38 protein-coding genes and 1 pseudogene (2 of these 39 running past the window's edge) are annotated in these 57,671 nt (G+C 43.1%); 21 read left to right on the top strand and 18 right to left on the bottom strand.

Annotated elements, in window-relative coordinates; genetic code table 11:
* On the top strand, positions 1-923 hold the 3' portion of the coding sequence (locus tag IPM71_07035) for a hybrid sensor histidine kinase/response regulator (protein QQS52479.1). It extends 277 nt beyond the left edge of the window; the window shows 923 of its 1,200 coding nt (coding positions 278-1,200); its start codon lies off the left edge, out of view; the stop codon is at positions 921-923.
* 166 nt (positions 924-1,089) lie between these two features.
* Here the strand turns inward: IPM71_07035 and IPM71_07030 are convergent, their stop codons facing one another.
* Together IPM71_07030 and IPM71_07025 are read right to left on the bottom strand one after the other, a co-directional pair.
* Entirely contained in the window at positions 1,090-1,467 is a 378-nt protein-coding gene (locus tag IPM71_07030) for a DUF1987 domain-containing protein (protein QQS52478.1), read from the bottom strand.
* 37 nt (positions 1,468-1,504) lie between these two features.
* Positions 1,505-1,870, bottom strand: coding sequence for a DUF1987 domain-containing protein (locus IPM71_07025; protein ID QQS52477.1), 366 nt, complete (start codon positions 1,868-1,870; stop codon positions 1,505-1,507).
* 365 nt (positions 1,871-2,235) lie between these two features.
* Here IPM71_07025 and IPM71_07020 point away from each other — a divergent pair, with 365 nt between their 5' ends.
* Positions 2,236-2,880: a response regulator transcription factor gene (locus tag IPM71_07020; protein QQS52476.1), complete on the top strand. Its 645-nt coding sequence runs from the start codon at positions 2,236-2,238 to the stop codon at positions 2,878-2,880.
* A 61-nt stretch (positions 2,881-2,941) separates the two neighbouring features.
* On the opposite strand, the gene IPM71_07015 is transcribed toward IPM71_07020, so the two are convergent.
* The gene (locus tag IPM71_07015; GenBank protein ID QQS52475.1) at positions 2,942-5,335 is read right to left on the bottom strand and encodes a heavy metal translocating P-type ATPase metal-binding domain-containing protein; all 2,394 of its coding nucleotides are present in this window, start codon (positions 5,333-5,335) and stop codon (positions 2,942-2,944) included.
* Between the two features lie 309 nt (positions 5,336-5,644).
* Between IPM71_07015 and IPM71_07010 the strand changes: the two genes are divergently transcribed.
* The 5 genes from IPM71_07010 (at position 5,645) to IPM71_06990 (ending at position 26,186) form a co-directional block, all read left to right on the top strand.
* On the top strand, positions 5,645-5,935 hold the full coding sequence (locus IPM71_07010; protein QQS52474.1) for a nucleotidyltransferase family protein: 291 nt from the start codon (positions 5,645-5,647) through the stop codon (positions 5,933-5,935).
* 26 nt (positions 5,936-5,961) lie between these two features.
* On the top strand, positions 5,962-6,252 hold the full coding sequence (locus tag IPM71_07005; GenBank protein QQS52793.1) for a DUF86 domain-containing protein: 291 nt from the start codon (positions 5,962-5,964) through the stop codon (positions 6,250-6,252).
* Positions 6,253-6,787: 535 nt separating this feature from the next.
* Complete coding sequence (locus tag IPM71_07000; GenBank protein QQS52473.1) at positions 6,788-7,507, top strand: M48 family metallopeptidase; 720 nt, start codon at positions 6,788-6,790, stop codon at positions 7,505-7,507.
* 829 nt (positions 7,508-8,336) lie between these two features.
* The gene (locus IPM71_06995) at positions 8,337-25,079 is read left to right on the top strand and encodes a gliding motility-associated C-terminal domain-containing protein (GenBank protein QQS52472.1); all 16,743 of its coding nucleotides are present in this window, start codon (positions 8,337-8,339) and stop codon (positions 25,077-25,079) included.
* A 117-nt stretch (positions 25,080-25,196) separates the two neighbouring features.
* Entirely contained in the window at positions 25,197-26,186 is a 990-nt protein-coding gene (locus IPM71_06990; GenBank protein ID QQS52471.1) for a PorP/SprF family type IX secretion system membrane protein, read from the top strand.
* A 129-nt stretch (positions 26,187-26,315) separates the two neighbouring features.
* Here the strand turns inward: IPM71_06990 and IPM71_06985 are convergent, their stop codons facing one another.
* From IPM71_06985 to IPM71_06965, 5 genes are all read right to left on the bottom strand, one after another.
* Positions 26,316-26,699 (bottom strand): DUF1987 domain-containing protein, encoded by a 384-nt coding sequence (locus IPM71_06985; GenBank protein ID QQS52470.1) that lies wholly within the window; start codon positions 26,697-26,699, stop codon positions 26,316-26,318.
* A gap of 13 nt (positions 26,700-26,712) precedes the next feature.
* On the bottom strand, positions 26,713-27,258 hold the full coding sequence (locus IPM71_06980) for a hypothetical protein (GenBank protein ID QQS52469.1): 546 nt from the start codon (positions 27,256-27,258) through the stop codon (positions 26,713-26,715).
* Positions 27,255-28,994, bottom strand: coding sequence for a SpoIIE family protein phosphatase (locus IPM71_06975; GenBank protein QQS52468.1), 1,740 nt, complete (start codon positions 28,992-28,994; stop codon positions 27,255-27,257). Before IPM71_06975 ends, IPM71_06980 begins: the two co-directional genes overlap by 4 nt.
* A gap of 22 nt (positions 28,995-29,016) precedes the next feature.
* Positions 29,017-30,237: a response regulator gene (locus IPM71_06970; protein ID QQS52467.1), complete on the bottom strand. Its 1,221-nt coding sequence runs from the start codon at positions 30,235-30,237 to the stop codon at positions 29,017-29,019.
* A gap of 260 nt (positions 30,238-30,497) precedes the next feature.
* Positions 30,498-31,868 (bottom strand): aminopeptidase P family protein, encoded by a 1,371-nt coding sequence (locus IPM71_06965; protein QQS52792.1) that lies wholly within the window; start codon positions 31,866-31,868, stop codon positions 30,498-30,500.
* A 285-nt stretch (positions 31,869-32,153) separates the two neighbouring features.
* Here IPM71_06965 and IPM71_06960 point away from each other — a divergent pair, with 285 nt between their 5' ends.
* On the top strand, positions 32,154-32,876 hold the full coding sequence (locus IPM71_06960; protein ID QQS52466.1) for a hypothetical protein: 723 nt from the start codon (positions 32,154-32,156) through the stop codon (positions 32,874-32,876).
* Here IPM71_06960 and IPM71_06955 read toward each other — a convergent pair.
* On the bottom strand, positions 32,873-33,775 hold the full coding sequence (locus IPM71_06955) for a CPBP family intramembrane metalloprotease (protein ID QQS52465.1): 903 nt from the start codon (positions 33,773-33,775) through the stop codon (positions 32,873-32,875). The two genes, IPM71_06960 and IPM71_06955, sit on opposite strands and share 4 nt — an antisense overlap.
* A gap of 158 nt (positions 33,776-33,933) precedes the next feature.
* Here IPM71_06955 and dusB point away from each other — a divergent pair, with 158 nt between their 5' ends.
* On the top strand, positions 33,934-34,947 hold the full coding sequence (gene dusB, locus IPM71_06950) for a tRNA dihydrouridine synthase DusB (protein ID QQS52464.1): 1,014 nt from the start codon (positions 33,934-33,936) through the stop codon (positions 34,945-34,947).
* A 164-nt stretch (positions 34,948-35,111) separates the two neighbouring features.
* Here dusB and IPM71_06945 read toward each other — a convergent pair.
* Together IPM71_06945 and IPM71_06940 are read right to left on the bottom strand one after the other, a co-directional pair.
* Positions 35,112-35,453: pseudogene (locus IPM71_06945) on the bottom strand (DUF5615 family PIN-like protein).
* Positions 35,453-35,686 (bottom strand): DUF433 domain-containing protein, encoded by a 234-nt coding sequence (locus tag IPM71_06940; GenBank protein ID QQS52463.1) that lies wholly within the window; start codon positions 35,684-35,686, stop codon positions 35,453-35,455. The pseudogene IPM71_06945 and the gene IPM71_06940 overlap by 1 nt, the downstream one beginning before the upstream one ends.
* A gap of 208 nt (positions 35,687-35,894) precedes the next feature.
* Between IPM71_06940 and prfB the strand changes: the two genes are divergently transcribed.
* From prfB to scpA, 9 genes are all read left to right on the top strand, one after another.
* A protein-coding gene (gene prfB / locus IPM71_06935; protein ID QQS52462.1) for a peptide chain release factor 2 occupies positions 35,895-36,996 on the top strand; the annotation gives its coding sequence in 2 pieces (ribosomal slippage) (positions 35,895-35,957 and positions 35,959-36,996; 1,101 coding nt in all).
* Between the two features lie 18 nt (positions 36,997-37,014).
* A complete protein-coding gene (locus IPM71_06930; protein QQS52461.1) occupies positions 37,015-37,359 on the top strand; it encodes an arsenate reductase family protein in 345 nt (114 codons plus the stop codon).
* A gap of 40 nt (positions 37,360-37,399) precedes the next feature.
* Entirely contained in the window at positions 37,400-39,025 is a 1,626-nt protein-coding gene (locus IPM71_06925) for a fumarate hydratase (GenBank protein ID QQS52460.1), read from the top strand.
* Between the two features lie 233 nt (positions 39,026-39,258).
* The gene (locus IPM71_06920; protein QQS52459.1) at positions 39,259-39,960 is read left to right on the top strand and encodes an outer membrane beta-barrel protein; all 702 of its coding nucleotides are present in this window, start codon (positions 39,259-39,261) and stop codon (positions 39,958-39,960) included.
* Between the two features lie 75 nt (positions 39,961-40,035).
* Entirely contained in the window at positions 40,036-41,904 is a 1,869-nt protein-coding gene (locus IPM71_06915; protein QQS52458.1) for a methylmalonyl-CoA mutase small subunit, read from the top strand.
* A gap of 91 nt (positions 41,905-41,995) precedes the next feature.
* On the top strand, positions 41,996-42,604 hold the full coding sequence (locus tag IPM71_06910; protein ID QQS52457.1) for a hypothetical protein: 609 nt from the start codon (positions 41,996-41,998) through the stop codon (positions 42,602-42,604).
* Between the two features lie 187 nt (positions 42,605-42,791).
* Entirely contained in the window at positions 42,792-42,995 is a 204-nt protein-coding gene (locus tag IPM71_06905; GenBank protein ID QQS52456.1) for a hypothetical protein, read from the top strand.
* The gene (locus IPM71_06900; protein ID QQS52455.1) at positions 42,992-43,441 is read left to right on the top strand and encodes a hypothetical protein; all 450 of its coding nucleotides are present in this window, start codon (positions 42,992-42,994) and stop codon (positions 43,439-43,441) included. Before IPM71_06905 ends, IPM71_06900 begins: the two co-directional genes overlap by 4 nt.
* A gap of 201 nt (positions 43,442-43,642) precedes the next feature.
* Positions 43,643-45,796 carry a methylmalonyl-CoA mutase gene (scpA, locus tag IPM71_06895; GenBank protein QQS52454.1) on the top strand — a complete coding sequence of 718 codons (2,154 nt, stop codon included), beginning with the start codon at positions 43,643-43,645 and terminating at the stop codon, positions 45,794-45,796.
* Between the two features lie 109 nt (positions 45,797-45,905).
* Here scpA and IPM71_06890 read toward each other — a convergent pair whose 3' ends face one another.
* The 6 genes from IPM71_06890 to msrA all read right to left on the bottom strand — a co-directional run bounded on the left by IPM71_06890 (position 45,906) and on the right by msrA (position 52,533).
* Entirely contained in the window at positions 45,906-46,316 is a 411-nt protein-coding gene (locus IPM71_06890; GenBank protein QQS52453.1) for an META domain-containing protein, read from the bottom strand.
* 442 nt (positions 46,317-46,758) lie between these two features.
* Positions 46,759-47,727 (bottom strand): formylglycine-generating enzyme family protein, encoded by a 969-nt coding sequence (locus IPM71_06885; protein QQS52452.1) that lies wholly within the window; start codon positions 47,725-47,727, stop codon positions 46,759-46,761.
* Positions 47,728-47,779: 52 nt separating this feature from the next.
* Positions 47,780-48,904: a T9SS type A sorting domain-containing protein gene (locus IPM71_06880; GenBank protein ID QQS52451.1), complete on the bottom strand. Its 1,125-nt coding sequence runs from the start codon at positions 48,902-48,904 to the stop codon at positions 47,780-47,782.
* Positions 48,905-49,100: 196 nt separating this feature from the next.
* On the bottom strand, positions 49,101-50,108 hold the full coding sequence (locus IPM71_06875; GenBank protein ID QQS52450.1) for a formylglycine-generating enzyme family protein: 1,008 nt from the start codon (positions 50,106-50,108) through the stop codon (positions 49,101-49,103).
* Between the two features lie 685 nt (positions 50,109-50,793).
* The gene (locus IPM71_06870; protein QQS52449.1) at positions 50,794-51,702 is read right to left on the bottom strand and encodes a hypothetical protein; all 909 of its coding nucleotides are present in this window, start codon (positions 51,700-51,702) and stop codon (positions 50,794-50,796) included.
* Between the two features lie 234 nt (positions 51,703-51,936).
* The gene (gene msrA / locus IPM71_06865) at positions 51,937-52,533 is read right to left on the bottom strand and encodes a peptide-methionine (S)-S-oxide reductase MsrA (GenBank protein ID QQS52448.1); all 597 of its coding nucleotides are present in this window, start codon (positions 52,531-52,533) and stop codon (positions 51,937-51,939) included.
* Positions 52,534-53,104: 571 nt separating this feature from the next.
* Here msrA and IPM71_06860 point away from each other — a divergent pair.
* Together IPM71_06860 and IPM71_06855 are read left to right on the top strand one after the other, a co-directional pair.
* Entirely contained in the window at positions 53,105-54,055 is a 951-nt protein-coding gene (locus IPM71_06860) for a class I SAM-dependent methyltransferase (protein QQS52447.1), read from the top strand.
* Between the two features lie 190 nt (positions 54,056-54,245).
* Complete coding sequence (locus tag IPM71_06855) at positions 54,246-54,905, top strand: hypothetical protein (protein ID QQS52446.1); 660 nt, start codon at positions 54,246-54,248, stop codon at positions 54,903-54,905.
* Between the two features lie 230 nt (positions 54,906-55,135).
* Here IPM71_06855 and IPM71_06850 read toward each other — a convergent pair whose 3' ends face one another.
* The gene (locus IPM71_06850) at positions 55,136-56,632 is read right to left on the bottom strand and encodes an oligosaccharide flippase family protein (protein ID QQS52445.1); all 1,497 of its coding nucleotides are present in this window, start codon (positions 56,630-56,632) and stop codon (positions 55,136-55,138) included.
* A gap of 246 nt (positions 56,633-56,878) precedes the next feature.
* Here IPM71_06850 and IPM71_06845 point away from each other — a divergent pair, with 246 nt between their 5' ends.
* Positions 56,879-57,671: the start of a YfhO family protein gene (locus tag IPM71_06845; protein QQS52444.1), read on the top strand. The gene runs 1,694 nt beyond the window's last position; the window shows 793 of its 2,487 coding nt (coding positions 1-793); the start codon lies at positions 56,879-56,881; its stop codon lies off the right edge, out of view.

The raw sequence follows: 57,671 nt of genomic DNA, 5'->3' as shown, positions 1-57,671 counted from the left end.
CCACCATCGAAGGGGTGGGCAATGCCGTGAACAAGGCTAACCTTTACCGCTATATCTCCAAACCCTGGGATAAGGCCGATTTGTTCCTTACCATTCGCGAGGCCATTAAAAGTTACAACCAGTCAAAAACCATTATTTCGCAAAATGCAGAGCTGAAGGAGTTGAATGCTGGTCTTGAAGAAAAAGTGGCGCTCCGCACCCAGGAGCTCGCCGAGCTAAACCGTACCAAGGACAAGTTTTTTTCCATCATCGCCCACGATCTGAAGAATCCGTTTAATACCCTTCTGGGTTTTTCCGAGCTTTTGCTCGAGAACATGAGCATGTTTAGCGCTGCCCAGATCGAAGAGTATATATCCATTATTTTCGAAACCTCCCAGTCGAGTTATTCGTTGCTCGAAAACCTGCTCGATTGGTCGCGTGCTCAAACAGGACGTATTCAGGTTCTTCCGCAGGAAATAGATATGCACCGTCTGGCATCGGATAATTTGCGTTTACTTGAAAGCCTGGCCCTCAAAAAAAGCATTGTTTTAAATAACAATGTATATCCCGGAACCAAGGCCTGGGGCGATTTGAACATGGTGAATACCGTGGTGCGCAACCTACTATCGAATGCCGTAAAGTATACCAGCCAGGAAGGTAAAATCAGTGTCGGATGCGAATTTGTGGAGGAAGGAATTAAAATGGAAATCAGTGACACAGGCGTTGGCATTAAAACCGAAAATACCGGAAAACTGTTCCGAATAGACCAGAATTACAGCACCAAGGGAACAGCCGACGAAACAGGCACAGGCCTGGGCCTCATTCTTTGTAAAGAGTTTATCGAAAAAAACCATGGAAGCATTGGCGTAACAAGTGAGTTTGGTATTGGCTCAAATTTTTACTTTACTTTACCACTTTCGGCTCCTGCTGAAAAGATGGAATAAGTGCGGAGGGCAACGAAATGATAAAGCAAAGGGACTATCAATAACCAAAAAAGTAAATTGGATTATGCTTGACAACGAATTTCTTGTTCGGATTACTTTGGTAGTAATAATTGTATTAGTCATTGCTCTGGTGGAGAAATTTCAGAGCAGGCATTCAGCCTGAGAATTAGGCTGCCAGTTCGATAATTCTGAAACTGCAGCTGGTTTCTTCGAGCAGGTCAGTGCCGAGTTCTTTCATGTCCCGGTCGCCAGAGGCATAATACCAGGTAATCTGTATATTTCCTTTTTGCTTTAATTCCTGCAACGATTCTATCAACTTCGAAACCATTTTGGTGGAAGAGGTGTTGAGGTATTCGAAATTAAACTCTACCTGGGTGGTATTTTGAACCTGATTCTTGTAATCGTTTACCCATTGAAGAATTGGGTTGAAAACTTCCAGCACATTTTCGGGTAGTGACGAACCACCCATAAATAGCATACCTTTTTGTCCATCGAAGAGTACTTCAGGGGTGTCGTGGCTGCCGCACTGATAAAATTTTTCCATGGTGATTGATTATTTAAGGGTTTAGGCTAAAGCCTTCTCAGGCTGCTTCAAGAAAATAAAACCGGGTAGACAGGGTCGATTCTTCAATAATTTGCCCTGTTTCCAGTATATCTTCATCGTCCTCGTCGAAATACCATTTAATTTCTTTTTCAGAAATGTGGGTATTGGCATCAATGGTTTTAAATAGCTCCACCAGCATTTTCGAAGAGGAAGTATTCATGTAATCGATTTTTACTTCAAATTCTACTTTTTCGATACTGGCTTGCTTGCACCATTGAATGAGTGGTTCAAAGAATTTTCTCGGGTCTTCGTTATAAGCCCTGCCTTCGAGTGTGAGTTTTCCGGTGACAGAAAAATGCACTTCGGGGGTATCAGTCGTTCCTTTTATGATTAGCTCGTTCATTTTCTTTTGTTTTTGTTTATTGTTGGTTTCTGTTGATTTATACAGGTATTCGATGCCCTGTGTTATTTAATTGAAGAAACCGATGACCAAATGCTTGTTTTTTTTGATAATTGGAAGAAGCTTTTCGTCCAAGTCATTTTTTCAAGTAGTATTTACTTTGTACATTTATTACACTAAAGGGTGATAGTTTGATTAGACTATACCCTTTTCGGGTTAGTTTAATTTTTATTTTGGAGGTGGCTTAAGCTTTTTGTTTAAAAAACAGAACCGAAATAAGTGGTTGGAATATTTAAAAAAAAATTTCAGATTCACTTTTCAGCCTTTAGACAAAGCAAATCAAGCAGTACATAAAAAACTACAGAAAGATGCCGGAAAGAATTTCAGTAATGGTAGTTGACGATTACGAGCTCTCGCGCGTGGGACTGAGGTTTATGCTTAAGCGCATCGAGTGTGTGGAAAAGGTAGACGAAGCGTCGAACGGCAAGGAGCTCTTCGAAAAAGTGAAGGTGCAGGAGCCCGATCTGGTGTTGATGGACATACAGCTTTCCACAGAAAGTGGTATCGACCTTACCCGACAATTGCTTCGCCAGCTGCCCGATACCCTGGTTATTGCCGTAACTGCCTCGAAAGACATCGAGCATTTTACCGACATGATCGATGCTGGCGCCTCCGGATTTATTCTTAAAAATATTAGCCAAACCGACCTTGAAAAGGCCATTGACGAGGTGTTGAATGGCCGCATGTACTTTTCGTCTGAATTTTTGTCTGCCGCTAAAAAATTGCGTCCGGGCAAGAGCAAAAAACTGAACATCAAGCTTAGCGACCGCGAACGAGAGGTGCTGAAACTCATTTGCCTCGGGCAATCGAATCAGGAGATAGCCGATTCTCTTGAGCTCAGCAGCCATACCGTCGATGCGCACCGCAAACATTTGCTCGGCAAAATAGGTGCCCGTAACACGGCCAGCATGATTACCATTTCCATTCAGGAAGGGCTGGTGGATTTAGATTGAGGATCATCATGCACAAATTGTTCTTGCAGGTTACTGCATTTCCCGCCAGATTTTAAAAGGTTCAACCAAGCATTCTATTGGCCAGCCAGCGTGTGCCGGCAGTGGTAAAGGCTACAACTGTGAGCGAACTTAGCGGCATGAGTATGGCGGCTACTACCGGCGATAGGTTACCGCTCAAGGCAAAGCTCAGACCGGCAAAGTTGTACAAAATGGATATGACAAAACTGATTTTTACCACTACCAGGGTCTTACGGGCATAAGCCATATAGCGTGCCAGTGCTCCAAACTTTTCCGAATCAATTATAGCATCGGAAGCAGGTGAAAAATGAAACACATTGTCGGCCACCGAAAGCGCCAGGTCACTTTTTAGAAAGGCTCCGGCATCGTTAAGCCCATCACCTGTCATAAGCACCTTTTTTCCCCGGTTTTGCAATGCTTCGATGAAGTTCATTTTGTCGGCTGGTTGTTGGTTGAAATGCAAGTGTGAGGGATGGAAATATTTTTCAAGGTTTTTCTTTTCTGCTGCATTGTCGCCCGAAAGCAAATACAGGTCGAATTCTTTCTGCAACGATGCAATCAATTCAGCCATCCCTTCGCGGTAGCGGTTACTGACCCTAAAAAAACCTTTTATCTCCTTGTCGATACTCACATAAATGGCAGCTGTCTGATCTTCGGAAGATTTTTCGTTTGCGCCCACAAATGCCAGCGAGCCAATCCGCACCTCGTGCCCATCCACGCGTCCGAAAATACCCCTGCCTGGCATCTCGGTAAAACCTTCCGCCGGCAGGGGCCTAATTGCTTCGTATTGCTTGCTAAGCGACAGACTCAAGGGGTGTGTCGATTGCCGGCTGAGAGATACCACGGCTTGCAGCATGTAAGGCTTGAGGGCTTCGCCCTCGTAACTAACTACACTCTGGTCGGGTTTGGTAAGGGTGCCTGTTTTGTCAAACACCAGGGTGTCGATGTGCAACAACCTTTCCAGTACGCCGGTGTTTTTTAGGTACAATCCTTTGCTGCCCAGTATCCGCATGGCATTGCCAAAGCTAAAGGGCAGGGTAAGTGCAAGGGCACAGGGGCAGGCCACAATGAGCACTGATGTAAACACCATAATGGCTTTCCCGACATCGTGCCGGGCCCACCACCACAGCAGTCCGCCGAGGGCTATGAAAATCACGGCCAAAGTAAACCACACACTGATGCGGTCGATGATGGGTACAAACGATTCTTTTTTCTTGTCTTTGTTTTCGCCCTGGTTCCAAAGGCGGGTCAGGTGGCTTTGTTTTACTTCCTTTTCAACCCTGATTGTAATTGCCCCGGTGGTTTGGATGCCCCCGGCATACAGAAAATCGCCAGCTTTTTTTTGCACTGCCACCGATTCGCCGCTCACAAAACTGTAATCGATCATGGCAAGGCCATCGAGAAGGATCGAATCGGCCGGAATAAGCTCGCGGTTACGGATGAGGAGGCGATCGCCCACCTTTATTTCTTCAAGCAGAATACTTTCTTCGTTTCCGTTGTCGGTGTTCAATCGTGCTACTGCCACAGGAAAGTACGAGGTATAATCGCGGTCGAAGGCCATAGACTGGTAAGTGCGGCTCTGAAACCAGCGGCCTACAAGCATAAAGAACAAAAATCCCGAAAGGCTATCGCTATAACCCTGTCCGCTTTGGGTGAACACCTGCCAGGCAGTGACCAAAAACAAGGCAAGAATGCCCATGGCAATAGGAAGGTCGATGTTGACAATGCCACGTCGGATGTTTTTCCAGGCCGAAACAAGGTAATCGCTCCCGCTGAAAAAAACCACGGGTATGGCCAGCAAAAAACTCATGTAGCTAAGAAAAAGGTTGAGGTTACCCTCGAGGGTTTTACCACTGAAATATTCAGGCAGGCTATAAAGCATCACGTTGCCAAACACAAAACCGGCCACCCCGATTTTGAAAACCAGTTTGCGGTCGGTGGCGGTAAGGTCTTTCTTGCCTATGGTTTTAAGCGAAATATCGGGTATGTAATGAATCGACACCAGCAACTCTACCAACCTGCGCAGGCTGATATCTGAGGTGTTGAATGTGATGGTGATTTCTTTTTTTACAAAGTTGACCATGGAATACACAATGCCCTTATGCAGCTTGTTGAGGTGTTCGAGCAGCCAGATGCACGAGGCACAGTGGATAGAAGGGATGTAAAAGCTTACCCGGGCCAGATCGTTTTCACGGAATTCGAACAATTTTTCCTGCACATCGGCACGGTCGAGAAAGGCATATTTGCTTTGGTGTGCGGGTTCATCGATGCGTATGCCCGGTTGCTGGTAATAGCTGTAATACTGCCCCATTTTGTGTTCGTGCAGCAATTGATATACTTGTTTGCAACCCTGGCAGCAAAACGGCTGTTCGTTCCATTTAACTAGGTGATTGCCGCAATCGGCCCCGCAATGGATGCAAGTTTTTTCCTCGGTCATGGACAAGAATTGGTTCAGGCCTTAAAGTTGAGAAATCCGATTCAATTACTCACCATTTTTCTTCTATGCTAATTGTATCTCCTTAATCCATTCGACTTGCTCTATTTCAAAAAATATCAGCTTGTTTCTTAAAGATGAATCGCTTATCATTAGCACTCATTTCCCTAAGGCGGATGACCTGTACACTTATAACTTTAGGGAAGCAAAGAGTGTTTTTATTAGAAGAAAATATACCCATACTAGGAGCGCTATGTCAAAGCTATCAAACAAACTGAAAGTCAGTATCTGTAAATTGATTATATTTGGATAATGATTACAAAGACTGAAATATTATCTAAACTCACTGAATTGAAACCAATTCTTTACAAGGAGTATGCAGTAAAAGAGATTGGTTTATTTGGCTCTTATTCCGACAATTCCAGCACAGAGGCAAGTGATATTGATATCTTGATCGAACTAGAAAAGCCAATTGGTTGGAAATTTTTCACATTGGAACAATTCTTAGAAAATGTTTTCAATAAGAAAATTGATTTGGTGACCAAGAGTGCTTTAAAAGAACAGATTAAAGACAAAATCCTCAAACAGGTAAATTTTGTTTAGTGAAAAATGCGAATCGTAAATATAGCATGTACCTTGAAGACATGAACATAGCCATGGAAAGAATTGCAGAATACATACATGGCTATTCTTTTATCAAATTCAAACAAGATTATAAAACAGTTGATGCTGTAATCCGTAATTTCGAAGTAATTGGAGAAGCATCCAAAAATCTTCCGAAAGAATTTAAAGAGAATCATCCAGAAATTCCCTGGAACGAAATGTATTTATTACGGAACAAAGTTTCCCATGAATATTTCGGAATTGATTACGAAATCCTTTGGGATGTTGCATCAAACTACCTCCCTGATAATAAGTAACAATTAGAAGAGATAATTAAGAGAGAAGAAAAGCACAAGGAATAACACCTATCTATCCTATCAAGAAACCCTTTCCCTCATTCACTGCTTCCCTCATTTTCAAATTATCACATTCACACATTCCTTCATTCAATCATTCCTTCCTTCATTTTCAAATTTTCAAAATGAAAAGCCTCCATTATACCAATTATAAGCTTATTTTATATTTTGCCTACGCTCACCCCTCTTTCCCCTAAAGGGGATGAGCTACGCGCTGTTCCCGGTATGGAAGTATGTAGAGCCTGTTATCAAAAAAAGACCAATTGTTTGATATTAATATGAATTCAAGCTTAATAAATCATACTGGAATGAAAATGCTTTTTCATTTTCAAATCTTCAAATTCTAACATTGCTACATTCAATCATTCTCACCTTATTCATTATCAAATTCCCTCGTTTTTAAATTTTCAAATTATCACATTATCCCATTATCCCATTACTACATTAACTCATTTCTTTTTTTTCATTCTTCACTCTTTTTTGCCATTTTTACCCCATGCAAACCGATCGAAAAATAGTGTTCGATTTTGGCGAAGTGCTGTTCCGGCAAAGTCCCCGTTCACGCAATCTGCGCATACGGGTGCATCCGGCAAAGGGCGTGCAGGTATCGGTGCCGGGCAAGTGTACCGAAGAACGCGCCATTAACTTTGTGATAGAAAAAGAGCAATGGATACGCAGCAGCCTGAAACGCATGGCTCATACCCGCCAGTCGCTCACACTATTTACACCCGAAACAGTTTTTTCAACCCATTCGCATACACTGGTTTTGCGCACACACGAACGGCAGTTTCTCCGGATGGAGGCATCGGGTCCATGGCTGGTAGTGTATTATCCGGCTGGTGTTGAGGTCACACACCCGAGGGTGCAGGAGTTTATCCGTTCGGCCATTTTAAAAACCCTGCGCTTCGAGGCGCAGCAATACCTTCCGGCGCATACGCGTGCACTGGCAAAGCAGCATGGTTTTAGTGTGAACGAAGTAAAAGTACGCCTGAACACCAGCCGCTGGGGCAGTTGCTCGGGCACCAACAACATCAGCCTGAACATACACCTGATGCGTTTGCCGCAGGCGTTAATCGATTACGTAGTGCTACACGAGCTGGCCCATACCCGAGAGAAAAACCATGGCCCCGGTTTTTGGAACCTGCTCGAAAAAACCCTGCCCGGTGCCCGACGCCTCGACAAACAGTTGAACAAGTATCATTTGTTGTATTGGTAGTTCAGAATATTGGTGCCTGAAACTCCTTCATTTTTGTACGGCTTGTTTTTCTATGTATTATGATTAGTGGAGTTCAACTTTCGTTTCAAATGAATAAGGTAATAAGTTCTGGTTATGTCTGTTGTGTTTTCTCTACTAAGGTTTAAAAATGCCAATAAGGTTTGAAGACTTTAAAGCTGTTTGCAGCCTTAAGCGGAGAAGCAATCTTTTAGAGATCGCTTCGTACCTCGCGATGACGGTAACATCCCGGCATTGGGTGCGGGGCTCATCCCCTTCAGGGGAACGAGGGGTGAGGGTGGCCAATGTCGTTTAGTTCACTGAATTTCGTCTTTGCGAGTGAGGAACGAGCGAAGCAATCTCATACAGTTAGGAGATCGCTTCGTTCCTCGCGATGACAGTAACATAGTTTTATACCCCCCTTTTCAAAGTTTTCAATTCATCCTAAATTACCCAAAACCCTCCCGGCGAATTTTCATGGCTCCTTCACACTAAAAAATTAAGGAAAACAAAGCTTATTTAGAATCATTCTAAGTATATTTGAGCGCATTCTGCCTTATGGTGAATAAAATGCAGGCATTTGCTTCTCGTTTAACAAATTAAATGCTGTAAATTAGAACTTTGGCCTGTGATAAACCGTAGAAAACAAAACTTATACACGGCAAAAACCAAAGGCATTTTGTAAATTTGAAAAACCTTTGCAGGGCCTTTAAAAAGGCTGCCTTGGGCTGTTAAAACCAACTTACTGGACCGAACCAACACATACCGGCGCCACGCGCATGCCCCTTGGGCCACTGCAACGCTTAACCTGCGTTGGGTAAGGGGAGTTTTTGTGGGAGTGTTTTTGTTGGCATCTTTACTTTCTTTTTCGCAAACTATTTGGTTTGAAGATTTTAATTCTTATGGCAACGGAGTTAATGATCCGGGTGATGGTAGCTGGAGTGTGAATACATCAGGAGGAAACCTAGGCACTTTTTCGGTTCAGTCTTTTGAATTTTTTTCACAATCAAATCCTGCTGGTGAGTTTATTTGGATTACGGAGGCAATTACCATACCGGCAAATCCTTTTAAAATAAGTTTTAGCATTAATTCCTCTGGAGCAGGCCTTGATCCTGACGATTATTTAAGAGCAACATATCAGATTGATGGTGGTATTGAAACAACTTTTTTTGAAGATTTCGATGATTTTGGCCCTGTAGTTGCCAGCAGTGTCAACCTTTCTGGTTCATCCTTGATCCTTAGAATTTATACTCGTACCTCCTTCACTGATGAATATTATACTTTTGATAATGTACTGGTTGAAGAATTCACCCCAACCGTGCTTTATTCCAGAGGGAATTTTCTATGGAGTAATACCAACGCATGGTCTACTACCCCTGGGGGATTATCTTGTTCATGTATTCCAGATTCTGAAACGGAAGTAATTATTCAAAATTCGCATACTATTTCTATAAACAATGCCTCAGCCCAGGCAATGAGTGTGCTAGTGGAGACAGGAGGAACAATTAGTTGGAACTCCTCATTTGATGTTTTAACTCTTTTCAATAATGGCACTTTAGAAGTTGAAAACGGTGGTTCTTTAGATGAGAACAATCAAATGAGCGCTGGATTAGTAATTGCGGATGGCAGTAGCTTATACTCAATTCTTAACAACGGGTATTTTGAGATAGATTACCTCACACTTGAAAACACAAATTGCCAGGTCGAACTATCAGGCTCCGGCAATATTACAATCAACAATAGTATAACTCTAGATAATCCAAATATTATTGTAACAAATAACAACACAGGTACAATTACAGTTACTAATGATATCGTACTGAACAATCTGAACTGTGAGTTCATAAACAATGGAACCATAAACCTTGGCGATGACTTATTTGGAGATGGTACCTTCAATACATATTTTCGTAATACCGGAACAATCACTCAAACAGGAGATTTTGGCTCCACCAACAATTTAAGCATCTACAACCTGAGTGGTGCTAACTGGAATTGGAGAGGCACTGTCTTTGGGATGTTAAATTTATATGCCAATTACAGTAACAACACCTTCACCTACGAAGGAGCCGCCCAGAATATTATACCCCCTGCCGATGCTTATTGGCACCTAAACCTGAATGGAAGCGGAACAAAAACACTAAACAACACGATAGAAGTAAATGGCCATGTAAGTATTGGGGGAGGTGTATGGTTCAATTTAAATGGAAACAAAGTTTACCTTGCAGGCAACTGGAATAATGGGGGTACTGATGCCAATTCAGGCAATGTAATATTCGATGGAGATGCCAATCAATCCATTAATAATACCGGAGGAGAAATATTTCAAAATATCGTCATCAACAAATCCAACGGGTTTCTTTACCTGAATGATGAGGTGCAGGTAAGCGATTCCATTGGCTTTGTGCAAGGCCGGGTGAACACCAACGACCATACACTTTACCTTGCCAACCCTGCAATATCAGGAGTAAATAATGGGTGGACCTATACCTCAGGTTACATCATCGGTCGTTTCGAAAGAGCCATCAACAGCACTGCTGTAAATTACCAATTTCCTGTCGGGGATGCAGCCAGCCAGATGCTGGTATTGAATGTAAATTCCTTGGGCAGTGCCGGCTCTGTAGTAGCCCGGTTCATACTCACCGACCCCGGTTCCGGAGGGCTTCCTGTTACCGATGGGGCTTCTACCATCTATCACCAGTTTACAGAAGGTTACTGGTCGTTGCTGGGTAAAAACAGTTTTTCTGCTACCGATTACGACCTCAGCCTCAATGCCACCGGTTTTAATGACTATGTGATAGATGCCAACACCCGGTTAATTACCCGCTCCGTAGGCAATGATTGGGACAATCCTGTGGAAGGCAACCATGCACCCGCTGTGCCGCCGGTGGTAAACCGCACCGGCATCACTGGGCGCAATATTAATACAGCTACTGCTGTAGAATTTGGCTGCGGGCATCCGGTTTGTGTGGTACCTGTTATTGGCGACCAGCCGGCAAGCTTGTCCGATCAATGTCCGGGAAGCACTGTAAATTTTTCTGTTATTGCCACTGGTGGGGGAACTCTGAGTTATCAATGGTACAAAACAGGTAGCCCAGATTTAGCATTAAGTAATGGCCCAGGCATTTCAGGTGCCACAAGCAATACCCTTACGCTTAGCAGCATCGATGCCGGGGATGTAGGAAGTTACTATTGCGTGGTGGATAATATTTGTGCAGGTAATGCCACTTTCAATACGGTAAGTTTGGGGTTGGATGGAGTAGATCCGGTGATTACGACCTGCGCTATTACCAGAAATATCGAGGGATGTGGAACAGCAGCCATCTCAGGGCCTGTATTTTCAGCCATTACAGCCAATTCTTCTGAAGCAGAATTTGAAAATGCAACCAACCAGGGAGTTGCCAGTGATGTCTGCGGTATCACTTCTGTAACCTATATTGATGTGGCAGTCGGAACCTGTCTAATCGTGGTAACCCGCACCTGGACAATATTCGATGCTGCCGGAAATTCCAGCTCATGCAACCAGACCATCAATGTAGACGACAATACAGCACCCACCTGGACAACAGCCGCTGGCGCTCTGAATGCGACATTGGAATGCAGTGATGCAGCAGGCATTGCAACGGCCCAGGCTTTGTTTCCTGTGGCAAGCGATAACTGCGATGCAGACGTAACGAATATCGTAAAAACAAGCGGGGCATTTGTAGCTGGAACCTGTGGCAATGCGGGCACCTATACCAACACCTGGACAGTGACGGACGATTGTGGTAATGTTAGCGCAGTTTATACGCAGGTAATTACAATAACCGACAATACAGTACCCACCTGGACAACAGCGGCTGGCGCTCTGAATGCGACATTGGAATGCAGTGATGCAGCAGGCATTGCAACGGCCCAGGCTTTGTTTCCAGTGGCAAGCGATAACTGCGATGCAGACGTAACGAATATCGTAAAAACAAGCGGGGCATTTGTAGCAGGATCCTGTGGCAATGCAGGCACCTATACCAACACCTGGACAGTGACGGACGATTGTGGCAATGTTAGCGCAGTTTATACGCAGGTAATTACAATAACCGACAATACAGTACCCACCTGGACAACAGCGGCTGGCGCTCTGAATGCGACATTGGAATGCAGTGATGCAGCAGGCATTGCAACGGCCCAGGCTTTGTTTCCAGTGGCAAGCGATAACTGCGATGCAGACGTAACGAATATCGTAAAAACAAGCGGAGCATTTGTGGCAGGAACCTGTGGCAATGCAGGCACCTATACCAACACCTGGACAGTGACGGACGATTGTGGTAATGTTAGCGCAGTTTATACGCAGGTAATTACAATAACCGACAATACAGTACCCACCTGGACCACAGCGGCCGGCGCTCTGAATGCGACATTGGAATGCAGTGATGCGCCAGGCATCGCAGCAGCCCAGGCTTTGTTTCCTGTGGCAAGCGATAACTGCGATGCAGACGTAACGAATATCGTAAAAACAAGCGGAGCATTTGTGGCAGGAACCTGTGGCAATGCAGGCACCTATACCAACACCTGGACAGTGACGGACGATTGTGGTAATGTTAGCGCAGTTTATACGCAGGTAATTACCATTACCGACAATACAGTACCCACCTGGACCACCGCGGCTGGCGCTCTGAATGCGACATTGGAATGCAGTGATGCAGCAGGCATTGCAACGGCCCAGGCTTTGTTTCCAGTGGCAAGCGATAACTGCGATGCAGACGTAACGAATATCGTAAAAACAAGCGGGGCATTTGTAGCTGGAACCTGTGGCAATGCGGGCACCTATACCAACACCTGGACAGTGACGGACGATTGTGGCAATGTTAGCGCAGTTTATACGCAAGTAATAACAATTACCGACAATACAGTACCCACCTGGACCACAGTGGCCGGCGCTCTGAATGCGACATTGGAATGCAGTGATGCAGCAGGCATCGCAACAGCACAGGCATTGTTTCCAGTGGCAAGCGATAACTGCGATGCAGACGTAACGAATATCGTAAAAACAAGCGGGGCATTTGTAGCTGGAACCTGTGGCAATGCGGGCACCTATACCAACACCTGGACAGTGACGGACGATTGTGGCAATGTAAGCGCAGTTTATACGCAAGTAATAACAATTACCGACAATACAGTACCCACCTGGACCACAGTGGCCGGCGCTCTGAATGCGACATTGGAATGCAGTGATGCAGCAGGCATCGCAGCAGCCCAGGCTTTGTTTCCAGTGGCAAGCGATAACTGCGATGCAGACGTAACGAATATCGTAAAAACAAGCGGAGCATTTGTGGCAGGAACCTGTGGCAATGCAGGCACCTATACCAACACCTGGACAGTGACGGACGATTGTGGTAATGTTAGCGCAGTTTATACGCAGGTAATTACAATAACCGACAATACAGTACCCACCTGGACCACAGCGGCCGGCGCTCTGAATGCGACATTGGAATGCAGTGATGCGCCAGGCATCGCAGCAGCCCAGGCTTTGTTTCCTGTGGCAAGCGATAACTGCGATGCAGACGTAACGAATATCGTAAAAACAAGCGGAGCATTTGTGGCAGGAACCTGTGGCAATGCAGGCACCTATACCAACACCTGGACAGTGACGGACGATTGTGGTAATGTTAGCGCAGTTTATACGCAGGTAATTACCATTACCGACAATACAGTACCCACCTGGACCACCGCGGCTGGCGCTCTGAATGCGACATTGGAATGCAGTGATGCAGCAGGCATTGCAACGGCCCAGGCTTTGTTTCCAGTGGCAAGCGATAACTGCGATGCAGACGTAACGAATATCGTAAAAACAAGCGGGGCATTTGTAGCAGGATCCTGTGGCAATGCAGGCACCTATACCAACACCTGGACAGTGACGGACGATTGTGGCAATGTTAGCGCAGTTTATACGCAGGTAATTACAATAACCGACAATACAGTACCCACCTGGACAACAGCGGCTGGCGCTCTGAATGCGACATTGGAATGCAGTGATGCAGCAGGCATTGCAACGGCCCAGGCTTTGTTTCCAGTGGCAAGCGATAACTGCGATGCAGACGTAACGAATATCGTAAAAACAAGCGGAGCATTTGTGGCAGGAACCTGTGGCAATGCAGGCACCTATACCAACACCTGGACAGTGACGGACGATTGTGGTAATGTTAGCGCAGTTTATACGCAGGTAATTACAATAACCGACAATACAGTACCCACCTGGACCACAGCGGCCGGCGCTCTGAATGCGACATTGGAATGCAGTGATGCGCCAGGCATCGCAGCAGCCCAGGCTTTGTTTCCTGTGGCAAGCGATAACTGCGATGCAGACGTAACGAATATCGTAAAAACAAGCGGAGCATTTGTGGCAGGAACCTGTGGCAATGCAGGCACCTATACCAACACCTGGACAGTGACGGACGATTGTGGTAATGTTAGCGCAGTTTATACGCAGGTAATTACTTTAACAGATAATACCCCACCAACCGCTTCAAATCCAGCTTCAATTAATGTTCAATGTATAGCAAATATTCCTTTACCCGACATTACGGTTGTTGTTGACGAGGCTGATAATTGTGATCCATTTCCTTTAGTTTCTTTTGTGAGTGATTCTGATAATGGTGGTGAAGGTTCGACATTAGATCCATATATAGTGACCCGTACGTATCGTATTACTGATAATTGTGGAAACTTTATTGATGTTGTTCAAACCTTAACAGCTATTGACAATACACCTCCTACTATTACCTGTCCAATTGATGTATTGCAAAATAATGATGCAGGTTTGTGTTCAGCAGTTGTAAATGGAATTGAGCCATTGGCGCCAACCAACGACAATTGTGGTGTTGTTTTGCAGACCTGGGCATTGGCAGGGGCAACAACAGGCAATTCAGCAGCAACGGGTATCAACGATGCCTCGGGACAAACCTTTAATGTAGGCGTTACCACAGTTAGTTATACAATCCAGGATGCAGTAGGTAACAGCAACACCTGTAGTTTCACTGTCACCATAAATGATTCTGAGATCCCAACCGTCCTCACTCAACCCCCTTTCAACCTTACCATTAGTCTGGCCACCGGCATAGCAGTAATTGATACCCTCGACATCGACAATGGTAGCTTTGACAATTGCGGCCTTATTGTTTCGCGCAGCATCGACATCGACACCTTCCGTTGCAACGACATTGGTTCAGTAATACCAGTTACCCTTACCGTGACCGATGCTTCCGGAAACAGTGGCACAGGAGTTACCAATGTAACGGTTACTGGTTACGATGTGGAACCTGTGATTACTGCTACCCGCATAAGCGATACTATTTTGTGTTCAGGCGAATCGGTAGAAGTAAATTTGAACTCCAATACCGATTCTACTTCCTACAATTGGACAATCACTGCCCACCCCGATATAACAGGTTATTCCGACGGAGGTGTGGTGTACCCTGCCAATGGCGACTTTTTGTTTAACCAACAGTTTTTAAATGGAGGAGACACTGCAAGGCTGATAGCCATTGCATTCACTCCCGAATTGTTCGAGCTTTGTACCTATCCAGCTGCCGATACTATCTTGTATTTCTGGGTAGTACCTGGCTTGTCGGCTTTGGTTCCTGAAGGTGATACTATTTGCAACAACGAAATAACTAATATTACCATCGCTAGTCCGAACGAATTTGAAAACCTTCGTTTCCGCTACGAAATTCTACCCGACAATCCACTGCTGCTGCATGTGGGTTATGCCGGCGATACCGCCAGCATGCGTAAAGACAGTGTAGTAAAAGACACGCTTATTAACAGTAGTTCAGTTGCTCAGCGGGCTGTCTTAGTGGTCAGTCCCTATGTTACAGGAGTAGGTGGAGGCGGATCGGGTTGCCCGGGCACCTCTGATAATATGGTTATCTGGGTAGAACCCACCATTGCCATTACAGCCATAGACGATACCTTGTGCAGTGGTGGTTCCACCAACATCGATGTACAAAGCAGCGATGTACCTTACCATGGCATACGCTATACCTGGAGGGTAAGCGATTTATCGGGTGGGGCCATTACAGGCTGGGTCAACAGTGCAGGCAATGGTTTACCCATTGCTGCAAACCTTCAGCAAACACTTACCAACAGTGGGGCCGATACGGCCAGTGTGGTATACTGGATTACCCCGCACAGTATTTGGGGCGACAGCAGTTTGCATTGCTCGGGCGATTCGATTGCTGTGCGTATTTTGGTAAACCCGGTACCGGACATTGGAGTTTCGGCCGATGTGGATACCCTGTGCAACGAAGCTACAGTATCCTTTATCCTCACTAACCCGAACGGAGTGACCACAGGCACCTGGGCTTACGACCTGAGTGTGATCACCAGCAATGCCTTGGTAAGCGGATATACCGAAGCCACTGACACAACAGTATTAACCATAAACGACCTTTTATTCAACCCGACCAATGATGTACAATGGGTTGACTATAGGTTCCACCCGCAGATACTGAACCCGAGCCAGGTGATTAGTGATTGTGATGCAGGAGTGGTGAACGACACTACTATCCGGATCTGGATTAACCCCACACCACGCATCAGTGTATCGACCCCCGACACCCTGGTGTGCGACAGTGCTACGGTGACTTTTACCCTCGATAGTTTACTGGCAGGTACCACAGGAAGGTGGGCGTATGCGGTAAGCACTACCAGCAGCAATGGGTCAGCGGTAAGGGGCGATACCACCCTGAGTGGACAAAACACCAACCTGACCCTTCAGTTAGACAATTACACCGATACGGTACAATGGATAGAATACACCTTCCACCCCTACATCGAAGATCCCCGTCTGGGACTGGCCTCCTGCGATGCAGGTACAGGACTTGATACCACCCTTCGTATCTGGATAGAGCCAACACCCACAGCTACCTTGAGTACAACTAAGGATACTTTGTGTGCAGGTGATACCACAGATATTCTGATTTCTTCGTTGAGCGCACCATTTTACCCGGTTCGGTTTGAATATTTTACCCAGGCCGATAGCCCGGCTGATGTCATTATCACACCGACAGGAGTTACCAGTGGTTTGTTAACTGGCCAGATCATACGCGATGAACTGATTAATACTAGCAATACCGCTCAGCGGGTGGTGTACAAAGTAGTACCTTATACGGTAGATGGACTGAATGCTGTTCAATGTCAAGGCGATACTTTGTATTATTCAATCATGGTTGAACCTGCGCTGGTGGCCATACTCACCCCAACCACAGATACCATTTGCAGTGGTGAGCCGGTTAACATAGAAATTAGCTCAACGAGCATCACCTCTCAGCCGCTGCGGTTTTATTATGAAATTATTCCGGTAAACCCAGCCTCCATATACGTAGGGTACGACACTATTCCTAATGGCACTGTGGCCCTTGATACAGGTATGATAATCGTAGATACCCTCATCAACCTGAGTGATGTAGCCCAGCAGGTGAGGTTTTATGTCACTGCCTATGTGCAGAACGATGACGGACTTGGCTGTCCGGGTGTGACAACCGTATCCGATATCTGGGTAGAACCCACCATTGCCATCACAGCCATAGACGACACCTTGTGCAGTGGTGGTTCCACCAACATCGATGTACAAAGCAGCGATGTACCTTACCATGGCATACGCTATACCTGGAGGGTAAGCGATTTATCGGGTGGGGCCATTACAGGCTGGGTCAACAGTGCAGGCAATGGTTTACCCATTGCTGCAAACCTTCAGCAAACACTTACCAACAGTGGGGCCGATACGGCCAGTGTGGTATACTGGATTACCCCGCACAGCATATGGGGCGACAGCAGTTTGCATTGCTCGGGCGATTCGATTGCTGTGCATATTTTGGTAAACCCGGTACCGGACATTGGAGTTTCGGCCGATGTGGATACCCTGTGCAACGAAGCTGCAGTAGCCTTTATCCTCACCAACCCGAACGGAGTGACCACAGGCACCTGGGCTTACGACCTGAGTGTGATCACCAGCAATGCCTTGGTAAGCGGATATACCGAAGCCACGGACACAACAGTATTAACCATAAACGACCTTTTATTCAACCCGACCAATGATGTACAATGGGTTGACTATAGGTTCCACCCGCAGATACTGAACCCGAGCCAGGTGATTAGTGATTGTGATGCAGGAGTGGTGAACGACACTACTATCCGGATCTGGATTAACCCCACACCACGCATCAGTGTATCGACCCCCGACACCCTGGTGTGCGACAGTGCTACGGTGACTTTTACCCTCGATAGTTTACTGGCAGGTACCACAGGAAGGTGGGCGTATGCGGTAAGCACTACCAGCAGCAATGGGTCAGCGGTAAGGGGCGATACCACCCTGAGTGGACAAAACACCAACCTGACCCTTCAGTTAGACAATTACACCGATACGGTACAATGGATAGAATACACCTTCCACCCATACATCGAAGACCCCCGTCTGGGACTGGCCTCCTGTGATGCAGGTACAGGACTTGATACCACCCTTCGTATCTGGATAGAGCCAACTCCAAAGGGAACAGTAACACCCCAATACGACACCATTTGTAACGGGAATGAAACAGCCTTTACACTGGGCAGTGAGAGCGAACCTTTCTATCCGATTCGTTTCCGGTATGTGGCCGAACCTGAAAATGCAGATTCGGTAGATGTATTTACCGACGTAAACGGCAACACCGGAAGGCTCAGGGATGATATAATCCGCGACCGGATTGACAACCTTTCTGACACCTCTCAACGGGTAAGGTATGTAATTACACCTTATACTATTGATGAATTTGGCATCGAACAGTGTACCAACGGACAGAACGACACGGTATATGTCATGGTTGAGCCCAGTCTGAACACAGTATTGGTTCCACCGGGCGACACCATTTGCGATGGCGAAGCAGTAAATATACAGGTAACCAGCACCAGCCGCACCGCGGGCGAATTGCGTTTCCGCTACAAGGTGGTGCCGCAGCATCCTGGAAGTGTAGACATAGCTTATTACAACATAACCGATACAGCCAGTGTACCAAGAAACTACTTCATTCGCGATACCCTCACCAACCTGAGCGATAGTGCCCAGCTGGTATGGTTTGTATCAGAAGCTTTTGTGGAGAGCGGAATAATGAACTGCCCTGCATTACCCGATACAGCCCATGTATGGGTAGAACCAGAACCAAAGGTAAGCTTACTTCCTGCCATTGACACACTTTGCGATGGCAGTTATACTGCTATCCGGATTATCAGTCCGACTATATCCACACACCCTGTGCGTTTTAGTTTCGAAAGAATTTACAATGCGGGCAACATTCAAGTTTTAGAGGGTGCCGACACCAACCTTCAGACTACAGATTTGATAAGCGATCAGCTAATTAACCTGAGTGATACGGCGCAACTTATCCGTTATGTAGTAAGACCTTATACTGTCGATGACGATACAAATCAACGCTGTGTGGGCGGAATGACTGATACAGCCGATGTGTGGATCGAGCCAACACCAAGAGTAGTGGCACAGCCTGGCGGCGATACCATTTGTGATAACGATCAGGTATCCATTTTACTGAACAGCATTACATCGCCCACCTTGCCAGTGCGGTTTGTTTATACAGCACAAGCCCTTAATCCGGGTAGTGTTGCTGTAAGCTATGCAGCCGACACAATTGGTCTTGTCAATGGAGCGGTGCTCAACGACCGTCTCGATAACCTCACCGATACCGCACAAATGGTTCGTTTTGTATTTTGGTCCTATACGGTGATGCCTTCGGTGACTATTCGCTGTTATGGCATCCCGGATACTACTTTCATCTGGGTCGAACCCACCCCGAAAGCTCTTTTGTCTCCCCAGGCCGATACCTTGTGCAACAATGTGCGCACCAGTATTTTTATTACCAGTCCCACAGGGGCTACCCTGCCAGTACGGTTTAGCTATACCCGCCTATACGATAGCGACAGTCTGACAGTGGTCTCCGGCGGGTTGGATACAAATCTCGCCAAAGGCTTTGAGATAGCCGATAGCCTGATTAATCTGAGCGATACCGCCCAGTTAATCGAATACATTGTAACTCCTTATCTGGTCGATGCTGTTGGAAATTACCGTTGCTTCAACCTTAACGATACGGCTCGCATATGGGTAGAACCTACGCCAAAGGTTATTGTTACACCCGAATTTGATACCATTTGTAACGGTGACGAAACAGCCTTTACACTCTATAGTCAAAGTGGTCCAACCCGACCCATAAGATTCAGGTATATAGCAGAACCTGATTTCCCTCTTGAAGTTGTTATATCTCCGGATGTCAATGGCAACTCAGACCGTCTGAATGGGGATGTCATTCATGATAGGTTGGTGAACCTTTCCGATACTGCACAACGGGTGCGTTATGTTGTCACGCCATATACCATCGATGGAAATGGCAGCGAGCATTGTGCCAATGGAGAAAACGATACGGTTTTTGTGGTGATTGAACCTTCGCTTTATGTCGAACTGCAACCATCAGGGGATACAATTTGCGACGGTGATGCAGTGGATATTTTAGTCGACAGCCGCAGCAGACCGCAAACCCCCTTGCTTTTCCGATATCGAATAGAACCGGAGAACCCCGACAGTGTAAGCATCAGCTATTTTAATGCTCCTGATACAATTGGGGTATCAAGGGGTTATCATATTCGCGATGTCATTACCAACCTAAGCGATACGGCACAAAAAGTTTACTTCATAGCATCGCCCTACGTATTTGGTAGTGTGGAAAAATGCCCCGGTATTCCTGACACATCCATAGTTTGGGTTGAACCAACACCGAAAATACTCCTTCAACCCCAGACCGACACCTTGTGTAACGAAGAATACACCAACATTCTGCTTACCAGTGTAACAAAGGCTACCTTAGCTGTGCGGTTTAGTTTTGAAAGGATATACAATTCCGCTAATCTGACCGTTGTACCGGGTGGTTCCGATACCAACCTGTTTAAAAACGATGTAATTAACGATCAACTTATCAACCTTAACGATACTGCGCAGGTTATCCAATATGTGGTAAGACCTTATACCATCGATGACGATTCCATTCCGCGCTGCTTTGGCCAGGCCGATACCACCACATTGTGGGTAGAACCTACACCAAAAATTGAATTACTGCCCGATGCCGATACCCTATGTAACCTTGGCTTTACCAACATTGCCATTACCAGTATAAGTATACCAACAAGACCTATACGTTTTTATTATACTGCCCGTCCCGATTACCCTGATAGTGTGGTGGTAACATATACAGCTGATACCACCGATCTGGCCAATGGATTTGTTATTGCCGACCAGATCGAAAACTTGTCTGACACAGCCCAATTGGTAAGGTTTATTGTTACACCCTACACAACCGGTAACAATGGAGCAATCCAATGTGTCAATGGTGATAACGATACGGCCTATATTTGGGTAGAACCTTCGCCTAAAGTGCTCCTTCAACCTCAGGCCGACACCTTGTGTAACCCGGGCGAAACCTTTATTCGCCTTACAACGCCTACCCAGTCGATGTACCCGGTTTTGTTTCGGTACCAGGTTATAGAAGAAAATCCGGATAGTGTGAATGTGGTGATCAATGGGGCAATTGCCGGTTTACCAGAAGGCTATGTTATTTCCGATTCCCTCATCAATCTTTCCGATACAGCTCAGTTGGTTCATTTTATTGTTACACCTTACATTCTCGATGCACTGGGCAATGAGCATTGTAGTGGTTTGAATGATACAGCCCTTATTTGGGTAGAGCCAACGCCAAAAGTAATAGTGGTTCCCCAAGGCGATACCATTTGCAGCGGCGATCTGGCCGAATTTATCATTACCAGTGTGAGCAAGCCGATTTGGCCGGTACGTTTCGATTATTCGGTTGTCATCGATAACCCTGATAGCGTCACTGTAACTTACCTAACTGACAGCATTGGCTTTTATAAAAACGACCTGGTCACTAACAGAATTGTTAACAACAGCGACGAAGCGCAGAGAATACGGTTTATTGTTACACCATATACAGTAACTGGAGCCGGTTTAGTGCGATGTACGGGAATGGCTGATACAGTCGAATTCTGGGTTGAGCCATTGGCTCGCGTAGGCCTGACACCGAAATTCGACACCATTTGCAACGATACCAGGGTGTTCATCGATCTGAGTTCCGTGAGCCAGCCGACCCGTCCGGTACGTTTCCGTTATTCGATTGTGGCTCCTCCTGAAGTAGTGGTGGTTTCGGGACCAAACACTAACCTGACCGTCAACGACAATATTACCGATAGCCTGCACAACACCAGCAACTTCGACCAGCTTGTGCTGTTTGTGGTTACACCTTATACACGCTATTCCAATAGTGATGTAGAACGATGTGCTGGCAGAAGTGATACAGCCTATATATGGCTTGAACCCACTGCCAGGGTGCACTTCGGCCATTATGCCGACACCATTTGTAATAACCTGAACTTCGACTCTATTTTTATACAGAGTGTTACTTTCCCCACAGTGGATGTACGATTTAATTATGAGATTGTGCCCGATAACCCGTTGCAGGTATCCTTTACCTATTCACAGCCGGTTACGAACATTTCTCGGGATTCAAGGGTAAGTGAAATACTCGAAAACCTCTCCGATACGATCCAAAGGGTAGTGGTGCGCATATCGCCCTACTTGATCGATGGCAATGGCAATACCCGCTGCGGCGGCGTATCCGATTCGGTAATCGTGCAACTCACTCCCCGATTGGTTATGCTCGATACTGCCCGTCAGTACCCACGCTACCAGATCAAATGCCATGGCGATGCCAATGGAGCCATCTACATGTTCCCCACTGGAGGTATTCTGGCCTTTGGCCCTTCTAATTTCGACCATAGCGCTATAAATTATACCCTTAATGGCTCCGACAGCTGGCCTTTCGACCAACTTACCACAAGCTATTACAAAGTCGACAGCCTGGCTGCAGGTATATATACAATGGGTGCTACCGACTTTTCTGGATGCACAGTGGCGAAAAACGATACCCTTACTCAGGCCGAAATTCCTTTTCAAACTATAATTAAGGAACGTGAAGAAATTAGTTGTGCCGGAGTGGCCGAAGGCGTTGTTTATGCTGCTAAATGGGGAGGAGCTTATTATTTGCAAGGGGTAGATACAATTGGCTTCGCAACAACTATGTGGCTGCGTTATGGATTGAATGGACTACCAGTTATTGTGACTGACACGGTTTACAATGTATTCCCAGGTGTATTCCAGGTACAAGTATGGGATACAAATGGATGCCTGGCCACCCATGATACAGTTATTTATGGTGCCAATGCCCCTGCACCGGTGCTTGCACTTACTACTTATGATGGCTATCATGTATCATGCAATGGGGCATCAGACGGTAAAATGCAATCTACCTATTTTACCTTTGGGGATACAACCCTATTTGAGTTGTTTAAAATTGAAACAGATACAGTGCTGGTTAGCGCACGAAGTACTATCGAAAATCGTACTGACTGGGAAGGACTCAATGCCGGCAACTACATGTTATTAGCCACCTCAAGTGTGGGTTGTACGGGTGGCCGCAATTTCACCATCACACAGCCGGAAAGGCTCGAACTTACCGATTATAGCCTAAGCGAATACCACAGCGGCAATTGGAATGTGGTGTGCAGCGATTCAGCCAATGGATCCATTACCCTGGATACCATTGTGGGTGGACGACCCTCGCTTTATACTTACTCATGGAGCAAGGATGGTATTCCATTCAGCACCAACAGAAACGTATCGGACCTTTCAAAAGGCACACACCGGATTATTATTAGCGATACCTATTGCTACGACACTACCGACATTGAGATTGTAGCTCCTGACAGCCTGTTTATGTCTGACCGTGTGATAGACCGTAACCTTTGTTTTGGCGATAATACAGGCCGTATTGAAGTGGTGGTTGAAGGAGGCGAAGGCCAGACCTACGAGTATCAGTGGGCACACAACAACCTTTTGAGTATTCCTGTGGCAGACAGCCTGGTGGCCGGAACTTATACATTGTCGGTATTCGACAGCATTGGTTGCGAATTGCGCGATACCATTGAATTGATTCAACCTGATCAGCTGTCACTTTCTGCTCAGTTATCGAATTACCATGGTTTTCAGATTGGATGTTTCGATGGAAACGATGGCCAGATACACATCTCTACTTCTGGTGGTACAGGACTGCGCACTTATCAATGGGCCCTCAACAATCAACCATTGGCAGGCGATAGCGTGCTGCTGAATCTGGAAGCTGGCATTTATAAGCTCTTGCTTACCGATGCCAATTTATGTAGCATAGCAGACAGTTTCGATTTGCAGCAACCCACTTTACTCGAAATTATTTCTTTCAGTAAAGAAGATAAAGTATGTTCTACTTTGGGTATTGCTACTGTAACCGCCCAGGGAGGAGTGCCCGTAGACGGAACCCACTATAATTACCTTTGGACCGATGGGTCGACCAACCAGACCAGCACCACACTCGACATTGGGAACCACCAGGTAGTGGTGACCGACTGGAATGGATGCCAGGTCGATACTTCTTTCACAATTATTTATTTATCGTTTATTACCATAGACGTGGACACCCTGAAAGCGGTATCTTGTTATGGCGATTCGGATGCCATACTCACCGTAATACCAAATGATGCAATCCTCCCCTTTAGCTATGTGCGCTGGAATGGTGTGGAAGGCGATTCTATTCTTACAAATGCGGCAGCCGGCACGTACATTGTCGAAATTATGGATTCGAAATTATGCGTCGATATCGATACCTTTGTGCTAGGACAACCTGAACCCATTGTAGAGCAGTTTACTTTGTTTGAACCAAGTTGTAATGACTTTTCCGATGGCTACATTTTGCTCGATGCCATTGGTGGCAATGGAAATTACCGCTATTGGATAGATGGCGAAGCGCTGCCTGGAGATATTGCAGAAGACCTTCCTGCTGGTACCTTTCAGATGATCATTCGTGATAAGAAATTGTGCGAAACCACAGTTGCAGTAGAGATGGATGAACCTGAAAGTCTTCTTATAGTAGAAGTAAGAGAAGAAAGAATTCCGCCAATATGCCCGGATGCACCCAATGGAACCATGGTAGTGAGTGCGATTGGAGGTACAGAGGAATATACTTTCCGCTGGCTCGACAACGATTTTACAGGAAATACCATAAACGGAATTACGGAGGGACTTTACCGTGTGAATGTCACGGATATGAATGGCTGTTTTGCTACCGACTCTATCTTTTTACTTGCTGAATTGCCCGCATGCCTTGTGATTCCAACAGCCATTTCGCCAAACGGCGACCAGATAAACGACGACTGGGATATTGCCAACCCGCTTGACCGTGACATGGATTTAACCTTTATTTATCCTCAAATGGTAGTAAAAATCTACAACCGCTGGGGACAAGCAGTATGGGAATCGGAAAGAGGTTATCCGCGTTCATCGGCCTGGAAGGGTACCGACAATTCCGGAAGAAGTTTACCGGTTGATTCTTACCATTATATTATACAACTGAATAACGATTCGGGAAGAACACTTTCCGGTATTGTAACAATAGTGAAGTAAATCCTTCCGTTTTATCAAATAAGACATTCGTTTTCATAACTAAACCCATTATTATTGTTGTTACTCACAAATTTTTATAAATATTTGCCAGGTAGCAGGAAGAAGCTGTGGTGGTTTATGCGAAAAATTTTAACCATATTATTGATAATTTGTAGCATTCCTAACCTGGGTTATGGACAGCAGGCACCTATTTTCAGTCAGTACGTACTCAACGAGTTTATTATTAATCCTTCGCTGGCTGGCATCGATGGCATGACGAGTCTTTCCTTTAACGGACGCAAACAATGGCTGGGCTATCAATATTCTCCTGAAACCTATTCGGTAAGCCTTTCAACCCGTATTCTGAAATCGACCACCCCATTAATTAATAAGAATAAACCAGGTGCTAAAAATTTTAAAAAAGGCACCTCCGGCAGGGTTGGTTTAGGTACATTTTTAATGAAAGACCGCAATGGGGCTGCCAATCGCACCACCTTTTCGGCTACTTATGCTTACCATATTTCCATGTATAATTCGCAATTGTCCTTTGGTTTGTCTTTTCTTGCCAACCAGTTTAGAATCGACGAAGAACTAGCTGCTTTTGCAAGCCCCGATGATCCACTGGCAGGATACCTGGGAGCATCAACCTATACTCCGGATGCTGCAGTGGGAGCAGATTTTTCTACCCCAACCTACCACGTTGGGTTTTCGGTATACAACCTCTTTCAATCGCCGGTGAAATTTGGCGATGTCACTGCCAACTACAAGCAGTTGCAACAAATCAGGCAGTATTATTTTTTAGGTATTTACAAAGGTAAAATAAGGTCCATTACAGAATGGAGCTATGAAGCAGGTATGATTGCCCGTGGAAATGAAAAGTTACAGGGAACTGCCGAAGTTTCGTTCAGGGTTATCTATATTGGCGAGTACTGGTTCGGAATGAGTTACCGCACAACAAAAGATGTGATAGCATTAATGGGCTTTAAATACAACCGATTTTATATCGGATACTCCTTTGATTATGGATTCAATGAATTGTCGCAATTGTCCTATGGCAGTCACGAAATTGCTGTGGCACTAAAATTAGGCGACAGTACCCGAAGGTACCGTTTCTGGGAGCGTTATTGAAGCCATGACCTTATAGTTGTATTGAGATCAAACTCTCATAATCATAAAAAAAGGATGTTGGTCAACCCAACACCCTAATTATACATTGTTATTTGAAAAGTTTTTATAAGATACCTGATTTGCAGGTGGCTACATTTCAACGAGTTCAATGTCCATGCCCGATTCGATCTCAAAATCTTCTACCTCGTCCTTCACATCCGGATCATCAGAATCGAAGAACCACTTAACCTTGACCTTGTTGCCTTCATCGCGGAATTTTTTGAGAATATCGAGCATATCAAGAATTAACCGCGAAGAGCTTGTATTGAAGTAAATTAACTTCACATGGAGCTCAAGGGGCTTTTTTTCGCTGATTATAAATTCTTTTATCCAATTTATGAGTGGAAGGTAGAATTTATAAGCTTCTTCCATGTACGATTCTCCTGAAATTTCGCATACTCCAGTCTCAGCATTAAAGAAAACCTCGGGGTAGTAAGGCGATTCGGGTTCGGTATTCAGAACAAGACTTTTCATTCGGTAATCGTATTTAATTATTAATTATTTTATTCACCTGGGCAGTAATTTTAAAGAACGAGTGCTGCTCATCTACAGGGCTTATATCGATGGTGAGAGGGTTATTGGTGATAAGGCCTGTATGAATAAGTCCAATATGAGCACCTACATCGCGTATGCTTGATTGTTTGCGTGTTTCGCGTTTCAGTTCACGAAGTTCCTGTTCGCTGAGCTGATTGATGTGTGCACAGTTTTTTTGTAGAATTGGACCATGCTCTTTGTTAATCATGTTGCCGGTCGAGATCAGGTATACATTTTCATTTTCGTCAATCGAAAACCATCCGATGCCATTTCTGCTCTGGCGGTTAGTGAGTAAAGTTTGATTCACCTGAACCGAATAATTCGAAATATTTTGTACGAGTTCTATAAACACTTTAAAAATCCGTGTAACCACCTGTTGGTCTGCCGCAAGCGTATCCTTCATGTAGTTTCCTACAAAAGCAGTCAGGTTGATGCTTATCGGGCCGTGATAAGCAATTACATTGCTATAATTGGGTGCATTCACAAACATTCCTTTCATTTTAATTTAAAGCCTAATATGGCGATATCATCTCGTTGAGCCTCATCGCGCATAAAAAGGTCGATCTTTTCTTCCATAATGCTCTTTTGTTTATTGGCCTCTTCTCCAATAATTGATTTGAGCAGGTTTTCGAGTCGGGCACTACCAAACTTTTTACGGAAAGGGTCGTTCTGGTCTACTATACCATCAGTAAAGAGGTACAATACATCGTCTTTTCCAAGTTTTACGGTTTGGTCGGCAAAATCGATAAATCGTTTGGCTGGTTGATGTCCACCTATCGATTTACGGTCGGGCCTTAGGCTGTCAAGTTCATTGTTGGAATTGTAGCCGATGTACAGAGGCCTTTTGGCTCCCGAGTAAGTAACCAGGGTTGAATTGTCGGGTTGCCTGTCGAGACGGATTACGGCAAGGTCCATTCCATCATTATTATCGGTTTGTTCCTGACGAAGGGCATTGCGTACCATCTCGTTCAAGTGTTCGAGAATGGAAGCGGGTGAGTCGATTTTCATTTTCACTACAATCTCGCTCAAAATCCGAATGCCTATCATCGACATAAAGGCACCTGGAACGCCATGTCCGGTGCAGTCTACTACCGAAAGGAACATTCGTGTTTCCGAAACCTTCACAAACCAATAGAAGTCACCAGAAACGATGTCTTTCGGACGGTAGATGACAAAGCCATCGCCAAAGCTGCTGATTTCCTTGAGGTCGGGCAGCAAAGCCTTTTGAATGGTTTCGGCATAATAGATACTCGATTTGATTTCTTTGTTTTGTTTTTCGAGGCGCTGGCGTTGAAGTTCGATTTTTTTATTGGCCGAAATAATTTTTAAAACCAGGAAAGCCAGCACAAAGACAAAGACAAGCGCTACGCCAAAACCAAATGCCCAGAAACGCTTGCGCACCCTTTCGAGGCGAAGATTGGCATCTTGCTCATTGATGAGTGCCTGCTGAAGATTTAGCTCCATTTCCTGTTGCAGCTTTATCCGCTCGGCTTCCTGAAGGTCCCCAACTGTTTTTTGAAGTTCCTGGCTGGTAACGTTTAACTCTTTTTCGGTAGCCGCCTTAGCTGTGTAGGCTTCGCTCACTTGTTGCTGGGCACTAGATTGCACATTGGCCATCTGGTCTTCCTTAATTTTTTTGTCGATGGCAGAATAAAGTTCGAAATAGGCTTGGGCCTGATCTTGTTTTCCTGCTTTGGTATATACATCATAGGCTACCCCGTAGGCACGCTTGATCAGGGTTAGGTCGTTTATTTCTTTGGCAATTTCAATGGATCTTTCGGTGGTTGCAAGGGCATCGGCGTTAAGCTTTAGTTCAGATTGCACATTGGCAATGGTAAGCAATACAGGCAATATCTCGGGAAGTTTTTTCGACTGCTCTCTGAATTTCAGTTCGGCATTTAGATGTTTCAGAGCCTGTTCGTATTGTTCTGTTTCAATGTAAAGCATCGAAAGGTTGCTGTGGGTTAGCATTTGCCCAACACGGTTGTTTAAGCCAGTATTGAGATCGAGTACAATCAGATAATATTCAATAGCCTTTGCCATTTGTCCGTTGCTCCGGTAATAAAAGGCCGACTGGTTGTATAAACGGGCTGCTTCTGATTTGTTTCCTTGATCGAGGTACTGTTTGGCCTGGGCATCGTTTTCTTTTACATCGAGGGTTTGGGCCAGCGTGAAAAGGTTGGTTCCGAACAGAAACACAATAAGAATGAGTGGGATTTGGAGTATTCTGACCATTTTGTGAGTTGGGTTTTTAGGACTAAATTTTATATCCAAGCACCATCATGTCATCGACCTGGAGATGGTGACCTTTCCATTCGATTATGGTTTTTTCGAGTATGCTTTTTTGTATTTCCAGCGGTTTTTGGTGTATCTCGAACAATAAATTCTGAAAGGCCTGGTAACGGAATTTCTTGTTGTGTGGCCCTCCAAACTGATCGGCAAAACCATCGGAGAAAAGGTATACCATATCGCCTGGTTCAATATCAATTTCTACTAGAGTAAAAGGGCGTTCGAAGTTGAGATGAATGCCTATAGGCATGCGGTCGCCCTTAATTACTTCCAATTGTCCATTGCGCACAATATAAACAGGATTGTTGGCCCCGGCAAAGTACATTTTTTTGTTATCAGGCCTTACCAGTGTAAGGCTTATATCCATGCCATCGCTGGCTTCCCCATCGTTGCCTTTTTGTTTCAGCAGGTGCATAATCATTTTGCGCAGTTCGAAGAGCACTTCGTGCGCCATCAGGTGGGTTGGTTTACCCATGATGTCGTTTAGGAAAGCCATACCGGCCATTGTCATAAGCGCTCCTGATATACCGTGTCCTGTGCAATCGGCTACAGCAATAGCCCTGTGGTCGTGATGCCGGCCAACCCAGTAAAAATCGCCACTGACAATGTTGCGGGGGAGGTTAAGTATAAAATGATCCGGAATAATTTCTTGAAGTAATTCCTGAGTAGGCAATACGCTGTTTTGTATCCGTTTCGAATAGCGGATGTCGCCTAAAATATCGTTTTGTTGCTCGGTGATAATTTCGTTCTGCCGGATTAATTCCTGATGTTTTTTTTCGATTACGGCTTTTTGTTCACCAATAGTTTTTATTTTACCCACCAGGTTAAGGGCCGATCGGACTTTTATGAGTAGTTCGTATTGGTTAAAGGGTTTCGAGATAAAGTCGTTTGCTCCTATTTCGTAAGCTGCTTTAAGGCTTTCGGTTGCTGAAAGAAGAATGATGGGTATGTCTTTGGTTTCTTCGTTTTCGCGAATGAATTTCGAAGCCTCAATGCCATTCATTTCAGGCATAATAATATCGAAAATAAGTAAATCAGGCTTGTGCAGCAATGCCAGGTTACAGGCTTCCTTGCCATCATGTGCAAAAATCAGCTCGTATTTTTCGCCAATAATTTCAAAAATCTGCTGAATGATACGCAAATACGATTCAGAATCGTCGGCAAGAAGTATTTTATAATTTGAGTTCATAAATTGCTATTGTTAGCAATGGAGATTCAATATACAATAATTCTGTAAAATTTGTTACAGGCCCTAAGAAATTATTTATTCGTGAGACTTAAATTTCATGAGTTCACGAAATGAAATTTTATAATCGAATCCCTATTTACATCGGGACTAAAAGCGGGTACGCGGGTAAATACCCTGCCTCTTGAGTCGAATAAAATAAAATTCTTTGCAGATACCCCATCAGCTTGCTGTGGGGAGCTTTATCCGATTTGAACATGCAACTAAAGAGATTCAATTTCTTCGATCGATTTTGGCACTGGTTTACCCAGAATTCTGCCAGCTTGTTCTGTAACCAGCACATTGTCTTCTATCCTTATGCCACCAAAATCGAGGTACTTTTCCACTTCAATGTAATTGATAAATGCCTCGAACTTTTTCTCGTTTTTCCACATTTTTATCAAGGTTGGAATAAAATAAATACCAGGCTCCACGGTAAGAGTAAAACCTGTTTGCAAGGTTCTGGCCAAGCGTAGGTAGGCGGTACCAAACTGACTACTTCTTTGCACAGTAGCGTCGTAACCTACATAATTTTCACCAAGGTCTTCCATGTCATGTACATCTAAGCCCATCATATGCCCTAAACCGTGAGGGAAGAAGAGTGCATGTGCACCTTGGGCCACTGCTTCGTTTATGTCACCTTTCATAAGTCCGGCTTCTTTTAGGCCAGTAGCGATGATTCTTGCAGCTTGCAAATGAATTTCGCGGTAAGGTACTCCTGGTCTGATTGCCGCAATCGACTGGTTTAGCGCATTTAAAACTATGGTGTAGATTGCTTTTTGCCGCGAACTAAACCGGCGACCTACCGGCACGGTACGCGTAAGGTCGGATGCATAATGCATGGCGTTTTCGGCACCTGCATCAATGAGCAACATTTGTCCGGTCTCAAGTTTATTGTGGTAATATTCGTTGTGCAGTACTTCGCCCCTTACCGAGCAAATGATTCCATAGGCAGGAGTGCAATTGTTACGCAACATGGTACTCTCAATTTGTCCGGCTATTTCATATTCATATATGCCGGCATTGGCCATTCGCATGGCTTCTACATGTAATTTTCCTGTGGCGCGGTTAAGGGCATCTTCTATCTGAGCAACTTCTTCTTCCGATTTAATGCTTCTTTGTTGTACAATGGCTTCAATAAGGGGAATTGAATGTCTGTTGGCCAATTCTGAAACCGGCAAAGCCATCACTTCAGAAAGGAAAAGTTTTCTTTCGAATGGGTAGGCAGGCAGAAAATGAATGTGGCTCGTTTTTTTTATCGCTGTTAAAAGCTCCTTGCTTGATTTTACCTGTTCGATACCAGACCGTGAGGCCCATTCGGCAAGGCCTGGTTGAGGGCCTGTCCAGATAGTATCTTCTAAGCTAAGGTCATCGCCATAAAGAGTGGCCTTGCCTGATTGGGCATCGATGGTGAGAGCCAGTCCGGGCAAGTCGATACCGGCAAAGTACAGAAAGTTACTGTCTTGCCTGAATGGATAGGTGTTGCCTTTATAGTTGCGCGGGCTGTGGATGTTGCCCATTATCAGAATAAGTCCGTTGTGCAGGCTGCTTAAAAGCAGCTGGCGACGGTTTCGGTAAGTTTCAGGAGAAAACATCATGGCTTATGGTTTAATTTCAAGGTATTGAAGATACTTTATTTGCATTAAATAAAAAATGAAGGAGCCAAGAATTGCCTGGAAACATAAAATTTAGCGCCTAACGTCACGACGGTGTAAATATTTTTTCAAATAATGAATGACCGTAAACCCTTGATGCAGGCTAAAAATCTGAAAATCAAAATTTAGTATTGATAAAAAAGTGTACGAATGTATTGTTTTTTTCTAATCGATTGCTATATTCGTATCTGCCTTTTTATTAGATATTCATTAAACCGTGTTGCAATGCCGTATCGTCGATTGCCCAATACCGATTCAGCACGCCTCAAAGCACTGAAAATAGCTTTCCAGCTTGCGCGTGAGAATCCACCCTTTAAATTGGCTTTTTCACAAAGTACTTTTCAGCGCGTGCAGTCCTTTTTGCCTTCTTTTGAAAAAGCATTGCTCGAAACACGTCAGTCTTTTGAAAAACAAGTAGAGAAAAGCAAGGACTATACACGCACAATGAAAAAGGCGAAGCTCTACGTTTCTCACTTTATTCAGGTAGTAAACATGGCAATAATGCGTGGCGAACTTCCTGTGAGTGAACGAAATTTTTACAAGCTTGACGAGGACGAAAAGAAAACACCCACCCTTCAGACAGAAGCAGAATTAATGGAATGGGGACGTTGGATTATTGATGGCGAAGAAGAGAGAAAAAAGCAAGGAAAAAGCCCGGTTACCAATCCAACAATTGCTGTGGTGAAAGTGCGTTACGAGCAATTTATTGATGCCATGAAATTTCAGAAAACCCTACAGAAAAACCATCAGCGTTGCCTCGAAAACCTTGCAGCCATGCGAACCTCTGCAGACGAAATTATTTTAAAGGTTTGGAACGAGGTGGAAGAACACTACAGTAACCTGCCCGATGCCGATAGGCGGATCAGTGCAGAAAAATACGGCTTAGTGTATGTATTCAGAAAAAGTGAGTTGGAAAAAGCGGAAGTCGATGAAAATATGCGCTACTAATTAAGCACCTTTTTCTCGTATCGTCTGAAAAAGAACATCACTGCTATCAACAAAGAAAAGGCAACAAGTAACACAGGGGTCGAAATCTCCAATAAATTACCATCGGGGATATTTTCAGCCTGTGGATTAAAATACGATACTACTACTAACAAGGTCTTCAGTATAAAATGAGCTGCAATTGGCAGCCAGATATTGCCACTCCAGACGAGGATAAACCCAAACATAAGCCCCGCGAAAAATCCTGGGATAAAGCCTGCCGGTTGCCAACCAAAAATACCAAAGAGTAAAGCAGTTAAAACTACCGAGGGAACATTCTGGTGGGTAATTTCAAGAAACACCTTTTGCAACACACCTCTGAAAATTAATTCCTCGCCTATTACCTGCAAAACCGCAAATAAGAGAAGATTCATCAAAAAAGTGCCGGTGCCATTTCCTAAAAGTATTGCTGGCGATAAACGATTCAACACATTCATGCCATCGTTGTTTTGCAGGCTGGCATGATTGGGTGCAAGATCAAGGCTTATTCCGCTAAGCCACCACAAAAGAGGTATTGCTGCTAACACACACAGTATCATCAGTAAAAGGCTTACAAGCTTTGGTTTTTGAAGGTGAGGAATGTAAAATTTCTCAGGAGTCGATAAAATCCAGCCCAGAAACAAGCCCGGAAGAATGTAAAAACCAAGTATTCGCATAAATTGAAAATACTTTATTTGAGTCAGTGAGAGTTGCGAAGTGCGGCCATGAAGGATTTCGTTTGAAGCATGCACATCGAACTGAAAAAAGATGCGTGACAACATAAAACCTGCAAACCAAACGATAATACCAATCGTAAGTATCGAAAGAAAAGCGATGACAAGCTTAAGCCAGGAACTGGATGAATTGAAATTCAGATATGGCATAACAGGTTTTTATTATTTTTGCTGGCTAATTTAAATAAAAAGTACCGGATAAGTGAGGCTTAATTTGCTTCTTTGGTCGAATATATTATAACACAGGGCCCTTTGCATGTTTATATTTCTGGTAGGCTGCGGAATCCCAATTTCTAAAATAAGCAACATTGAAAATCAAACACATTGACTTAAGCGAAAAACCCTTGTTCCTTGCACCGATGGAGGATGTGACCGATGCATCGTTTCGGTATGTGTGCAAACACTTCGGGGCCGATATGTTGTTTACCGAATTTGTATCGTCCGACGGATTAATTCGCGATGCAGCAAAATGCCTGAAGAAACTTGAGATTTTCGACTATGAACGACCCATTGGCATTCAGATCTATGGTCATTTGTTGGAGCCTATGGTGGAGTCGGCACGGATAGTGGACCGTGCAAAACCAGATGTAATCGACATCAATTTTGGTTGTCCGGTTACCAAAATCTCTAAAAGGGGAGCCGGGGCGGGCATGTTGCGAAACATTCCTTTAATGATAGAAATGACCAAACAAATTGTAGAGGCAGTGAATGTGCCAGTAACCGTAAAAACCCGTCTGGGCTGGGACGAAGAAAGCAAACACATTGTAGAAATTGCCGAGCGGCTGCAGGATGTGGGTGTTCAGGCACTCACCATTCATGGGCGCACAAGAGCTCAACTCTACAAAGGCGAAGCCGACTGGACGCTAATCGGTGCCGTGAAAAATAATCCCCGAATGCATATTCCCATAATTGGTAACGGCGACATTGTCAGTGCTCAAAAGGCCAGAGAGTATTTCGACCGTTATGGCGTCGATGGTATCATGATCGGGCGTGGAGCTGTAGGCAGGCCTTGGATATTCAGAGACATCAAACACTTTTTGAAAACCGGCGAGGAGCATATTCCACTTAGCGTGAAAGAAAAAGTGGACCTGGCAAGGATTCATTTTCGCAAGTCGCTCGAAGTAAAAGGCGAAAGGGTAGGCGTGCTGGAAATGCGCCGGCATCTTTCGACCTACTTTAAAGGGCTCGACAATTTTAAAGAAACCCGCCTGAAGCTTGTCACAGAATCGAACATTGAACAACTCTTTTCCCTGTTCGATACCATCGAGCAAACATGGGGTCATCTTCCTGCTTCCTCTGAATCCACCGTATACGAAGGTTGAATAAGTTCGAGTTACGCCTGAAAAAACCGGTTGACGATAGCGAGACTTACGCGGAGTTCGGGGCGATAACCTATCAATGTACAATGAGTTACATTTACGGGCCACTAACTTTGCCCACCCACCAATGCCCGCATGCTCGCAGACCATTTTTTGTGCACAGCTAATTACTTGATTATTTCAATCCTGTCTAAGTAGATATTTATGAGGTTATTTTCAAGAATTAAATTCTCAATATCAGGCCATATTTTAGTTATGAGAGAATGAAAATCCTTAATCTTTAAATTGCCAAATTTGAAATGAATAACTTTTGGTGGTGCACCTTTATATGGAACCTTAGTTGAAAAATCAGCGTCTTTAGTTACAATTATTAGATTATTCTCCTTTGCGTATTGCCATACATTTTCATCACTCCATGAATCATTGATATCTTATAGATGAATAAATCTATCATTATTCCAAAGTCTAAAATAATATGAGAGATTTGCGTCTATTAAAAACTGAACCATTACGCGATTGCTTTTACGGAATATTGGTGATTCATTAATTCTGCTGCAAATCGAATACATGCATTTATATCTTCCGGCTCAAGTGTAGGGTATTGTTTTAAAATTTCTTCTTTAGAATCTCCTGCACTTAGAAATTCTAAAATAGTTTGTACTGTAATACGTTTTCCTCGTATAGTCGGCTTGCCAGCACAAATAGCGCTATCGACTGTAATTCTATCTATTAGATATTCCATATGCTGATTTTTATACAAAGTTAATCATACTGTGATAAGAAAACAATAATTCTTAATTGTAGAGCGCGAATCATAGATGTGCACAACTTCGAAATACCCACACTTTTAATAAGCAAAGAATGCGGTGTGTTTTTTTATTTATGGCCGGGCTTTTCCAATAGCGCTTATTTATTAATTTTACCATTCTTTTATAAAGACAAATCAAGAAATGATATCGACTGAACAATTGAAGGAGCTTGAAAAACGCCGGGATGCGTTGAGGAGGCACCTTTGACATCGACAAAAAAAATCACCAGATAGCCGAAGAAGAGCTCAAAACCCAGGATCCGAAATTCTGGAATGATGCCAGGGCCGCCGAAGAGCAGATGAAGAAAATCTCTCAGCTAAAGGCCTGGGTGAGTGGTTACAATAAAATCCATTCCTTGCTTGACGATTTGCAGGTGCTTAAAGAATTTTGTGATGCCGGTGAATCCAGCGAAGCAGAACTTGATGAAACCTACCGGATAACGCTCGAACTGGTCGAAGACCTCGAGTTTAAAAACATGATGGCCGAGGAGGAGGATGCCCTGGGTGCTTTGTTGAAAATCAATGCCGGGGCAGGTGGTACCGAAAGCCAGGACTGGTCGGAAATGCTTATGCGCATGTACATTCGCTGGGGCGAGCGCAACGGCATGAAAGTAAAGGAAGTAAGTTATCTCGCCGGCGATGAGGCAGGCGTCAAGTCCGTAACACTCGAATTTACTGGCGATTATGCCTATGGCTATCTGAAAAGCGAAAACGGAGTTCACCGTCTGGTACGTATTTCACCTTTTGATTCCAACGCCCGGCGACACACTTCATTTGCCTCTGTATTTGTATCGCCAGTCATTGACGATACCATCGAAATTCAGATTAGCCCGGCCGACATCGAATGGGATACATTTCGCTCCGGAGGTGCCGGAGGTCAGAACGTAAATAAAGTAGAAACAGGCGTTAGGGTACGACACCTTCCTACCGGAATTGCGGTCGAAAACACCGAATCGCGTTCGCAACTTCAAAACCGCGAAAATGCCTTGCGCATCCTGCGCTCTCATTTGTACGAAATGGAACTTCGCAAGCGTATGGAAAAACAGGCCGAAATAGAAGGCAACAAGCTGAAGATCGAATGGGGTTCGCAAATAAGGAATTACGTGCTTCATCCTTATAAATTGGTAAAAGACTTGCGTACCGGACTTGAAAGCGGAAACACCCAGGCTGTCCTCGATGGAGAAATAAACATGTTTATCAAAGGTTTCCTGATGCAATTTGGCCGAAAGAAACAAAACACCTAAAATTCAACTCTTCAGGCAATGATTAAAATATACCATAACCCACGTTGCAAAACGAGTCGCGATGGACTGGCCTACCTGAGATCAAAAGACATTGAAATACAAGTTGTCGATTACCTGAAAGAAGGTCTTACCCGCGAAGCGCTTATGGAAATCCTCTTAAAGTCGAACCTGAAACCTGACGCCCTGGTGCGCACACAGGAAGAACTTTTCAGGAAAGAATTAAAAGGGAAGAAATTTACCGACGAAGAATGGATTAATATTCTTGTGGAGAATCCGAAACTTCTGCAAAGGCCTATTTTACTCGGGCGGCATCGTGCTGTGCTGGCTCAGCCACCCGAAAAGGCCGATATATTGTTGAAATAAAAAATTACTGACTTAAAAAACCATCAAAAATAACAATGCCATGGCAACACCAGCTTTTTCCTACCACAATCCTTTCCCGCTTGGCCCGGATACAACCGAATATTACTGCCTTGGAACCGATTATGTTTCTGTGACTGAATTGGAAGGACAGGAAATTCTGAAGGTAGAGCCCGAAGCACTTAGCTTATTGGCCCGCACTGCCATGCACGATTGTTCCTTTCTTCTAAGGGCAGCACATCATAAGCAGGTCGCCGAAGTGCTGGCTGATCCAGAGGCAAGCGAGAACGACAAATACGTAGCGCTTACCATGTTGCGCAATGCCGAAATTGCCGCAAAAGGAGTGTTACCCTTTTGCCAGGATACTGGTACAGCCATTGTCATTGGCAAAAAGGGGCACCTGGTGTTTACCGATGGAAAAGACGAGGAGTCCCTTTCGAAAGGTATTTACACTACCTATACCGAAGAAAACCTCCGTTATAGCCAGGTTGTGCCGCTCGACATGTACACCGAAAAAAATACCGGCACCAACCTTCCGGCTCAGATCGACCTTTATGCTTCACACGGTAAGGAGTACAATTTTTTGTTCATTGCCAAAGGAGGTGGTTCGGCTAACAAAACATACCTGTATCAGGAAACCAAGGCGCTCCTAAACCCCACAAGTCTTGTTAAGTTTATGGTGGAGAAAATGAGAAGTCTGGGCACTGCAGCCTGTCCGCCATATCACCTTGTATTTGTGGTTGGGGGCACCTCGGCGGAGGCAAACCTGAAAACAGTAAAACTGGCATCTGCCAAATACCTCGATTATCTCCCGACTAAAGGTAATGAAGGTGGCCAGGCATTTCGCGATGTGGAACTGGAAAAAGTAATTCTTAGCGAAGCCAGTAAATTAGGCATAGGGGCCCAGTTTGGCGGAAAATATTTTGCTCACGACGTGCGCATAATCCGCCTACCCCGCCACGGAGCTTCCTGTCCGGTTGGCCTGGGGGTTTCCTGCTCAGCCGACCGTAACATCAAAGGTAAAATCAATAAGGAAGGAATCTGGCTCGAAAAACTCGAAGACAACCCAGGCCAATACATTCCTAAGGAATTGCGCAACCAGGGAGAAGGGAAGGTGGTGAAAATTGACCTTAACCAGCCTATGGCCACTATTCTTTCCGAATTGAGCAAACATCCGGTTGCAACCCGTTTGTCACTTAGCGGAACCATAGTGGTGGGGCGCGATATTGCCCATTCCAAATTGAAAGAGCGCATTGATGCCGGTCAGGATCTGCCACAGTACATAAAAGATCATCCGATTTATTACGCTGGGCCGGCCAAAACTCCCAAAGGTATGGCATCTGGTTCCTTTGGTCCTACAACTGCCGGAAGGATGGATTCTTATGTTGAGCTATTTCAATCCATGGGAGGAAGTAAAATAATGATTGCCAAGGGTAATCGCAGCCAGGAAGTTACCGATGCCTGTAAAAGGCACGGTGGTTTCTACCTCGGCAGCATTGGTGGGCCAGCCGCCATCCTGGCGCAGAATAACATAAAAAAGGTAGAAGTACTCGAATATCCCGAGCTGGGCATGGAGGCCATCTGGAAAATCGAAGTGGTGGACTTTCCTGCATTTATCCTTGTGGATGACAAAGGCAACGATTTTTTTAAAATGATAAAACCCAATTAAGTCAACAATAATTCACAACAGGAAAGTATTTTTTTTAAAAACATTAAAATTACCTTTAGACAATCTAATCGGGGAAAGAAATGCATTGCCCTGTGCAAGGGCATTTACAATCCGAAGTCCATATAAACCAAAAAACAGACATTATGAAACGAGCATGTCTTGACCTAAACGCAAACACGTATGAGCAAAGTCATGCGAGTTACATCCGACCTTTAAAAATTAGTTTTATGCGGATGAAAAAGCTGAAAACTGCATTCTTTCTGATTTTCATTTCCTGCGTGCTTCAAGCCCAGGATAATTACATGGCTCTTTCATTTGGCGCTGGTGTGCCACTGGGCGATTATGCCAGCACTGTTTCACTATCCAGCGATGGGTTTGCCCTTAATGGTTTTATGGCAGAATATTCCGGAGCCTATTACCTGATTAATTATTTAGGTGTGGGTGGAGCCATTAAATTCAACCAGAGTGCACTCAACAAAGAAAAAATCCAGGATGCTTTATTGGAGGTGCTTACCGACGGAACCCTCGATTCTATTACCCAATCGAACCTTGGGTTTTGGAGTATCGTGTCCCTTGGAGTTGGGCCTCAGTTTTCGTTGCCGGCAGGTCGTTTTGTGTTCGATTTTTATTTTTTTCCAGGCATGCACATTGTAACTCCCCCAAAACTCGAACTCACAGCCATTATCGATGGAAACCCTGAATATACCACCGTATCATCGCAAAAGCTTCGTTTTGGCTTCGAAACTGGGGCAAGCCTGCAAATTCATATCAACGAAACTACTGGCTTACGATTATCGGCAAGTTATCTCGAAACCAGCTCGAAAGGTTCGGTAAAGGGGCGGGAGCAAACAAACGGTTCTGAAATCGAAAATGCTGAATTTACCAGACGTATCCAGATTGTGAATGCTTCCATTGGACTGGTCTACATACTTTAGTTGAAAGAGTAAGAAAAAGTCGGATTTTGCAGTTGAATATAAGTTGATTTGAAGGAGATAAAAACATTTTTGATTATGGCGAATAATAGAAATAAGAAGCTTTTAAATGAATTTCCCCCCATTACCACTTCGCAATGGGAGGCAAAAATTCAGGAAGACCTGAAGGGAGCCGATTACGAAAAGAAACTGGTTTGGAATACCCTCGAAGGGTTTAAGGTTCGTCCCTATTACAGGAGCGAAGACCTTGCGGGCAAGGAATACTTGCAGGTACTTCCAGGTGAATTTCCTTACACCCGTGGGTTGAGTGCCGACAACAACTGGGAAATTCGTCAGGACCTTGAGGTAGACCAATTGAAGAAGGCCAACGAAATGGCTCTTTTTGTTTTAAATCGAGGAGTTACTGCTCTTGGCTTTGCCTCAGGTTGCAAAAAAGGAGCTTCGAAAATTAACAATGCGAATGAGCTTGATTCCCTTTTAAAGGGAATTGAAATACAATGTATTGGTCTCTATTTTAAAAGCGGACACAACACTCCTGAAATGGTAAAATACCTGAGTGAGATTGTAGTGAGCCGAAAACTAAATCCAGTTGAAATAAGGGGTGCCGCCTGTTTTGATCCATTGGGCTACCTCACCGTGAAAGGGGCCTGGGGTGTCGATGAAAAGGCCGACTTTATCCGGTTGAAAGAAACCCTGAGCTTTGCATCGGGCAATCTTCCGAATTTCAGGGTACTTTCCATCAATGGGCATCATTTTACCGATGCCGGAGCTTCGGTGGTGCAGGAACTGGCTTACAGTCTTTCCATGGCTGGTGAGTACTTAACCCTTATGAGCGAAGCCGGCCTCGATCCTGATCTGGCGGCACGTCACATGCAGCTCAATTTGGGCATTAGCACCAATTATTTTATGGAAATTGCCAAGGTACGCGCAGCCCGCCATCTGTTCAGTAAACTTTTCGAAGCCTATGGTGTACAAAGACCAATTTTTATTCATTCCTACACCTCGAATTTTCAGAATACCATTTACGATCCCTATGTGAACGTATTGCGTGCCACTACCGAAGCCATGGCCGCCGTGTTGGGAGGGACCAACGCCCTGGTAGTAAAACCTTTCGACCAGGTTTTCAAGAAGCCGGAAGAATTTTCGGAACGCATAGCCCGTAACATTCAAATAATACTGAAAGAAGAATCGTATTTCGATAAAATTGCCGATCCTTCGGCGGGTTCGTATTACATCGAAAACCTTACCGATTCACTGATCGAACAGGCATGGAAAAGCATGCTTGAACTCGATGCCAAAGGCGGATACCTGAAAAATCTTAAAGAGGGCACCATTCAAAAAGATATTGAAGCCACTGCAGCTAAAAGAGTTTCGAATATAGCTACCCGCAGAGAAGTATTACTGGGTACCAATCAATATGCCGCCCTACACGAAGAGGTTTCCACTCAAATCGATGGCCAGATTCTGTTCAAGGGCAATCAGCCAGAAGGAAATGAAGTGAAAACCATTCGCAAATTTCGCGCTGCCGAAAGCTTTGAAGCACTTAGGCTGGCTACCGAAAAAAGTGGCAAAAAGCCAAAAGCCTTTATGCTTACTTATGGTAACCTCACTTTCCGTAAAGCAAGGGCTACTTTTGCCTGCAACTTCTTTTCCTGCGCCGGTTATGAGGTAATAGACAACCTTGGTTTCGAAACCGCTGAAGCTGGCGTAAAAGCTGCTCAGCAGGCTAAAGCCGATATCGTAGTGGTTTGCAGCCACGACGATGAATATGCAGCCCTGGTGCCGGAAGTAAAACAACTTGTTGGCAGCAAAGCCATTGTGGTGGTGGCAGGTGCACCCGCATGCATGGACGAGCTAAAAGCTAAAGGCATAGATGATTTTATTCATGTAAAATCGAATGTATTGGAAACACTCCAGGGCTATCACAAGAAATTAGGAATTAATTAGCTGCTTGGCTAATCTGGATATGATCCTGATATCGCCAAGTTAGCGGTTATTTTAAGACGACCAGAGCATATAATTTATTGACAAAGATTAAATGAATTTAAAACCAGAACAACTATTAATAAATGGAGCTGAGATTCTTTCGACTTATTTAAGCTCGTTGGATTTTAAATTTAAGCTAATTGAGACTGGACATGGTTCTGGTGGAGATTTCGCACATGGACAATTTATCAATGAAGATAAAACGATTGACCTTCATTTTCGTTGGTCATTGGGACTTGTGTCATATAAGATTAATGACTTGATTTTATCACATGAGGATTATATTGATTTAGTTGATAAGCATGGTCAAAATAAATATCCCAATTTTTCGGACGACCCATTAGATGCATTTCGTTGTCTATTGATTGATTTAAAGGATTTATTAAATGACTTTACTGAGAATAACGCCATCATTTTTAGACAGAAAGCTTCTGACAAAATCATAGATTTAAATAAAATACGAGATTCTAAAAATAATTCTGATAAAAAGATTTATTCTGGCGACCAAAGAATAATTGACCAAATTAGGATTGAGTTCAAAGCTGGGAATTTCTTGCAGGTTGATAAATTGAAATATCAGATTCAATATCCAGATTTATTGACAGCAACTGAAAAAAAATTATTAGAGATTAATGATGATAAAATAAAAAACAACCGCTAACAAGCGGTCATAAGGCATGGCGGGGTTTTCCGGGTGCAAAGGTTATCACTCGCATTTACATTTGGTGTACCTTGATAAGTATTCGCTCCGTAATCCGCCACGACCTCATACCGCCGGCCGTTGTGTAGCAAAACTTAAACTATATACTTTGCCTTGAATTTTGTAAATTTGCAAAAAAGTCAATGATATGATAATTGAAAGGACAGATAAAGAAATCTTGATAAGAATACCAAGTTCAGTTGATGTCGAAGGTGCACAGCGGATTATTGATTACATTCGGTATCAAGAAGTAACATCAAAATCAAAAGCAACTCAAGAATTTGTTGATAAGCTTGCTGCTGATGTGAACCGGGATTGGTGGGAAAAAAATAAGGACACCTTTCTCAAATGAAGATTATTGTTGATACCAATATTGCATTCAGTGCTATACTAAATACAAAGAGTATAATTGGAGATCTGATTTTAAATTCCAACGATACATTTCAGTTTTGGAGTTGTCACTTTTTATTAACTGAAATCGATAATCATTGGGATAAGTTGAAGAAAGCATCAAAATTACCTGAACGTGATTTATTTGAATCACAGAGGCTTGTATATAGAAGCATTTCATTTATTAATGTAGAGCAAATACCAAGATCTTTTAGATTACTTGCATTTGAACTTGTTAAAGACATTGACGTGAATGATATTGCTTTCGTAGCACTAAATGAATATCAAGAATCAATTCTTTGGACTGGTGACAAACCACTTTTCAATGGATTAAAATCTTTAGGTTATGAAAAAGTCCTAATGACTGAGGATATGGTAAAACTTCGTAATAAATTAGAAAATAAATAAATATTGCTCCACAACACACGATACCGAGCAAACGTGGCTCATTAGGGCGCGTAGGTTTAGCTACGCTGAGCTCCTCCTTTGTCGTCGGTTGTAGCTCGCTCCTACTTTCGTATACCGAGCTAAATAATCACCACGTAATCCCGCACGACACCATACCATGGAATGGTTGTATGAAAATGATTTATTAAAAAAAATATTTTAATGAAACCAGATTTTTCAAAAATAGAACTAAAGAGCGTTGCTGCCTCCAGACTGTCGGCTGCTGAGTGGGAAAAACAACATCGCATCGAAAAGAACTGGGTAACCCCCGAGCAGATTAAGGTAAAATCGGTGTATACCGAAAACGATTTGCTCGAGATGGAGCATCTGAATTATGCTGCCGGACTTGCGCCCTATTTGCGTGGCCCCTATTCGAGCATGTATGTGATGCAGCCGTGGACCATCAGGCAGTATGCCGGATTTTCTACAGCCGAGGAGTCGAATGCCTTTTACCGCCGCAACCTGGCTGCCGGCCAAAAAGGTCTTTCCGTGGCCTTTGACCTGGCTACCCATCGCGGGTACGATTCGGACCACGAAAGGGTGGTGGGTGATGTAGGCAAAGCCGGAGTAGCCATCGATTCGATACTCGACATGAAAATTTTGTTCGACCAGATTCCCCTGAACAAGATGTCGGTATCCATGACTATGAACGGAGCTGTTTTGCCCATTCTGGCCTTTTACATTGTAGCCGGACTGGAACATGGTGCCAAACTCGAAGAGCTTAGTGGTACCATACAGAACGATATTCTAAAAGAATTTATGGTGCGTAACACCTACATCTATCCTCCGGAGATGTCGATGCGCATTATTGCCGATATTTTTGAATTTACTTCGCAAAAAATGCCCAAGTTTAATTCCATCAGCATATCGGGTTACCATATGCAGGAAGCCGGAGCCACTGCCGACATTGAGCTGGCATACACCCTGGCCGATGGGCTCGACTATTTGCGCACAGGAGTAAAATCCGGGCTCGACATCGATGCCTTTGCTCCACGACTCTCGTTTTTCTGGGCTGTGGGTATGAACCACTTTATGGAAATAGCCAAAATGCGGGCAGGTCGCTTGCTTTGGGCCAAAATTGTGAATAAGTTCAACCCAAAAAATCCCAAATCTCTGGCTTTGCGCACACACTCGCAAACATCGGGCTGGTCGCTTACCGAGCAGGATCCGTTCAACAATATTGCCCGCACCTGCATCGAAGCCATGGCTGCCGCACTGGGCCACACCCAATCGCTCCATACAAATGCACTGGACGAGGCTATTGCACTACCCACCGATTTTTCGGCACGCATTGCCCGTAACACCCAGATTTATTTGCAGGAAGAAACACAAATATGCCGCTCGGTCGATCCCTGGGCAGGTTCGTACTATGTTGAGTCGCTCACACACGAGCTTGTGCAAAAAGCATGGGCCTTAATTGAGGAAGTGGAAGAGCTGGGAGGTATGTCCAAGGCCATTGAAACAGGCATACCCAAAATGCGTATCGAGGAGGCTGCTGCCCGCAAGCAAGCCCGTATCGACTCGAAGCTCGACACCATAGTAGGGGTCAATAAATACAGGCTCGACAAAGAAGCTCCACTCGATATTCTCGAAGTGGATAACACCGCAGTGCGCGAATCGCAGATTGCCCGTTTAAAGCTGTTAAAAAAGGAGCGCGATAACCAGGCCGTAAAACTTTCGCTTACCAAAATTACAGAGGCTGCCCGCAGCGGGAAAGGCAACCTGCTTGAGCTTTCCATCGAAGCCGCCAAAAACAGGGCTACCCTTGGAGAGATATCCGATGCCATAGAAGAAATTTCAGGAAGATACAAAGCCGTGATACGATCGATTAATGGAGTTTACTCGTCAGAATCTGCTGACGACAAGAGTTTTGCCAAGGCCCGTGAGCTTTGCGAAAAATTTGCCAAAATGGAAGGCCGTCAGCCCCGCATAATGGTAGCTAAAATGGGACAGGACGGTCACGACCGTGGCGCCAAAGTGGTATCGACCGGCTATGCCGATATAGGTTTCGATGTGGATATTGGCCCTTTGTTCCAGACCCCAGCCGAAGCGGCACGTCAGGCAGTAGAGAACGATGTGCATATACTGGGCGTATCGTCGCTGGCAGCCGGGCATAAAACTTTGGTTCCACAGGTAATTGCAGAACTGAAAAAACTGGGCCGCGAAGATATTATGGTTATTGCAGGCGGGGTGATTCCGGCACAGGATTACCAGTTTCTTTACGATGCAGGCGTAATGGCCATTTTCGGTCCGGGTACCTCGGTATCGGAAGCTGCTATTAAAATTCTGGAAATATTAATTGAAGCAAACAGTTAAAAGCAGAAAAGCTTTGAATATTATTTAAAAACCGGCACCATTGGGTGGCCGGTTTTTTTGTAGAGGAAAAATTCTTAATATTTCAGAAATAAATGTTTTAAAAAGCAACTCATTTGCGAGGCTCAAAAACAGCCAATGTTTTGTCATTGTCCATCAAAACTAGTCTGGAGCCCTCGAAGCGATAAGATGTAAAACTTCTCAGGGCTATTAAATAAGCTTGTTCGAGACCTTCGTCGTTGCAGGCCATGCGGGTCATCAGGGCATCGGAAAACCTAATCCCCGACTTGGTATCGAGCAGGGTACCACTCATGCTGTTGCAACCGGTATGGCCATTGTAGGTTTTAGCATCGAGCTTCACAATGAGAACCGGATTGCCATTAGCCCCTTCCAGGCTATATTCAAATCCAGTAAGTTCAACCAGTTGCCAGCTTCCTTCGAGAGTTGGTTCGCCTTTCGGAAGTTTTTTGTTGGTGCATTGCAGGCTTAACACCAGGACAAAGATTAGCGTAAAAATTCGCATAGTTTTATTTTATAGAGAAAATAAAAGTAGGCACTTTTTTCTAATAGCGTATAAATTCTGTTTAAAAACAAATAAGTATTCGTTGACACCACTATAATTTGAAGCCTACTATTTCCATGGTGTAGCGATAAAGATTGTTTTTGTTAATTGTTTGAGGACTAAGGTTTGGCAAGCTTATCAGGAGATAGTTGCCAATATTATTTCGCTACCGGACCAAACAAATTGGCGGGGAGAATACCAAGCAAGGTAAACACATGGTTAACGAGAGGCAAGATTCGCAAACCATTGAGCCCCGTTTGCTTGTTATCTTGAGTTAGTATGCTGGTATTTATTGTTCAAAGGCAATCCGTTTTAGGTTTTTAAAAATATAATCTCTTAACACTTAGCACTAATGTTACAACGGAGTAAGTGTTTATTTTGTTTTTGTGGCATTCTCAGCAAACTAGGGGACGTAGACAACACGAAACCCGATGATGCTTTCTTTTGCTTCAGGGGGATTACTGTAGCGAGCAGCCGAACGACAATTTCCAGCTGTGCTGTGCCAACCACCACCACGATTCACACGGCCTGAACCCTGTTCCGATGTAGGACCAGTGGGGTTGGTTTGGGCTGTTGTTGGATAAAACGCATACCAATCGCTACACCATTCGAACATATTACCGTGCATGTCGAATAAGCCCCATGCATTTGCAGGGTATCCACCAACTGCGTAAGGTTCCATTGGGTTGTTGTTGGTTTCAGTGTAGGGGCCACCAGTATACGGATAATCCCAAAAGTAGACAGCTTGAAGGTTGGTTAAATAATTACCTGTATTAAAAGGGGTGGTGGTGCCGGCACGGCAAGCATATTCCCACTGTGCTTCGGTGGGCAATTTACCTCCTACATAAGTAGCAAACTCGGTTGCTCCGTACCATGTTACGTATATTACCGGGTGGTTTTCGTAACCTGCAACTGGCACCCATTTATTGGTGTTATAATGCAAACCCCAGTCGTGTCCAGTAACGCTGGCATAAATTAAGGCTTGTGTGGGGTAAGTACCTGCAGCATATTTTCCATCGACACCTATGTTTTTAGCATTCAAAAAAGCCGCAAACTGTGCATTGGTTATTTCATACTTGCTCATGCGAAAGGTACTCAACGTTACCTGGTGTTGTGTTTCATCATCCTTCTGTTTAACTTCACTTGCGGGGCTGCCCATGATAAAGGTGCCGGCAGGAATGTTTACGCACGCAATGTTTATGGACGATGTATTGGTGCTTGGTTTGTAAAAGATAACGCTGTCAACCTCTGTTTTTATATTGTGCTTGCCAACAACAATTCCGTTTTTTATTACATACATTGTGTCGTTTTGGGCTTGAATTCCAATAGAAATGGAAGCAAATGCTATGATTAGTAAGATAAGCTTTTTCATATTTTTTTTAATACTTGAATTTAAGGTTATATTTCTCTTATTTATTAAACCATTACTTAACTATAAATTTCTTAGATATCACTTCATTTTTATATTTAAACCTAATAAAATATACTCCTTCACCTAGTGATTCAATTCCAAGTTTTTCTTTATTTTGAGCTGATATTTGTCCAAAAGCTTTTTTTGCCCCAAGTAAATCATATATTTCATAGCTTACGTTTTCAACACCATTGGCATTAATTGTAATATCTAAATAATTATATGCCGGAATAGGCGAAATAATTATGTTTTTATCAAACAAAGTACTGTCGGAAACATTCTCTTCTGTAGTAACTATGCTTGGTGGATTTGCCGCAAATTCTTCATCAAAAATTGTTGAACCAGCACTCTTAAGAGAAGAAATGACATAGCTTATATTCAATACAGGGCGTAATGTCGAGTTAGTATTGTCGTCGGTACCAAATTGCATTGTTGCGTATGTAGTTTCATTATCAAGCTTTAACATCATACCATAGTTTAATTGTGGATTATTAACCCAATATTGAACCATACTTTTTATATCAACCGTTTTGTTTTCGTTAGGTGCTCCGGAAGTTGTGCCTGTAATTGGAATACTACCGGTAGTAGTATATTTATTATTCATATTGGTCCATGTAGCATTACTATAATCCCAAGCTTGCGTTATACGATTTAATGATGAAGAATTGCTATGTGTATGTGGATTACTTCCAGACCCTTTTAAACTAAGAGTTGCGGATTGGATAATTGCATTACTTGGAATTTGTGACAAATCAAATTGGAGCAAGGTTCTTTGAATTCCTAAAACACCGCTCCATGTCCATGTCATAGCAATCATTAGTGGATAATCATTACTCAGAGTGTTAACATACTGGGGTAAACTAAAGATTTTGGAATTTTTAAGCGAACTAATACTTACACTTTTGATGTTGTCGAAATTTAAATTGCGCACATTACTATAGGCATAACCAGCAGCACTGCCATTAGTCTTGTAAACTGCAATACTGCTGGATGTAAAGGTCAACTTTTTAATAGTATTAACAGGAATAGCTGTCTGCGTACCGTTTGATACTTTCACATTCATATTTTGTGCAAATACTCCTGTTAATGCTAAACCAAACAAATGTATCGCTACTAGCTTTAAACGTTTGTGTTTCATTTTAAACCTCCATTGATTATATCGTTTACAAATTATTCTAATTATAAGATATTATTGTAGTACAGTTTATTAGTATTTGCCAAATGTATAAGGCAGACTAATTGTCCATTTCATCAAATGGTGGTCGCAACCTCCCATTTTGATAAAACTCTTTTCATTATCTTTTTTTAATCTCATAGCCATATAAAACAGCAAACTAAGGGGCCATAACAACTCGAAAACCAATAATCACACCCCCTGCCGAATGTATGTGTCGGCGATGAGCCGAGAGGCACCACCTTGCTTGAGAATTAAAACCACCACCCCGCATTATGCGGCCTTCGGGAGAGTAACTATTAGGAGCAGAGGCGCCAGTTGGGTTGGTTTGGGGAGTAGTTGGATAGTCGCCGAAATAATCGCTAACCCATTCGTCCACATTGCCGTGCATGTCGTATAATCCCCATGCATTGGCTGGGTAAGTGCCTACGACTTGAGATTTACCTGGTTTTGTAGTTAAAGTGTTGGTGCCACCTGTATAAGGATATGCCCAATCGTAATTGGCTTGCAGGTTGGTTAGATGATCACCTGTATTAAAACGAGTGGTAGTGCCTGCACGGCATGCATATTCCCACTGTGCTTCGGTGGGCAATTTACCACCTACATAGGTAGCAAACTCCATTGCTCCATACCATGATACGTTTATTGCAGGGTGGTTTTCGTAACCAGTTACAGGTTCCCATTTATTGGTGTTGTAATGTAAGCCCCAGTCAAAGTTGCCACTACTAGCAGTAATCAAGATCTTAGTTGGGTAAGCACCTGCAGCATACTTGCCATCGTTGCCTACGCCAACGGCATTCAGAAAAACGGCGTACTGTGCATTCGTAATTTCGTACTTGCTTATCCGAAAGGCACTCAGCGTAACTTGAAATTGATTATCAGCTCCCCATCCGAGAGGTTCTTCGCTCGGAGGGTTACCCATGATAAAAGTGCCGGCGGGGATGTTTACATAAGCAATGTTAATGGTTACTTTTTTGTTTGGATTGTAAAAAATAAGGCTATCCACTTGAGTGTGTACATTGTATTTTTTTACCACCACACCTGCTTTCATTACATACATTGTGTCGTTTTGGGCTACAAGTGTTGAAAGAGAAAAGGTGAAAGCTAAAAGTGTTGTTAATGCTATTTTTTTTATTGCATTTATTGATTTCATTATTTCGTCCTCCATGTTGATAGTTTAATGTTTTTTATAATTTTATTTTCTGTTGTGTTGGAATATCGGCAAAAAAATTCCTTTTAGTAAGTGGCTTAGGCTCATTGTAGTCAAATTACTTTCGCATGTGCATTGTGTTTTCACTACTTTGCTTTCGAGAGGAGGTTCAACTTTCAAATTTTTTTTTGGAGCATGGTTGGCTTAACAGCAGGGCAAAAAAAGAGTAAAAGTTCGCATAGTTTTATTTTATGAAGCACTTAAAAGTAGGCACTTTTTTCAGAAAGCTGATATTTTCAGCTTAAAAACAACTAAGTATTCGTTGAGGCTATTAGAATTTGAAGCCAACTATCACCGTGAGGTAGTAATAAAAAATGTTTTTTTAATTGTCTGAACATGATTACCCACTTATAATAATCTGATTAGCAGTTATTTATAATCAAACTATTTGACTTCATTGTAACCTATGTTTGCAAATAGCTCTATTACAGGGGTTTTGTCCAGTAGAGAGATTCCTAAAACTTGTAATATTTCGTAGGCTGAACGGTCTATTTTGAGATCATTGCCTAAAATTGCAACCAAACAATTCCGGTTTACCGGACAAGAATATTTTCGAATAAAAATTCAAGAGAATACTCTACTAACCAACAAAGCTGCAATTATTTATAGCGGGTGTTGGCAATTGTTGTTTAAATGATTCAGTTTAAATTATTTCTAATTTGGAATAGATTCTTTCCCAAAAGTTAGGTGCATAAACAAATACGTCATCGCTGGTGTAAGGTATATTGTCTGCTCCTGTATAAACTTGAATCAAATTAATAGTGTCAAAACTTAAAACTCCATTCATCACTACTGTTTCTCCAGCTAATGGTGCATTATAGATCATATTTGTGTATTTATTACTTCTAATGATCAAACTGTTCAGTGGCGAACTAATTGGGTTATCATCTGATGTGGGGATCATTTCACCATTTGGGTTAACAACAAATGAGGAATCAGTATTGCCAAAAAAGAAATTAAAACCCCATTCTGTATTAGCATTCGGAAATATTTTTTTAAGCATTTCAACTTGGCTGATTTTAAGAATATTATTTTCTAATGAATCCGGAGGAAACATATCCAATTTAATATTTTCATATTCTGCCGGAAGTTGTACAATCTGGCAGAAAAATCTTGGCATAAAATAAAAATATTTAAAGTCAATCTGTTTGTCTTCAAATTGGCCATCATTGTTTACCCGGCCATAAATTTCAGGATTAAAACTAAGAGTTACATTGCTAGAAAAATCAACCATTCTTGCCGGATCATTGAGGGGTAAATGGTTTACGCTTTGTATTATGTATTGTAACACTTGGGCACTGTTAGTGCCGGGAGCCATTACAGTATCTATATAACCAATGGTCCAGATTTGAGCAATAAATTGTGTAGGAGTTAAACTTGTTATGTAATCGCCAAATTGTGAATATAAACTATCGGGGTTCAAACTCTGATTTTTTAAGATTATTTTATCTGTTGTAAATTGCATCTTATAAATGACTTTACCTTTCTCACTTTCATTCCCGCAAGAGAATAGAAGTATGGTTATAAGGAGGACAAGGAATATATTTTTCATAGCTATCGGGATTTTATTTTGATACGTTAATGTATGACCATTTTTTACCAATTCAAATCTAATAGTTAAAAATACTCGAAAGAGGTTGAATGTTAATAAACCTCTAAATTTTCATTTGTGAAAAATTTGAAACTCGAATTGCTATCATTTTAAGGAATCCTTGTTTTGGAGCAAGTTCATAATCAGTTGTATGCAAGTAGATAAGATCGAATAATCTCTTTCAGATGTGAATATTTAGCGTCTCAGGTATTCCTCAAAAACCTTTTCGAATTTTTCAATTTTTGGCGTTATTACATAGCGGCAATAGCCTTGGGAAGGGTTATTCTCATAATAATCCTGGTGCGAAAGTTCGGCCTGGTAAAAATCTGTATAGGTTTCTATGGCAGTGACTATGGGCTTTTCCCAAATGCCTTCTTTTTCGAGGCGATTTTTTATTTCAGTAGCAACTTTCAACTGTTCGGGGCTGTGGTAAAAAATTACCGAACGGTATTGGGTACCCACATCATTCCCTTGCCGGTTCAACTGGGTAGGATCGTGGGTTTTAAAGAAAATTTCCAATATGGTTGCGTATGAAATTATTGCAGGATCGTAAACGAGTTGTATTACTTCGGCATGACCAGTGGTTTCGGCACACACTTCTTTGTAGGTAGGATTTTTGGTGTGCCCACCGCTGTAACCCGATTGCACGCTAATTACACCCTCGACACGCTCATACACCGCCTCGGTACACCAGAAGCAGCCCGACCCAAGGGTGGCTATGGCTTTGGTTTGGGTTTTCGCCTCGGTAAAAAGAAGAAGTGAGGCTAAGAGAAGCGGCAGGTAAGTTTGCATGGTAGTGACAATTAATGTATTGAAATAACCGGCAAATTAGAAATTGGTTTAACTGCTTGCAGAGAATTCAGAAGATAACCCAATTTATTTGATTTTTCCAAGCGAAAGAATTTTTGAAGTTCTGGAATTTAAATAGGTGGGTACGGATTTGGTTTGCAGAGTTTCTATTTGTTTTAATTAGAAAATATACACAACTCAGATTTTATTCGTGAGACTTAAATTTCATGAGTTCACGAAATGAAATTTTATAGTCGAATCCTCATATACATCGGGGCTGAAAGCGGGTGCGCGGGTAAATGCCCCGCCTCTTGAGGCGAATAAAATAAAATCCTTTGCAGATACCCCGTCAGCTTGCTGCGGGGAGCTTCATCGAATTAGGATAGTACGAATAAAAAAGCTTTTAGAGAAAAAATGATAGGGGTTTTACAATCAATTTGTGGTAATCTTTCAGTTTAAAATCAGAATTAGTAATGGAAATGAAAATGCTTTTTATTTTCAACTTTCACAAGGTTTATACATTTGCAATAAATAGTACTTTTGTCATCCTATTAATCTGGTTAAAAAATAACTGATGAGCTGTAAAATTTGTCGCAATGCTAGCAATAATCAATACTATCAGGTAAAAGAGATGATGTTTGGAACCCGCGAAGTATTCACTTATTTCACCTGTTCGGAATGCAATTGCCTGCAGCTTGAAGATTCTTCAATTGATTTTGCTAAGTATTATCCATCGGATAATTATTACAGCTATCAGGAGATTGACGAAAAAAGATATACAGGTTTCAGTGGACGATGCCGTCTTCAATCGGTTAAAAACTCAAGTTCACGGGGCATACTTTCGTATTTCGGGCGATTGTTCTTTACTAAGGATATATACAACATATTAAGAGAAATTTCTGTTACCAGAAAAAGCTCAATTCTTGATGTGGGCTGTGGAAATGGCAACTTTCTCTATCCATTGGCTGAAATTGGCTTTCAAAAAACAAAAGGCATCGATCCGTTTCGACAAAAAAAAGTCAGTTATCAAAATGGCCTTCTGCTGGAACCAATAGGGCTTAAAGAGGAGAAGGAAAAGTGGGATGTTATTTTTTACAATCACTCCTTCGAACACATTATTGATCCGCAGGAAGAACTAAATCTGGTTCAACAAAAATTAAATAAAGGCGGTTATTGTATTTTATCGATTCCTACTTTTCCAAACGAGGCCTGGGAAAGATATGGTGTAAACTGGTATCAGATTGATGCTCCTAGGCATATATTTTTGCATTCTGAAAAATCAATTACTTTATTGGCCAATAAGGCTGGATTAAAACTATCTAAAAGTGTTTATAATTCCAGATCTGGGCAATTCTTAATTAGTGAAGAATATGCAAAAGGTTATAGTGCGAATGAGATGATCAAACCCTCAGGACTTAATAAGCTAAAACATAAATTCAGGAAGATAGGTCTTGAAATAGAAAGCAAACAACTCAACAGGCAGAAAAAGGGTGATCAGGCATATTTCATATTAGAACATATCTGATAGCTGCGGGCGTTCGACTTGTTCAAATACAATCATCAACCCCTCTTTTTGCCTGATATCCACAAGTTGTATGCAATTGGTAGTACGATCACCTTGACATAAAACGATGAGATTATATAGTATTTTAAAGTTATTTAAGGGATTAATAGTTTTTGATTGTCTAATACACCAAAGGATAAAGAGTTGAACTATGGAATTAAAAGCCAACGGATTTATTTTACTAATCTTATTCTCTCTTAGTGCCCAAAACATACTAAGCCAGGATTTCACTTTTAGATGGACGATGGATGTTGGAGAATTTGGCGATAGATATGAAGTTAAGGTAAATAGAATAAAATCAAAGAGTATAATAGAAATTGCAGAGTATTACCCAGAAAGGTCTATCAAAAAAAAATTTGACAAGGTCCTATGTGATAGTTTATATGATTTTTGCCTAAATTATGATTTTCAAAAAATATCAAAAGTGTCAAAGGATGAATCGCGTATTTTAGTTGAAAGGAAAATTGAATATTTTGATACAATTTCTCTGAATGGCACATCAAGAGTACTAATTAATGGCGACACACTTTACCCGGAACTTTTGAGATATTATTATTATTGGGATAATGATTCAAACAAATTCTATCATGATGTTTCTGATTGGTTGATGGTGATTAGCAATGGTCGTACACATATAAATGGTGAATTCTGGTCTAATAATAAATCAAGTCAATTCAATTATTATCTTCCGTTAGATAATTATGAGTATGAATTCTTTCAAATGATAGAACTTATTGTTGGAAAGTATCAGAAGCATTTTGATTTAACTTCTTTTGAGGAAGATACTGCTGATATTGGTCCTGATAAGTAATGATCCAACTGCATACAACAATGTATATACAAAATAGGCGTGATGGTAGTAAATTAAAGGGTTGTAGCTCGCTTCAAAATTGTAGCAGTTTGATAAGTTTGAAGCCCGCAATCGCCTACTTTGCATATACTGGGCGTTATTTTTCTTCAGCCTATAGATAAAAGCTTAGTTAGTATCAATTTCGATTTCTTGTTTCGATGAATAGATCGAATGTGCTGTAAATTAAATTTTTAAAGCTTTAGCTCTTTAAAATTGCTGAACCAATCTGCAGGTTTCTGCCATTTTTTTACAAGTCCTTTGAGCAAGCCCATTTCAGATTGAAAGAAGAACCTTGAAACATACAAGGCTGCTACAAAAAGGGCCAACAGCAGAATTTTATAAAGAATCTGAACCAGAACGCCCGAAGCAACCGGTAGCAAAGAAAGCAGCAGTGCCGCACCAGCAATGAAAAAGAGTTTCAAAAGTCGTAAAAATTCCCAGGGAATGGGGAAAAGCCGGCGGCACAATAGCATATAAAAAAATAAAAGCAAGGCGCTGGTGATAGCTGCAGCCATGGCAGTTCCCATTATTCCCATGTGAGGAATTAAAAGGAAATTAAGCCCTACATTCACTATTCCGGCAACAAGCACCACATAAATATCGAGGTGCGTCTTTTTGGCAAAATGAATGGACAACATGGGTATGTATTGCATTCCTTTAAACACAAACGAAATACATAAAATGGGAATTACCGCATTGGCATTCCAGTAGTCGCGGTTGTCGGCCATGAGCCGAATGACATCGATGGAAAAGAAAGAGAGAACAAGAGCAAAAACCAGCAATATCAAGGCGAGATAAGTAAACAAGCGGGCAAAAAACTTATTGGAATCTTTGTCGGAGAATATCTTAAAGGCGATAGGCATAAAACCAAGCTGAAAAGACTGGATTACGAAAATATTGATTACGCTGGCAAATTTGTAGCCCAAACTGTAAATACCCAATTGCGAAAAATCGAGCAGGTATTCCACAATGTAGCGATCGGAAATATTCAGCAACATGGCAGCTGAAGCCGATACAAGTAAGGGGAGACTGTATTTCAATATAGCTTTTAGCTCAGTGCGGTTAAAGCTTGCTACAGAGCTTTTTATCATCACATTGGTGGTAACAATAAAAAGTAAAACGCTGCCAATAAGCTGGCTTAGCAAAATACCTTTAACTCCCATTTTAAGGTAAACCAGAAAATATACATTCAGAAGCAAAATGAGCGTAAACTTACTGAGAACCACCATTACATAAAACTTCGATTGTTCGTTAAGTCGCATGATGCTGAGCGCTAAAATATTCTGGACCTCAAAAAACACCGTGAGCAAAACAATACTGATAAGCGACTGGTATGCGGGAGTTTGAAAGATGCCCATTGACAATTGCAGTCTGAAATTCCACATGACAGCCAGCACCAGGGCAAGTGTAGAAAGTGTGATAATCAGGATTGTAAAAATGATTTGTTTTCGTTTCTGAACATCCGTTTCGTTGGCACAGAATCGGATTATTGCAGTAGGAAAACCCAGGGAAAGAATGGCAATCAGCAATTGCACCGAAACTTCAAAATAGGCCAATAGGCCGTAATCTGAAGTATCGAGAACCGAAGTATAAAGGGGTAAAAGAAGCAAGCCAATCATCTTGGTGCCAATGTTGCCAAGGCTGTAAACAATGGTATGAAAAGCTGTATTGCGAAAATAAAGGCGCATTTATCAAATTCGTTTTATCCTCTCCCAAGTTTTTCCTTCAGAAAGCCTTTGCGATATTAGTAATTATTTAAATACCAATTAAGGGTCGTTTTTTAATAGAGTGGTGCAAACAGGAAGTAGATTTTTTCGAAAGAGAACCAATGCAGGTCGGAAATACTGAAAACATTGCTAACGACTTAAAGGAAACGTGCTGGGTTTTAGTGTTTAATTTTTATATTCGCCAACAAACTTCAGAATTAATTATCCATGACAACTCTTAAGCAAAATCTAAAAGCATTTTCCATTGCTGTGGTTATTTTTCTGTTTCTTGCAATGGCCTACATGGCACCTGCCCTAAGCGGGAAAGTAATTAGCCAGCACGATATAAACATGCACCTTGGCATGTCGAAAGAACTGGTTGATTTCCGCAACGAAACAGGAAAAGAAGCACTCTGGACCAATAGCATGTTTGGGGGAATGCCTGCCTACCTGATTTCGACCGTGTACAAGTCGAATCTTTTCCGCCATGTGCATAGCTGGCTTACTCTGGTGAACTGGCGCCCGGTATGTTTTATTTTTCTTTACCTGCTTGGGTTTTATCTATCGTTGCTTGCTTTTAAAGTCGATCACCGTCTGGCTATTGTGGGAGCTATCATGTATGGTTTTTCTTCCTACCTGCTTATCATATTGGTGCCAGGGCATGCATCCAAGGCTTTTGCCTTGGGCTATTATCCGGCCATTATAGGTGGCATTCACCTTGCTTTCAGACAGAAATATTTATTTGGCAGTCTCATGGCTGGTATTTTTCTGGCTTTGCAATTGCTCAACAACCACCTTCAGATTACTTATTATACTCTTATCACTATACTCGTTTACGGGCTGTTCGAAATTATTTGGGCATTTAAGGAAAAGAGATTGAAAGAGAGCATTAAGGCTATTGGCATGCTTACTGCCATGGTTTTGCTGGCTGTTGGCACTAGCGTGCCCAGCCTTTGGACCACCGCCGAGTATGGGAAATATTCCATCCGGGGCAAGTCGGAACTTACAATCGACCAAGACA

The sequence above is a fragment of the Bacteroidota bacterium genome (genome assembly GCA_016699695.1).
Lineage (GTDB): Bacteria > Bacteroidota > Bacteroidia > Bacteroidales > UBA10428 > UBA10428.
This window is presented reverse-complemented; position numbering and strand designations above follow the sequence as displayed.

Coding starts and splice junctions, on each gene's coding strand:
- IPM71_07030 (QQS52478.1), bottom strand. CDS start 1,467: ATGGAAAAATTTTATCAGTGCGGCAGCCACGACACCCCTGAAGTACTC.
- IPM71_07025 (QQS52477.1), bottom strand. CDS start 1,870: ATGAACGAGCTAATCATAAAAGGAACGACTGATACCCCCGAAGTGCAT.
- IPM71_07020 (QQS52476.1), top strand. CDS start 2,236: ATGCCGGAAAGAATTTCAGTAATGGTAGTTGACGATTACGAGCTCTCG.
- IPM71_07015 (QQS52475.1), bottom strand. CDS start 5,335: ATGACCGAGGAAAAAACTTGCATCCATTGCGGGGCCGATTGCGGCAAT.
- IPM71_07010 (QQS52474.1), top strand. CDS start 5,645: ATGATTACAAAGACTGAAATATTATCTAAACTCACTGAATTGAAACCA.
- IPM71_07005 (QQS52793.1), top strand. CDS start 5,962: ATGTACCTTGAAGACATGAACATAGCCATGGAAAGAATTGCAGAATAC.
- IPM71_07000 (QQS52473.1), top strand. CDS start 6,788: ATGCAAACCGATCGAAAAATAGTGTTCGATTTTGGCGAAGTGCTGTTC.
- IPM71_06990 (QQS52471.1), top strand. CDS start 25,197: ATGCGAAAAATTTTAACCATATTATTGATAATTTGTAGCATTCCTAAC.
- IPM71_06985 (QQS52470.1), bottom strand. CDS start 26,699: ATGAAAAGTCTTGTTCTGAATACCGAACCCGAATCGCCTTACTACCCC.
- IPM71_06980 (QQS52469.1), bottom strand. CDS start 27,258: ATGAAAGGAATGTTTGTGAATGCACCCAATTATAGCAATGTAATTGCT.
- IPM71_06975 (QQS52468.1), bottom strand. CDS start 28,994: ATGGTCAGAATACTCCAAATCCCACTCATTCTTATTGTGTTTCTGTTC.
- IPM71_06970 (QQS52467.1), bottom strand. CDS start 30,237: ATGAACTCAAATTATAAAATACTTCTTGCCGACGATTCTGAATCGTAT.
- IPM71_06965 (QQS52792.1), bottom strand. CDS start 31,868: ATGTTTTCTCCTGAAACTTACCGAAACCGTCGCCAGCTGCTTTTAAGC.
- IPM71_06960 (QQS52466.1), top strand. CDS start 32,154: ATGCCGTATCGTCGATTGCCCAATACCGATTCAGCACGCCTCAAAGCA.
- IPM71_06955 (QQS52465.1), bottom strand. CDS start 33,775: ATGCCATATCTGAATTTCAATTCATCCAGTTCCTGGCTTAAGCTTGTC.
- IPM71_06940 (QQS52463.1), bottom strand. CDS start 35,686: ATGGAATATCTAATAGATAGAATTACAGTCGATAGCGCTATTTGTGCT.
- IPM71_06930 (QQS52461.1), top strand. CDS start 37,015: ATGATTAAAATATACCATAACCCACGTTGCAAAACGAGTCGCGATGGA.
- IPM71_06925 (QQS52460.1), top strand. CDS start 37,400: ATGGCAACACCAGCTTTTTCCTACCACAATCCTTTCCCGCTTGGCCCG.
- IPM71_06920 (QQS52459.1), top strand. CDS start 39,259: ATGAAAAAGCTGAAAACTGCATTCTTTCTGATTTTCATTTCCTGCGTG.
- IPM71_06915 (QQS52458.1), top strand. CDS start 40,036: ATGGCGAATAATAGAAATAAGAAGCTTTTAAATGAATTTCCCCCCATT.
- IPM71_06910 (QQS52457.1), top strand. CDS start 41,996: ATGAATTTAAAACCAGAACAACTATTAATAAATGGAGCTGAGATTCTT.
- IPM71_06905 (QQS52456.1), top strand. CDS start 42,792: ATGATAATTGAAAGGACAGATAAAGAAATCTTGATAAGAATACCAAGT.
- IPM71_06900 (QQS52455.1), top strand. CDS start 42,992: ATGAAGATTATTGTTGATACCAATATTGCATTCAGTGCTATACTAAAT.
- scpA (QQS52454.1), top strand. CDS start 43,643: ATGAAACCAGATTTTTCAAAAATAGAACTAAAGAGCGTTGCTGCCTCC.
- IPM71_06890 (QQS52453.1), bottom strand. CDS start 46,316: ATGCGAATTTTTACGCTAATCTTTGTCCTGGTGTTAAGCCTGCAATGC.
- IPM71_06885 (QQS52452.1), bottom strand. CDS start 47,727: ATGAAAAAGCTTATCTTACTAATCATAGCATTTGCTTCCATTTCTATT.
- IPM71_06880 (QQS52451.1), bottom strand. CDS start 48,904: ATGAAACACAAACGTTTAAAGCTAGTAGCGATACATTTGTTTGGTTTA.
- IPM71_06875 (QQS52450.1), bottom strand. CDS start 50,108: ATGGAGGACGAAATAATGAAATCAATAAATGCAATAAAAAAAATAGCA.
- IPM71_06870 (QQS52449.1), bottom strand. CDS start 51,702: ATGAAAAATATATTCCTTGTCCTCCTTATAACCATACTTCTATTCTCT.
- msrA (QQS52448.1), bottom strand. CDS start 52,533: ATGCAAACTTACCTGCCGCTTCTCTTAGCCTCACTTCTTCTTTTTACC.
- IPM71_06860 (QQS52447.1), top strand. CDS start 53,105: ATGAGCTGTAAAATTTGTCGCAATGCTAGCAATAATCAATACTATCAG.
- IPM71_06855 (QQS52446.1), top strand. CDS start 54,246: ATGGAATTAAAAGCCAACGGATTTATTTTACTAATCTTATTCTCTCTT.
- IPM71_06850 (QQS52445.1), bottom strand. CDS start 56,632: ATGCGCCTTTATTTTCGCAATACAGCTTTTCATACCATTGTTTACAGC.